Below are 57671 nucleotides of genomic sequence, written 5' to 3'. Positions count from 1 at the left end.
ATGCACTGACAAAATTTCTTACTGCCTTAGTTCTTCCGCCGTTTAACGTTTTACTTTTATGGCTGCTGGCAGTATTGTTCGGTTACCTGGACTATAAAAAATTCAGTTACGCCTGTAGCCTGTTCGGTATCCTGATTTTATATATTTTCAGCATTCCCTACACCGCGCAAAAGCTGCAAAACAGCCTGCTGATTGCAGATAACCTGACGCTTGACGATTACAAATCCGCGCAGGCTATTGTGGTACTGGGCGGCGGGCTGCGCGACAGCAAAGAACTGTTCGGCACTCTTGCGGTTCCGCCGATTCCGTTGGAACGCTTACGCTACGCCGCTTATTTATATCATCAAACCCGGTTACCGATTCTAATCAGCGGCGGCAACCCGAACGGCAATTCAGAAGCCAAAATTATGGCGAACGAACTGCAAACCTTCTTTCAAACACCGACCCAATGGCAGGAAAAGCAATCGCACACCACCGCGGAAAACGCCCGTTTTACCCATGATATACTGGCAAAAGAAAATATTCACCGCATTATTTTGGTGACCAATCAATGGCATATGCAGCGCGCAAAACTGCTGTTTGAAAAACAAGGCTTCGAGGTCTTACCGGCAAGTGTCGGCGAGGGCGTCACGCCGGATTATTACCCGCTCAACCTAATGCACTTTATCCCGCAAGCAAGCGCCATGCCAGCCAATATGCAAGCACTGAAAGAATGGCTAGGCTATTGGAAAGAAAAAATAGTTTAACGCTATCCCGCCATTTCGCTTTTGATTCCCCATAACAATTCCTCCTCTTTCCTAAAGAGGGGGAAGGGGAGATTCCAAAAAAGTTCAGGGAGATTCAAGAAAACCTAACCGATAAAAAAAGTGCGGTTAAAAAACACAGAGAATTTTAACCGCACTTTATCAGACTGAATTAGACATATTTAAACACTGATTGCATCGTTTTAACCGATAACCAAGCATACTGCAATTATTGAAAAAATCGCTAAATCAAACATCCTCATTCCCATCCCTCTCATTTTTCTCATTTCCCCTTCATTCTTATTCCCCCTCTTTCCTAAAGAGGGGCTAGGGGAGATTCAAAAAGTTCAAGGAGATTCAAAAAGCTCAAGGAGATTCAGAAAACCTAACCGATAAAAAAAGTGCGGTTAAAAAACACAGAGAATTTTAACCGCACTTTATCAGGCTAGATTAGGATTACCATTGATAACCCACGCCGACGGAACCGCCCACGTCGCCTTGCGTATTGGCATTACCCTGTAGTTTCAGGATAACTTTGCCGTTATCGCTGGCGCGAGAATAGCCCACCGCTACGGCGCTTTGACCTTTGAAGGTACCTGCCGACGCCGCTACCATGGATTTACCCGGAATATAGACCTGCGGTAAACCTGCTGCGGCGTTGGCACCGGCGATACCTGCGCGCAGATCTTTATTGTTACGGTTGATCCGGTTATACACATCGCCCATGCTTTGTTTCAGCTGGCTGACGTTCACCGCGTCGGTGTCTGCCGTGCCGCCTTTCACGTTATGGATTTGGCGCGCTTCACCGTTATTACCGGCAATACTGATACCGCTCTTGTCAGATGAGATCGTTGTTGCATTATCGCCGCTGCCGATTTTAACCGTATCAAATGTCGGGTTCATGGAGGTAGCAATCGCCACATCCTTGCCTTTGCGAGTGATCTCGATATTGTTACCGGCATTAATATTCACCGTATTACCGGCTTTGACTTTCGATGCCTTAGTATCGCTGCTGTCGGTCACTTTACCGCTGCTGCCTTCAACTTTGGTCGAATGCAGATTCCAGCTGACATTGTTTACCGTATTGGCAACTGTCGTCGCATTCACTACGCTTGAACCGTCGGTCGGTGCCGCCACTGTGCCGTTGTCGTTAACGGTCAGATTGGTCGTTTTAACGTCATAAGAAACCGTTGTTACGCCGTCTTTGGTGGTCACGTTTGCCGCAGTGCCGTTACCGTTCACATAATTCACGCTGTCGCCCGGATTAATCAGCGAAGTGCTACCATCGGTATTGGTTGTTCGCCAGCCGCTGTTGTTAATCGCGTTGATTACATCGCCGGTGGTGGCAATCTTAGTCGGCGTAATATCGCCGGATGCCACGCCGGTGGTGGAATTGGTGGTGATATTGCCGGTATCTACGTTATAAGTTACGTTCGTACCGTTCACTACCGCAACAGTACCTGTGCCGTTATTAAAGCTGACAGTTTGATTGCCGACGGTGGTCGCGTTGGCATCGTCATTATTGCCGGTCAGTTTCCATTTCACCGATTCCGTCGCATTGGCGATATTATTGTTAATATTGGTAATGTTTTCTTTCAGCTGATCCACATTCACCGCATCGGTGCCATTCGTGCCGGCAGATACATTGGTGATTTGGTTGCCGCCCATATCCACAGTCGAGTTAGCCGCGACGCTAAAGTTATTCACTTTGGTATCGCCAGTCACATTTAAATTCTTAAAGGTGACGTTTTCTTTTGTCGCATAGGTATAAGTCACATTGCCGTTGGCATCAACGCTTTGGCTGACTTGCATATTATCACCCGCTTCAAAATTCACCGCTTTACCCGGATTAATCACGGTTTCGTTTGCACCGCCAGTCGCCGTGGTTGAGTTGGTGATCCAACCGGAATTGTTAATCGCATTAACCACATTGGTTGCATTAACAAAGTTGGAGCCGTCAGTGTTGTCCGCTACTTTCACCGTACCGTTCGGATTTGTGGTGACATTACCGGCCAAGGCGTTTTTCACATTGGTGGTATTCACGCTCAAGTTCACAGAACCATCGGTATTATTAGTGATGCTGACAGATTTATCGCCGGAAACTAAATTCACATCAAAGCTCACATTTGCACCGCTGACATTGGATTTCGTACCAACACCGTTGACAAAGTTCACCTGATCGCCGAATTTAATCTGTGCGGTTTCACTGCCGGCGTTATTACCGACTTTCCAATAACCGCCATTTACCGCATTGATAATATCGGTAACCGTCGCGAAACCGTCATTACCCGCCACTAAAGACCCGTTGGTGGTGTTATTAAACGAGCCGGTTTTCACCGATAAATCGTAAATAGTCTGACCGTTGGCACCGGTAGAATTGGTGACGTTTACGGTTTGATCTTTAGAGGTTACTTCGGTCTTCGCCGCCGCAACCGATGAATTCAACTGATCTAAATTCACCGCATCCGTACCGTTGGTGCCGGCTTTTACATTAGTGATTTGCGTATCGCCTGCATCAATGCCGGTAGAATTAATGGTGACATTGCCGACTTTAACGCTGTCAAATGTGGAATTCATATTCGTCGCGATAGAAATCTTATTCGCAGACTGGGTCACATTAATATTTTTACCCGCGTCAATCGTCACCACTTCACCGGCTTTAATCTGTTCTTCCGTTGTACCTGTCACATTACCATCAGATTTTGAGGTCGTCAGATTCCAAGACACATTATTTACCGTATTGACGATATCGCCCACAGTCGCCACTTTATTTTCATCACCGCTTTTCGCCGCTGCCGTACCATTGGCATTGACTTGTGAACCGCCGGTGATTACTTCCAATTTGCCAGTGGTGCTGTTGGTGTTAATGGTTGTACCGTCGGTGTTGACCGCTAAATCATAAATATTCGCACCAGTTGTGGTGTTTTGTGACACATTGACTGTCACGGATTTATCTTTTGAGGTCACTTCTTCTTTCGACGCCGCCACGGATTTATTTAACTGATCCAGATTCACCGCATCTGTGCCATTGGTACCCGCTGTTACGTTGGTAATTTGGGTATTACCTGCATCAATGCCGGTAGAATTAATGGTGACATTACCGACTTTAACGCTGTTAAAGTTTACGTCATCAGTGGTAGAAAGATTAAATGTCGTACCGTTTTGTGCAATCTTGATATTTTTACCTGCGTTGTAAGTCACGGTTTCACCGGCTTTCACTTTGGCAGTGGCATTGCCTTCAACCTCGCCGTTAGTACCATCAACTTTACCCGCAATGGCATTCCAAGACACATTGTTAATGGTGTTAACAATATCGCCGATTGTCGCTACGTCCGTAATATTGCTACCGTCCGTCACTTTCGCTGTGCCGTTACTATTGGTGGTGGTATTACCGCTCACAACTTCCAATGCACCGGTAGAACTATTGGTATTAATTGTTTTACCGTCGGTATTAACCGCTAAATCAAAAACATTTGAACCATTTGCATTTTGGGTAACATTAACTTTAATGGACTTGTTATTTGAAGTCACCTCTTCTTTCGATGCTGCCACCGAAGAATTTAACTGGCTGACATTCACCGCATCTGTTGCATTGGTACCTGCCGTCACGTTAGTAATTGTAGTGTTACCCGCATCAATACCGGTAGTGGAGTTAATTGTTACATTGCCCACTTTCACACTGTTAAAGCTCACATCATCTTTTGTGGCATAAGTAAAGGTACCGTTTTCCTGTTTCACTTTCAGGTTTTTACCTGCTTGGAATTTCAGGGTTTCGCCAGCTTTCACTTTATATTCAGACTTGCCTTTTTGATCTTCAAAATCAGTGCTATCACTGCCAATTGTCGCTACAAAGGAAGCGTTGTTAATCGCATTGGTAACGGTAGTGGCATTCACCAGATTTGAACCGTTTCCGTTAGTATCAACTGCTACAGTGCCGTTATCGTTTACCGTCAAATTCGTGGTATTAGCAACAATTTTATCACCGTCAGTTTTAATGGTGGAATTATCCACATTAACGCTGTAAGACACATTGGAGACTGTGCCGTTTTTGGTAACAGTCACATTCGCCACGGTATTGGTGCCGTTAACAAAATTAATCTGATCACCGGCTTTTACATCATCGACTTTAGTGCCGCTGTTATCGCCCAGCTTCCAAGACACATTGTTAATAGTGTTAACAATATCACCGACTGTTGCCACGCTACTTGAGTTGCTGCCATTCGCTACCGCAGCAGTACCGTTACTATTGGTTGTGGTATTACCGGTGACCACTTCCAGTTTGCCGGTTGTGCTGTTGCTATTAATGGTTGTTCCATCCGTCAGCACTTCAACATTATAAATTGTCTGCCCCTTATCACCGATCGAACTGGTAACATTGACAGTATTATTATTTGAAGTCACTTCGGTTTTGGTTGCATTTAACTGACTCAAATTTACCGCATCCGTTGCATTGGTGCCGTTGGATACATTAGTGATCGTCGTATTGCCCGCATTGATACCAGTTGAGTTAATACTTACCGGTCCAACGGTTAAGGTGTCGTTAACGGTCACGTTGGTAAATGTCGGCGTCGCACTGACAGAGTAAGTGAAATTCTGTCCGTCTTGCTTGATCACCATATTATCTCCGGCTAACAAGGTAACCATTTCACCGGCTTTAACCTGTTCCTCAGATTGAGTACCTGTTTGAGTACCTGTACCGTTAGTACCGGAAGTAATATTCCAAGACACATTGTTAATAGTGTTAACAATATCACCAACTGTTGCCACACTGCTTGAGTTGCTGCCATTCGCTACTGTGGCAGTACCGTTGCTATTGGTTGTAGTATTACCGGTTACCACTTCCAGTTTGCCGGTTGTGCTATTGCTATTAATGGTTGTTCCATCCGTCAGTACTTCAACATTATAAATTGTCTGACCTTTATCACCGGTCGAACTGGTCACATTAACGGTCTTATTATTTGAAGTCACTTCAGTTTTGGTCGCATTTAACTGACTCAGATTTACCGCATCCGTTGCATTGGTGCCGTTGGATACATTGGTAATAGTCATATTACCTGCATTGATACCATTGTCCTTATCAATCGTCACATTGCCGACAGTAACGTTATCAAAACTCACATTATCTTCTGTTGCATAAGTAAACGTACCGTTTTCCTGTTTCACTTTCAGGTTTTTACCTGCTTGGAATATCAGGGTTTCGCCGGCTTTCACGGTATAGTTGGATTTACCATCCTGATTAGCAAAAGTAGTCGTATTGGTGCCGATTGTCGCTACAAATGAAGCATTGTTAATCGCATTGGTAACGGTAGTGGCATTTACCAGATTTGAGCCGTCACCACCAACGTTTACAGTGCCGTTGCCATTCACCGTTAAATTAGTTGTATTTGCAGTAATGTTGCCGTCAGCACCAGTTTTAATGGTAGAATTATCCACCTTCACGCTATAAGACACATTGGATACTGTGCCGTTATTAATCACATTTGATACAGTATTAGTACCGTTAACAAAGTTCACCTGATCCCCAGCTTTTACATCATCAACTTTAGTACCGCTATTATCGCCCAGTTTCCAAGACACATTATTCACATAATCCGTCAAATTATTCGCAACAATATACAGCTGTGAACCGTTAATGGCTTCAGTAGAATCTGCTGTGATATTACCTGCCGCGACATTGATGATTTTACGTTCATCGTCTTTCGCGCCGACACTGACATATTCGCCGGAATCCACGCTGGTGCCGGCAAATCCAGTATAAGTAATATTATTTACTGTTGCGGTAGTACAAGCGACCACGGAAGCATCGCCTTGGGAAGCATTACCTAAAATAACCGAATCGGCAGTCGTTGCATTGACATTGTTACCCAACACGCTAGTATTTTGCGCCGCTGAAGCGATAGTATTGTTGTTACCCATTGCACTGGAATTACTACCAGATACATTATTGCTGCTACCAATAGCAATAGACTGTGTTCCCGAAGCCTTCGTCTCCGTACCAATAGCAATACTACTTTCGCTGCTCGCACTGGCGTTATAACCTTGCGCAATGGCGCTTTCCCCGCTTGCATTTGCCTGATTACCAAGTGCAATTGCACTTTCACTACTCGCATTGGAAGAATAGCCACCGGCAAAAGAATAATCACCACTTGCATTTGAATTACTACCCACAGCTGATGAATAATTTGCAGAGGCATTGGCATTGCCGCCCAATGCAGCGGAATAATTCGCCGAAGCATTGGCATTTGCACCCAGCGCTGCCGATTGAATACCGCCGGCTTTAGCTTGACTACCGACCGCTGTTGAATAATTCGCACTAGCTTTAGCATAATAACCCATGCTTACTGCACTATCTCCGGTCGCTGCGCCTTGATAACCGATATTTACCGCACCGGTACCGGTGCTGTTACCGGCAAGCGCAATGGAAGAATTCCCCGTCGCATTGGCTTGATTACCAATCGCAACTGCATTATCGCCATCGGCATTGGTATGAATACCAAATGCCAATGCGCCGCCTTTACTGCCGGAATTAGCTGAGTTGTTCGCATTAGTTTTTGCATTATAACCAACCGCAATATCATCATTCATTGTGGCATTTGCCAATTCACCAATTGCAACTGTTCTTAGCGCGGTTGCTGTAGACTGATTACCAATGGAAACACTACCTTTACCAGATGCAGTTGAGTTAACCCCAATAGCCGTTGCATTTTCAGCGCTGGCTTTAGCGGCAACACCGGCAAGCTAAGGCATTATTGGCTGTGGCACCATCGTTATTGTAGTTATCTTTATGTGTGCCATCATCCTTCACACTATAATAATGCACGCCGGTGGCATTTCCGCTCGTTGCCGTTGAAGAGATAGTGAAATTGCTGCCACTTTGCGTGATATTAATATTATCTCCGGCAATAAAGGTTACAGTTTCGCCCGGATTAACCAATTCTTTACTTGAACCGGTATTAGTCCCTGTTCCTGTTTTATTCGAAGTCGCATACCAACCCGCATCCTGCACCGCTTTCGCCACATCAGCAACGGTCGCCACACCGGTTTGTGTAGTGTTGGCGGCGACAGTACCATTATTAGTAGTATCAAAACTGCCTTGTTTAACATTGACGGTTACCGTTGCATTAACGCCATCGTTTTTTGCAGCAGCCACCACTTCGGTTAAATTACCGTCTTTAAATTGGATATGGGAATCATTATTAATACGAGCGACAGAACTATCACTTGAGTTATGTACATTAAAGCCCACGTTCTTTAATACATGGTATAGCTGAGAACCGTTGATTGCATCGGTAGAATTTTCAGTAACGCGACCTGCCGCTACATATTGAATCTGGCGTTCAGAACCTTTGGTACCGATAGCCAATACGCTGGTACCATTCGCTTGGCTTGCTGTCATTAATTTATCGGAATCGGTAGTTGGTATGGTTACCGCTTTATAAGTCCCGGCATATTCTTTAGTTTGATTTACCCCGGAAGCATTTAAAAAGGTTACATTGGTGGAAGACTGTTCATTATTAAATGCTCCTGCCACCGATTTAGCTCCTAACGCTACCGATAGTGCAGAAGTATTGCTGACTGAAGCAGACTGACCGATAGCAACACCTAAATCGCCATAAGCATGACTACGGGTCCCCAGAGAAACAGAGCCATGTCCTTCCGATTGATTAACAATAACTGTTGGAATTTGTATGCCGTTACTTAAAGTTCTTGTTCCCTGAGTTGTGCTCGCACCGGACTGACGACCAATAGCTATCGATCCCGCTTTTGAAGTTGCAGCCAGCACCCCCTGTGCAATTGAACTGTTCGCTGCCGCTTTAGAATAAGCACCTACGGCTAATGCATATTCGCCTGCTGAATAAGCACCATTACCAATCGCGGTACTAGGAGCAGTGGTATTATTACCCTTATCATTTGTATTCGCGGTTGCACCTGCACCAAATGCCAATGAGTCAGAACCGGCAAAAGCATCTAAACCGATGGATACTCCTGTTCCCACTGTAGTAGAATTAGAGCCAATTGCCATACCGCCGAGTGTCGTACCGCCTGCACTGGATGATGTAGAAACAGTTGATGTATTAACAACTTTAGAGCCTGCGCCAATTGCAATCTCTTTATCGGTACTTCTCACTTCTCCGGGAGTATTTGTTGCCGTTACCGCCAATGCTGAGCCACCAATTAAACAACTGCCTGCTGCCGCAACGGAAAGCGCCAACACCGCAACACCTTTTTTCTGACCTGAAGATGATTTTGTTTTCCCTTTTGCTTTATCTAATTCTGAAACCGCAACCCAGCTTTGTGTAGCATGATTCCAAATAACTTTAAAAATTTTATTCATAAAATAGATCCTTAGTTAAAATAGAGGCGAAGGTATGTCACACTGACTGGCATGCAAGGTTTCCCTGTTTTACCCTTACAATCTAATACACTGGAAAGACTGATGACTCGATCGGGATAATGGCATTAAAAATAGTGTGGACTTACGCTAAAATCCCCGCCATATTATAGACAATTAGTTTTTATTCAATCTAACTCGTCAATATTTGCACTTCTTTACAAAACCTGAAATAGATTTTAGAAATCATACTTTTCTTATTCATTTCAATGAATTTTTTTTCATTTTAGTGAATTTTTTTTCATTTCAATTGAAATATTGCGGAAAGTCATAAAGTTTGTGCGGGTGTGAAAATGTAGATAACAAAAAACCGATGGTAAATCGGTTTTTGGGTTATTAGAACTGGGGATATTTTCTTCGGCTGTGTATAACCGTGATGATTTCCAGACACTCGCCGGCTTCCTGATAGACGATCCGATAATGCCGGCAGAAAGTAATTCTTGTCTTGTCAGCTTGCAATTTGCCGCTTTTAGGTAACATGCTGATAAGTTCAAAATGTTTGATAAAATCATTTAACAATTTTTGTGAACTGGTCGCGGAGCTGGTGAATTCATAGACGTTTTGTAGAATCTCATCAATATTTCTTTCTGCCAATTTAGAGATAAGCAGTTTTTAGCCATAAATCAGTTCTTTTTCCAGTTCTTCATTCTGTTCGGCAATTTCTAATGCTTTTTGTCCAAGCGTTCTTTGCCAATGTTGCTTTGCATCTTCAAAAGAAATGACGCGTCCGGCTTTAATATCGTCACGTCCTAACTTGATTTGCTGGACCAGATATTCATCATACCCTGTTTCTTTTAGCATATATCCTCCTTTCAGGTTTTAAGGATGATCACAATATAATCGTATTTCAGAATAATATCAACAAAAAGGGCTTGCGCCCTGTTGTTATTCTCTGTCGCGTAAACGGCTGCGCAACCTTGCCTGCTGTTGGTTTTGAATGCGTTGCATTTCTTGAGCAACCATGCGCGCAATGGTGCGTTCATCCTGTCCCGACGCGGCATGGATCGTGATATTTACCGCCAGCGGTTGAGTGGCGACCTGCTGCGCGGTAGGATGGGTAGATAACGGCGGACGGGTATCTATTTGCAACGGTGTTGGCTGCACTATCGCCACATTCATGCCTAACTTTTTCATTTTAGGCTCACTTTTTCTTAACTTTTCAAAAATGGTTGCTAAATAATGAACAAAACTAAGGAGGCACTATGGAACTTATTCTTTTCTTGATTGTTACGCCTATTGCCATTGGAATTGCCCTTGGCGTAGTTGTAATGTTTGGTTTTGTTGCCTTATCTGCTATTGCTGTCTGCTGTATTTATTGGTGCGCTTTTGGTATCTTTCGTTAGGCATCGTGTTAATTATGCTTGTGCCGATTGTTTTATTAGAGAGTTGGTTGCCCACCGTTTTAGCAGCAATAACGGTATTATTTGTATTTGGTTACTTTTCTGCTCAATCAGAGGAAGAAGAAAAAAACAATAATACAAATATTAATACACCACATTCAAAGGCTTAATTGTTCAATCACCAACCAATAATTAAACAACCAAATTTTAGATCCATTCGGTTTAACTCTTAGAATCAGCTCGCCACCATCAGATAAAGGATATTCTTTTTCTTTTAGCTTTGCTTTCCTGATTTCTGTCTCTGTTAAAGGCTTCTTAATGCGTGACACAAGGCCTCTCTCCTATCGTAGTAACACCAGATTGGGCGAATAGTAACTAAAATTTCTCATAGTTACTATGATAGTTACTAAAATTCGTGGTTAGAGACGTTTAGATGCGTTTAGGTGCGAGGGGTTAAAATGCGATAACCTCTTGTAATTAGTGGAAAAAATAAAGCCTTTCGTTGGGTTGCGAAAGGCTTTGTTGAGTGTTGTGGTGCTCTGAGCGAGACTTGAACTCGCACGTCCTACGGACACTACCCCCTCAAGATAGCGTGTCTACCAATTCCACCATCAGAGCGAAATACGATTATTGCGGGATGTCGCTGTTTTGTTGTTCTTTTTCTGCGGCAGGCGCTGCCGGTTGCTGTTGCTGAATTTGTTCCGCCGCTTGCGATAAATCGTCGAACGCGCCCTGCTGTACATTGTTGCGGTGCGAGTTAATATTACCAATGGCAAGGCTGACAATAAAGAAAACCGTCGCTAATACGGCGGTAGTCCGCGACAAGAAATTACCCGCACCGGCAGAACCGAAAACCGTACCGGAAGCACCGCCGCCGAATGATGCGCCGGCATTTGCGCCTTTACCCTGCTGGAGTAAAATAAAGCCGATCAGGGCGATAGATACCAGTAAATAAACGATTAACAGTGCTTGATACATTATCTTGTTCTCTTGTTTACAAATAGCAATTAATTTAACGTGCGGATATTATCGAATATCCGCGGCATAAGCAAGCGGTTTTCATGAAATCGCTGCCGATTGTGTTAATTTCACCCAGCCGAAACAGCATTTTTTTGCACCGCACTTTTGCGCGAGCCGCCTTTCCTTTTCGGTGCTGGCATTTTTGTTGCACTGTTTAGCTGACGTAGGGCGCTCAAATTCACATAGCGCAACAGTTCGGGCAATAGGCGGACCAAGTTATCCATAAACTGAGCGTATGTCGCCTGTTTACGGCTGATGCCGTCCAGCTGCGCTTCCCAATGGGCGGTCATATCCGGTAAGGTGGCGATATCGGGCAATGCCTGAATTAAAATCCGTCCGGCTGCCGAGCTGTGAATATTTTTGCCTTTTTTATATAAAAAACCGCGTTTAAACAGCAGCTCAATAATGCCGGCACGCGTGGCTTCGGTGCCTAAACCGTCGGTTTCGCGCAGGATTTTTTTCAATTCTTTATCCTGCACAAAGCGAGCGATACCGGTCATGGCGGAAAGCAGGGTCGCATCGGTAAAAGGCTTTGGCGGCTGTGTTTTTTTACTGATAATTTCACCCTTTTCACATAACAGAATCTGCCCTTTTTTCACTATCGGCAACGGCGGCTCTTGCTGTTGTTCGTCTTCATCCTCTTTTCCCCACAACTGTTTCCACCCCGCCGTGTGTAAATTACGCGCTTGCGCGATAAAAGTGCCGCCGGCAATATTTAGGGTAATTTTGCTCTTGCGATATTCCGCATCGGGGCAAAATTGCATCAGATACTGGCGCGCAATCAGTTCGTATACATTCTGTTCGGTCTGATTGAGTGCGACGGGTTTATTTTTCGCCGTGGGAATAATTGCATGATGCGCTTCCACCTTTTTATCATTCCAACAGCGGTTTTTCTGTTCCGAATCGACAATATCGGGCAAGGGGCGATAAACGTTCAATTGAGTTGAAATTGCATCCAGCACTTTCTGTCGTTCGGCAAAATGCTCCTGCGGCAGATAACGGCAGTCGGAACGCGGATAGGTGATCAGTTTATGGGTTTCATATAAGCGTTGGCAAGTATCCAGCACCGCCTGTGCCGATAATCCGTAGCGTTTCGCGGCGTCGATTTGCAATGCGGACAGCGAATACGGCAGTGGCGCGGTTTCTTTTTCCCGTTTATCGAGATATTCCGTCACTTCCGCCGGTTGTCCGCTAATGCGTTTTACCACATTTTCCGCCAGCGCGCGGGAAAGCACCCTACCGTCTTCATCCTGATAATCTTCACAGGCTTTGCTCGGTTGCCAAAGTGCGGTGAATTTTTGCGGCGTTTCCTCTTGTGTATCAATCCACGCCTGCACCTCAAAAAAATCCTTCGGCTGGAAATGTTCAATTTCCAGATCGCGACGCACAATCAGCCCCAACACCGGAGTTTGCACGCGCCCGACCGACAATACGCCGTCATATCCCGCCTGTCGCCCGCGAATGGTATAAGCGCGAGTCATATTAATGCCGTACAGCCAATCTGCCCGCGCCCGCGCCAGTGCGGAAGTCGCCAGCGGAATAAAATCACGATTAGGCAGCAGCTTATGTACCGCCTTGTCCACTGCATTGGGGTTTAAATCGCTAATCAGGCAACGCTGAATCCGATTGCGTTTCTCCGCAGGCAAATCGGCATAATTAAACACTTCATCAACCAGCAGTTGCCCTTCTCTGTCCGGGTCGCCGGCATTAATCAGCTCATCTGCCTGACGAATCAATTTAACCACAATATCCAATTGTTTTTTCACTGCGTTACGCGGAATCAGCTGCCATTTTTCCGGCACAATCGGCAAATATTCCAACCGCCATTGTTTAAATCGCGCGTCATAGGCGTCCGGCTCTGCCTGCTCCAACAGATGACCGACACACCAGGTCACATAATCGTTTTCACCGCAGCGAATAAAGCCGTCGCCGCGTTGCTGCGGTTTTGGCAGCACATCGGCAATGGCGCGCGCAAGGCTAGGTTTTTCCGCTATAAATAATCGCATAAAACAGAATAATCACTTGTTTGATTTGAAAGCGCAATTCTAGCATAGATTTATATTGCGCTTGCGCCAATTTTCAGCAACAACGGACGAATCAGCCGACAGGGCGGCGCGCCCTATTCCCAATTTATTCATTTTTCGTTAAAATGCCCGGGTTTTTTAATTCAATTACGCAGGGAAAAATTATGTTTGGAAAAGGCGGCTTAGGCAATTTAATGAAACAAGCTCAACAAATGCAGGATCGCATGCAGAAAATGCAGGAAGAAATCGCACAGTTGGAAGTGACCGGCGAATCCGGTGCGGGGCTGGTAAAAATCACCGTTAACGGCGCGCATAACTGCCGTCGTATCGAGATCGACCCGTCCTTAATGGCGGATGACAAAGAAATGTTGGAAGATTTAATCGCCGCCGCCTTTAATGATGCGGTACGTCGCGCAGAAGAATTGCAGAAAGAAAAAATGGCGTCCGTAACTGCCGGCATGTCATTACCGCCGGGCTTTAAAATGCCATTCTAAAAACACAACAAAATCCGACCGCACTTTTGCTTCTGCACCAAAGTGCGGTATATTTTTTCATCATTTCAACGAAAGTTATGCAAACCAGTCCACTTTTAGAACATCTGATCGAAGCCTTGCGTTGCTTGCCGGGGGTTGGTCCTAAATCGGCACAACGGATGGCTTATCATCTGCTCCAGCGGGATCGCAGCGGCGGCATGGAACTTGCTCGCGCACTTACCGCCGCGATGTCGCAAATCGGTCATTGCGAGCAATGCCGCACCTTTACGGAAGAAGATATCTGCACCATTTGCAACAATCCGCGCCGACAGAACACCGGCTTGCTCTGTGTCGTCGAACAGCCGGCGGATATTCAAGCGATTGAGCAAACCGGACAATTTTCCGGACGCTATTTCGTATTAATGGGACATTTGTCGCCGCTAGACGGCATTGGTCCGCGCGAAATCGGGCTGGATCTATTGCACAAGCGCTTGCAAACAGAAAATTTCAGCGAAGTGATTCTGGCGACCAATCCGACGGTAGAAGGTGATGCCACGGCAAACTATATTGCCGAACTCTGTTTGCAGCAAGGTATTAAAGTCAGCCGCATTGCACACGGCATTCCGGTGGGCGGCGAGCTGGAAACTGTGGACGGCACCACCCTCACGCACTCATTCCTCGGTCGACGGGAGATCAATACTTAATCAAATACAACGGATAAAAAAATGGCTGGTGCAAATTCATCTTGGGGGAAAGATGATGGGAAATGCACCAGCCTTTTCATCTACTACTTACAAAGCAGTTTCATTATATACTTATTTATATAATGATCAATAAAATATTTTCTCTTTAGAATATTTTGTTAGAATAATAGCCTTATTGACCAACACAAAGGAATTATTATGACTATCAGTGCAAGAAATCAGCTTCAGGCAACAGTAAAATCGATTAAAAAAGGCGCAACCAATGACGTGATAGAACTTTCTTTAGCTGCGGGTGAAACCTTGGTGGCAGTAATTACATCGGAAAGTACGGCAAATCTAGGTTTACAAATCGGTTCGCCAGCAATTGCGATTTTCAAAGCGCCGGCGGTTATTTTATCGACGGATAGCGAGCTGATTCTTTCTTCCCGCAATCAACTGAAAGGTACGGTTCAACAAATTATCGACGGCGCCGTCAATGCCGAAGTGATTGTTAAAACCAACGCGGGTACTGAGCTTACCGCGATTATTACGGAAACCAGTTTAAAACGTTTAGGGCTGAAAATCGGTTCAGAAGTAACCGCTCTTATTAAAGCCTCAAATGTGATTTTAGGCGTTAAACGCTAATTATTGCAGAAAACAAAACATCCCGCCGCGACGGGATGTTTTTCTTTGCTTCTTTGCTTCTTTGCTTCTTTGCTTCTTTGCTCAGAAACTGTATTTCAAATTAGTGAAATAGACTCTCCCCTCTTCAGCAAAACCGTCCGCATAATAATAATTTTTATCAAATACGTTGCCGACACCTATATCAAATTTAAGCTGCGCATTCACATCGTAAGTCAGTTTCACATCTGTAATGCCGAATCCCGGCAAACGCCCGTCTCCGCTATAACGTCCAGTTTCCGCACTTTGGCTGATATAAAACGATAATTGCGGTAATAGTTTCCAATCGGCATAAGCGAAAAATTTATGTTTCGGCACATCGGTTGCCATGGTGTCCGAATCATGCAATTTCACTCGAATATAAGTATAATTTGCGCCCAATGTCAGCGTTTCACCGACAAATGCGGTTACCCCCAATTCTGCGCCTTTAAAGGTTTCTTTCGCGAAGTTGGTATTCATCCAGAAACCGTTGTCTAATGCGATTTCATCGATAGCATCTTTAATTTGCGAATAAAATAATGCGCCTTCCACCTTTAGCCAATCGCCGAACGTGCGGAAATAACCGATTTCATAGTGATCCGCCTTTTCCGGTTTTAAAAACGGATTCGGAATTTTATTCTTTCCGATGGAACGGGAATAGCGATCTTTCATGGTCGGAAAACGGGTTTTATGGGCATAGCTCAAACTTAATTCATCATTGCTATCGAAACTGTGATTAAGTTTAAATTGGTAATTAAACGCATTGCGATTATCCACATTAAACTCATAAATTCCTTTTTGTTTACTAGATGATGATAACTGTTGATAATTCTGCGCTTTTACAGCTTCGCGGCGATCAACACTAATTCCGGCAACAAGATTGGTTTGCGGCGTAAAGCGGTAAGTGTCTTCCAGAGCAACGCTGTAATTACGATCCTCGCTACGCGCCACCGGTTCATCGTCATTATGTTCACGGTGAACATCAAATTTATAAAGTGCGGACAGTTTTAACGCATTTTTTTCATTGGTCTGATAACCGAATTCCAATCCCGCGCCATACGAATAATCCCGATAATGGCTGTTAAACGAGCTTCCTTTCTTCTGACTTGAAAAGGTCGCATCGTCATAGGCAGACAGATCATTTTCAAAACGATCATAAAAGGCTTTGGTTTTTATATACATTGCGCCGTTATGCAATGTCGTATGCGATAAGAAATACAGACTTTCTTTATCCCATGCCGGCCAGCGCCAATATTTATAGACGGATTTTGCTTTGCTTTCACCGGTATAAAGAGGTTGTTGCTTATCGCCGCGCTGATTTGAATAGGAAAGCGCATATTCATCCGTACTGTTCGGCGTATAAGCCAGTTTTAGGCTGAGTTTCTGATCGCGAGCCTTGGAATTCTCCGCCCGTCCGCCGTTTTCCTCTTTTGTCGGATTGAATGCGTTTGATAGTTGTAATCCCTGCCGATCAGCTAGGCTTCCGCTCACCTGTGCATAAAAATACTGCTGTTTACTGCCGAGATTAAAATAGCCCTGATTCACCGCGGTATCACTGCTACGTCCGCGCTGAAAGCCGTAGCCGACCGCCCCTTCCAGTGCGCGGGTCGGTTTATAGCTGACCAGATTAACCGCGCCACCCAGCGTATTCGCGCCGTATAATACCGAACTCGCGCCCTTGGAAATATCCACCTGCGCCAGATCGAAGGTCATAAAACGGCCGAGATCCATTGTTCCGTCATAAGGCACGTATACCGGAATACCGTCGATAAACACCGGTACGCGGCGGGAATCAAATCCCCGTACTCGAATATTCTGCTCGCCACGTCCGCCTTTCCGTTCAAAAAAGACTCCTGGGGTAATCTTTGCCACCTGCGCAACATTAGTGAGCTGGTTTTGCTGCATCTGACTTTGCTCAATCACGGCCGTGTCCGCATCGGTGCCAGCATTCGACACAACTTCTATTTGTCCCAATTCAAAAACTTCGCTTGCACTCGTACCGACGCAAACTGCAGATATCGCAACGCATAATAATGTTCTTTTCATTTGACACTCCATTAAATTTGTTCAGGATTAAGTTTTAGTTTTAACAACAGCGTAATAATGGAAAACAGCATTTCATCATTACTTTTTACATTTTCACGCAATGGCTTATCCACATCAGTCAGCACGATTCTTGCCTGTTTCAATGCTTCCTGCACCTGCGGAAAAGGAAGTTGAAACTGTACACACAACGAAGATAGCGAATGAGATTCGAAACTCATCAGCAACCGATCCAGATTACAATAGGAAGGCACTTGATTACGCCAAATCACATCCCGGCATTGAGTGATTAATTTCAGCCATTTACTACGACGGTGAATAACATGAATCGCTGCAAGCAGAATAAACGCGCCACCGAACCCTATATGTATCCGATACAACACCGGCGCAGGGTTGAAGAAATGTATCGCAAACGCCGACAACGCCACCATGGCAAGACACAAGGCAAGCAATCCGACCAATAAAAATCGGACAATAATTTTCAGTTGTAACATAGCACTCCTTTTCATTTATTATATAAATAATTATATAACGAAAAATAAAAAAATTTTGACCGCACTTTTTTCCGCTTTCTATCTGTCAACGGACTGCGACTTATTTTTTCCAGCTTAAAAATGCCCAGCGGCGTTGGGTCGGAGTATGCACCAAACGGGATTGATGCTGAGCATAATACACTTTCAATTTATGGATCTCCGCCCAACTCAGATCACTGCCAATCGACCATTTCACCGAGCGGATAAAATCCGTTTCACTGAAATCTGTTGCCGGTTTCGGCCCCCCGCAGCCGCGCTCGAGAAAATTCACACTGACCGCATAACCTTGCTGATAAAGCAGATTGACAGCATAAATATAATTTGGAAAACCTACCCCATCCCGCCCGATAAAACGCAGCACGTCACGATCGATAAAATCTTTGTCCACCGTCATCGTCATATACACCGCTTTTTTCGCTTTGGCATTCAGCTTATCCAGCGCACCTTGTAAGTCAGCCACCATAGAAGAACGGGAAGAAACGCAAATATCGCATTGCACAATATCATCCCAGTTATCTTCCCAAGCGCGCAGAATCGGGGTGATATTGTTAATTCCAAGCTGCGCCGCACGCTGACGCAACAAATCGAGCATTCCCGGACTATAATCCAATGCATACACCTGCCGAACATAAGGCGCAACGGATAACGCAATCGCGCCGCCTCCGCACCCTACATCCAACACAGTGTCATTTTCGCCGAACTGCATACGGGATAAAAAATCCTGCACATAACCATTTTGCAGATCAAACTGCGTTGCCTGCATTTTTTTCGCTTTCTCATCCCAATCCTGCGCGCGTTTAGGTTCTCGAGTCGCCAGCCGAATGTGATTACGATACAGTTCAGCAAAATCTATTTCATTGATCGTCTTCATTATTTCCCCTCCGTTAAAAACGTTAGATTTTTTCGCAACACGGACGGCGTTAACTGGTAAATGGTTGCCAGATTTTCCAATGTCATGGTCTCTGTCGGTTTGCCCTGTGCAATAATCCGTCCCTGATGAAATAAGAGACTTTGATCGGCAATCTGCCGTGCCTGCTCCGGTTGATGTGTGGTAAACAAAATTGATAAGCCGCTTGCCTTCAACTGTTCAATATATTCCAACACTCTGAGCTGATTACCAAAATCCAGATTTGAGGTCGGTTCATCCATAATCAAACATTGCGGTTGCTGTGCCAGCGCTCTGGCGATCAACACCAGTTGGCGTTCGCCACCGCTTAATTGATTGTAACTGCGGTGGCGCAAACCGTCGATATTAAGGCTTCGTAAACATTGCCGTGCGATATCCCGATCCTGTCGCTGCGGCACCCGATACCAAGGCAAATAAGCCGTCCGTCCGAACAACACCACATCTTCCACCTTAAACGGAAACACAGCCTGATGCGCTTGCGGAACATAACCGATAAACTGCGCCAGTTGGCGGTTTGACCATTGTGCCTGCGGTTTCGCGGCAATGGTAATACTGCCGCTTAAAGTCGGAATAAGACGTAACAAACTTTTCAGCAAAGTAGTTTTACCGCAGCCGTTCGCACCTAACAAAACGATCACCTGTCGCTGTGGCACTTGCAGATTAAGTGCGGTAGAAATCGGCGTATTTTTATAACCGATTACAAGGTTTTTCAGCTCAAACAAGCTCATCCCTTGCCTCCGCGAATCAGCAAACTTAAAAAGAACGGCGCACCGATGCACGCAGTGATAATCCCGAGCGGCACTTCAATCGGAAACAAAGCGCGCGCTACAGTATCGGTGATGACTAAAAATCCCGCGCCGATAAAAAATGCCGCCGGTAATAAACGGCGAAAATCAGGACCGCCCCAAAGTCGTGCGATGTGCGGGATCACCAGCCCAATCCAGCCGATAATACCGGTAATGGACACCGCAACCGAGGTCATCAATGTCGCAGATAAAATAAACGTTAAACGCGTGCGCTTAATATCTATGCCCAGACTGACGGCCTCTTCATCGTCGAGGCTTAACAAATTCATTCGCCAACGCAATAAAATCAGCGGAGTCAATCCCAAAATAATCAGCGGTACCGCGACTTTCAGTTCTGTCAGCGTCGCCATATTTAAGCCGCCTAGCAGCCAGAAAGTCATGCCCGTCAGCTGACTGTAAGGATCAGATAAAATTTTTAGCAACGCAATGCCTGCACCAAACAATGAACCGACGGCAATACCCGACAATACCAAAGCAAGCACGGGATCTTGACGGCGCGCAGTCTGTGAAACTGCGTACACTAAAAAAACCGTAAGCAGCCCCGTAACAAATGCCATAATTTGAATCATCAGCAGCGACAAACCATAATAAATCGCGATGACCGCCCCCAATCCCGCCCCCGCAGTCACGCCCAGAATATCCGGCGAAACCAACGGATTTCTGAACATGCCCTGATAAGTCGCACCGGAAACCGATAACGCCGCGCCGACAAACACGGCGGTTAGAATACGTGGCAAACGAATATTCCATAACACCACCGCCGCCTGATCCTGCGCGATATCACGCCATAAACCGGTAAATGCCTGCCATAGTTGGGCATAAGAAATCGCCGTTTGTCCGACCGTACAAGCCCAAAGCACGACAACTAAGAGAATACAAGGCAGCAATCCTATACGAAAAAACCACTTTTTCATGGATGACCTATAAATTTGCTCAGTTCCTGCGCATTCAAAGAATAGCCGTAGAAAGTTTGAAAATATTCCGTCAACAACGCAATATATTCCTCTTGCGGGAACAATGTCGGTTCCAATTTATGCGCGAGCCACAAGCAGCCCAGCAGCCGATTAATTCCCGGCGGTTGATCCAACCAACCGAAAGGTTCGTTCGGCACAAGATAAAATCGCTGATTTTTCACCGCACTTAAATGTTGCCACAAACTGTCAGTCTGGAGTTTTCGATAAAAATTCGCATCTTGGGTGATAATCACCTCCGGCTGCCATTGCAATAGCTGTTCCATGGAAACGCGACTGATGTTTTTTTGCCCGATACCGTCAGCGACATTTGTAGCGCCGAGCCATTCGCCTACCTCGGCATGAATTGAACCCGCCAGCCCGGTTTCCAATCCGTCGGCACTGCGCCCGAAATAGAGTGTCGTGCGGGAGTGTCGTGCAATATTTTTTGTGCGATCCAAAATACGCTGCGCTAAATCCGCCAGTTTTTCCGACCGCGCTTTTACCCCCAATAATGTCCCAATCTGGCGAATTTGCTGCGCCGAATCGCCCAATCGCCCTTTTACCAAAACATAAGGAATCCCGGTTTGGTCACGTACTCGCTGCGCGCTTGAAATAAAGGTATCGTTCACCTCGCCCAAATCAATGATCACATCAGGCTTAAGCGCCACCACCTTTTCCAGCGGCGCCGTAGATCCCCGTCCGGCAATGCGCCCGATATTTTCCAGCCGCCGCACTTGTTCAGGTAACATATTTTTGTCCGCACCGTTTAATGCCATGGTGACACCTACCAGTTTTTCCGGCGCCAGCGAAACAAGCAGCACATCGGACACGCGTCCGGCACTCAGTACGCGCATAACCGGTTGTTCCGGTAATGTGCCGAGCGGATAAATCAAGCTATCCTGCGCATAAACGTAAGAACAGAGAAAAAAACAGAGACAGCACCCGATTCGGTTTACAGTGTTGATTAAACGGAAAAAGACAGGCATAAAAAATCCTCGTGATAAATAGCTATATAATATAGTTTATAACGAGGATAAGAAAGTGATTTTAAGCAAAAATCAACCGCACTTTAAGCCTGCTGCCGCGCTTGATTAATCAGAAATTGGGTCAGCAGTCCGACCGGGCGTCCGGTGGCACCTTTATCGGCGCCTTGCAACCACGCAGTACCGGCAATATCTAAATGCGCCCAGCGGTATGCTTTGGTGAAATTGGCTAAAAATGCGCCGGCGGTAATCGCACCGCCCCAGCGTCCACCGATATTGGCCAGATCGGCGAAATTGGATTTCAGCTGCTCCTGATATTCTTCGCTCAACGGCAAACGCCAGGCTTTATCCGTGCTTTGCTGCGCCGCCAGCAATAACGCCTGCGCCAGTTCGTCATCTTCCGCCACCAGCCCGCTGTTATGCTGCCCTAACGCCACCACGCAAGCGCCGGTTAAAGTGGCAATATCCACCACCAGCGCCGGTTCAAAACGCGCGACGTAGGTTAAGGCGTCACATAAGACCAAACGCCCTTCCGCATCGGTATTCAGCACTTCCACCGTCAGCCCCGCCATCGTGGTAAGAATATCGCCCGGGCGATAGGCGTTGCCGTCCGGCAGATTTTCACAGCCGGCTAATACGCCGATCACATTGAGCGGCAGTTGTAAGCGGGCGATTGCGTTCATCACACCGAACACGGATGCCGCACCGCACATATCATATTTCATTTCATCCATGCTGTCCGCTGGTTTCAGGGAAATACCGCCAGCATCAAAAGTCAGCCCTTTCCCCACCAACACAATCGGTTTTGTCTGCGGATCAGGATGATTGCGATAGTCGATAATCGCCATCTGCGCCTCGTTTTTACTGCCCTGCGACACCGCTAAATAAGCGTGCATTCCCAATGCCGCCATTTCTTTTTCGCCCACCACAGTGGTTTTGAGCTGCGCCGACTGCTGTGCTAAGGATGTCGCCTGCTGCGCCAGATACGCCGGATTACAAATATTCGGCGGACAATTGGCAAGATCTTTCGCTGCGCGAATACCGAACGCGATTGCTTCTCCCTCGCGCAGCGCACGTTGCGCCTCCGCCATTTGCGTATCTGTTACATGAAAAACAACCTCATTTAAGACCGCACTTGGCTCAGTTTTTTTGCTTTTGAACCGATCAAAAAGATAAAGGCTGTCTTCAATGCTTTCTAATGCAAAACGCACATTCCAATACGGATCACGCCTGTTGATCACGACCTCTTGCAAAAAGCAAACCAGCTGCTGTGCGTTGGTCTCTTTCACCGCCCGAATAACATGCCGGAATAACTGTTTATAGCGACGTTCGCTTAATTCATCCGCTTTGCCGCAACCGATCACAAACACTCGCTCGGCATTCAAATTCGGGACGTTGCGCAATACCGTCACCTGTCCATGCTTACCGCTGAGCTCGCCGGATTGAACCAATCCGTTCAAATAGCCCTGACTTAACCGATCCAGCTGCGTGGCAGTTTCAGATAGACCGTCATCCTCAAAAACGGCCACCAACAGATTCGTTTCAAGCGCGCAAAGTGCGGTGGTTTTTACTGTATATTTCATGTGTTCCTCACTAATTTACTGCGTAAAAGGCAAAAATACGTTATGATACGCCGACTTATTTGAAACAAGTAAACTACTCAGTTTTAGAAAAATTGCAAGAAATAATATAGGCGAAACCGTGATTTTAACCAGATATTTAACCAAAGAAGTTGTAAAAAGTCAGGCTGCAATTCTGTTTATTTTACTGCTTATTTTCTTTTGCCAGCAATTAGTGCGCGTATTGGGATCGGCAGCGAGCGGTAAAGTGCCGGCGGATCTTGTGCTGTCGCTGCTTGGGCTGGGTATGCCCACCATGGCGCAGTTAATGCTGCCGCTATGTTTATTTATCGCGCTGCTGCTGACATTCGGACGACTTTATGCGGAAAGCGAAATCACCGTGATGCGCGCCTGCGGCGTAGGTCAACGTATTCTTGTCAAAGTGGCGCTGCTGCTTTCGTTTTTCACCGCCGCTCTGGCGGCTTATAATGCGCTTGCGTTGTCGCCGTGGGCGATTCAAAAACAGGCGCAAATGTTGGAAGACGCTAAAGCGAACCCGACTATGGGCGCCCTTGCCGCCGGTCAGTTCATGTCCGCTGGCAATAATAATTTCGTATTGTTTATCAATAATATCCGCAGTAATACTATCCATGATGTTTACCTGTTTCAAATGCCCGCCAAGAAAAATGAAAAACCTTCCGTAACAGTAGCGCAAAGCGGTGAGCTGAAAGCCCTACCGAACGGCGATCAAATTCTTAATCTGCACAACAGTCAACGGGTGGAAGGCAGCGCCATGTTGCCGGATTTTCGTATCACTCATTTCGATGAATACCGGGCATATTTGGGTCATCAGGCGGCCGATAATGCCAACAGCGAAGCGGAAACCTTGCCCTTCAGCGCTTTATTAAAAGCCAAAACGCCAGCGACAAAATCGGAATTACACTGGCGCTTAACGCTGATTTTAGCGGTACCGATTATGGCGTTAATCGCCGTGCCGCTCAGCCGCGTGAATCCGCGACAGGGGCGTTTTGCTAAAATTCTACCGGCGCTGATGCTATATCTGATTTATTTTCTGCTGCAAAGCTCTTTTAAATCCGCTGGCGCCTCCGGCAAACTTGATGCCGCGCTGTTCATGCCGCTGGTCAATATCGCTTTTCTGCTGCTGGGAATTATCCTCAACAGCTGGCACAGCGCCTTTATGTATAAAGTCCGTCATTTATTCGGCAAAAAGCATGTTGTATAAGGATAAACACCATGATGAATACATTAGATCGCTATATCGGTAAAAGCATTCTAGGTGCGATTTTTGCAACGTTACTGACGCTGGTCGGCTTGTCGGCAATCATTAAATTCGTCGAGCAATTTCGCAGTGTCGGCAAAGGCACTTACGATGTGCTACAGGCGGTGCTTTATACGGTGTTAACCGTGCCGAAAGATGTAGAAACCTTCTTTCCCATGGCAGCACTGCTCGGCGCGCTCATTGCGCTGGGTAATCTTGCCAGCCGCAGCGAGTTGATTGTCATGCAATCCGCCGGTTTTTCCCGTTTAAATATCGGCGCTGCGGTGATGAAAACCGCCCTGCCACTGGTAGTGATAACCATGGTTATCGGCGAATGGGGCATTCCGCAAACGGAACAATTTGCCCGCGATATGCGTTCAAAAGCCATTTCCGGCGGCTCCATGCTGTCGGTCAAAAATGGCGTCTGGGCAAAAGACGGCAATGATTTTATTTATGTCAGACGGATCACCGATGACGTCAAACTCAAGGACATTTACATTTATCGCTTTAATGACCAGCGCCAGTTGCAAGAAGTCAGTCATGCCAATCAGGCGACCTTTAAAAACGGTAAATGGACATTGAAACAAATCAATACGTCACAGATTCTGCCGGATCGAATCAAAACCACCAACAAACTGAACGGTGTTTGGCAAACCAGCTTAACCCCGGATAAATTAGGCATCGTTTCCCTGCGCGCCACCTCGCTGTCCATTTCTGGGCTGTCCGATTATATCGCCTTTATGAAAGAGACCGGACAGGATTCAAAACGTTTTGAGCTGACCTACTGGCGCAAATTATTCCAGCCGCTGTCAGTTGGTGTCATGATGCTGCTGGCGCTGTCTTTCATCTTCGGTCCGCTACGCAGCGTGACCGCCGGCGCGCGTATCGTTACCGGTATTTGTTTCGGCTTCCTGTTTTATGTGGTGAACGAAATTTTCGGTCCACTCAGTCTGGTGTACAGCATTCCACCACTGGCCGGGGCGTTAATGCCGAGCATGTTGTTTATCCTGATCACCTGGTGGCTATTAAGCCGAAAACGCGACTAAAACTGACCGCACTTTATTCAATTTGAGATAAAGTGCGGTGCAATTTTTATCAGTTTGCTGAAAATTAAAACAAACAGTAAAGAAATCTAAATTTCCGCTTGCAAGCCCAAAGGATAACCGTATAATACAACGCACTGAATATGATGTTTATCAGTGAAGCCTGGGTGGCGAAATTGGTAGACGCAGCGGATTCAAAATCCGCCGCCTTTAAAAGCGTGTCGGTTCGAGTCCGACCCTAGGCACCACCGATAAATATCATAAAAAATAACAGCCACTCTTATGAGTGGCTTTTTTGTTATAGCAGGATATCGTCTAGTTATAAATAACAATCCGCACGTAAAATATGCGGATTGTTATTTTTCTGTTTTATGATTAATCTTAACCTTTGGCTTTAAATGCAAAATGCATCCAAATTAATGCGGTGGAAATGCCGATAAACATTAATACAAACGCCGTCGCCCGAATGCCGGTGACATCAAGCAAAGCGCCGAAAGCAATAGGCAGAATAAAACCAAATAAACCGCCAGCAAGCCCGACGATGCCGGATACCGTGCCAATATCGTTGGGGTAATCGTCGGCAACGGATTTAAAGATAGAACCGCTACCGATACCCATGGCGCACCCGACCAGAAAGGTCAGCGGTGCAAATGCCCAAAGCGGTAGTCCGATAGGTAAGCTGATTTCGCCTTGTGTAGCGGTTAGTAATAAGCTGCCGTGCGGAACGGCAAAAATCAGAAAGCCTATCCACAAAACCCACATCACTATCCAAGAAACCCTGTTGGCACCAAAACGATCCCCCAGATAACCGCCGACGGAACGAAACGTACTGCCCGGAATCAAATAAATCAGCGCCAGCAACGTGGCATCCTGTAAATCCAAATGGTAATTTGCCACATAATAATTATTCAGCCACAACGTTAAACCGACGAAACCGCCGAATACGACGGTGTAATACTGGCTGTAGCGTAATACTCGCCAGTCTTTTAATAGTGACAACTGCCGCATAATTCCTGCCTGTGCCCCTTTGATCAAATGTGCCGGGTTGCTAAATGCGGTGAATAAAAATATAACTAAAGTCGCCGTTAAAATCCCACTATAGACTTCCGGTATGGCGCGCCAATCACCAAAATGTGCCAACAATTCCGGAGCGATAAAATTATTCAGTGCTGTGCCTGCGGTGCCGATTCCGAAGATTCCGGTCGCCAGTCCTTGCTGGGTTTTAGGAAACCAACGGGCAACATACGGCATACCGACAGAAAACGAACCGCCCGCCAGCCCCATCACCAAACCGATAACCAGAAAATGCCAGAATAATGTTGCGTAACTGGTCAGATACACAAAGGGAATACACACCGCCAGTAAGGCCATCATTACATTTCTGCCGCCGAATTTATCCGTCCACATTCCCAGTGGCAGACGAATAATTGAGCCGGACAGCACCGGCGTCGCCGTTAAAATACCGAATTCAACATCAGATAGCCCCAGTTCGTTACGCAACGGAATACCGATAACGCCGAACATCATCCATACCATAAACGTCATCAGAAACGCCAGCGTGCCGGCGAATAAAACTGAATAGCGTTTGAAACGTTCCGATTTCATAGAATTCCTTACTATTGACTATGCACGACGGCGCACCAGCTGCCAAGCGCGTGGGATATAACAGATAAACGCGGCAAAACCGCTCCATACATGCACCATACGGGTAAACGGGAAGATCAAAAACAATGTCATGCCTAAAAATACATGAATTTTGACCGCACTTGACAATGGCGCAATATAAGCGGCAGCATCGCCACGAAAAGTCAGAATGCGTTGTGCATATTGCATCATGCTTTCCAGCTCACCGACCGCATTGCTGCTTGTCAAGCTGAGCGGAATCAGGCTTAAGCCGGCAAGTATAGTTACGAGCAGCCAGAACACAACCAATTTATCCCGCCATGTACTGATGGTTAAAATCCGTTGCATACGCAAGCGCCGGTGTATCAAAATTAATATCCCGGCAAGCGCCATCGTGCCGGACACCGATCCCGCTGCCAGCGCCATAACGTGATGCTGCTCTTGGCTGATGCCGAGCAGCTCAAATGCCCATAGCGGCGTGAGTAGCCCAGCAATATGCCCGCCCAACACGAGCAAAATGCCCACATGAAACAAGACGCTGCCTAAACGCAATTGCCCGCGGTGCAGCAGTTCGCTGGATTCGCTTTTCCAAGAGTATTGCTCACGATCGAAGCGAATCAAGCTGCCGATAAAAAAGACGCTCAGACAGATATAAGGATAAATTCCGAATAAAAATTGTTCGATATAATTCATTACTCTGCTCCTCGATGTTGTTTATGGGCACCTTCAGGATAAAATCTGATTTTAGTGCGCTCACTAAATGATCGATTAACTAAAGGCTCGGCGCCTGTCATATCCACGCCGAAAGTCCGCATCGCATCATCCATAGTGCGAACCGGCGGTTCAATCAGCGGTAACGGTTTAACCGGACTGAGCATCACCACGGTTTGTAACAACACGGCATAAGGCGAACTGTTAGCGGCTAACTTTTGTGCAATATGATTAATCACATGTACCGCATCGCCAAGCAGTTTAAGTGCGGGTTGCCGGTCGATTGCAGCCAAAAACTCCAGCAATGCTGGCAGATAATCCGGCAGCTCGTCGTCGCCCAGCTCAAAACCATACTTGCGGTATTCTTCTAACAGATCCAGCAAGGCGGCACCGCGATCACGATCCTCACCATGAATATGCTCAAAAATATACAGCGCATGGCTGCGGTTTCGATCAAAAGTCTGTACATAATCTTCCTGTAAAGTCAGTAATTTCGTTTCGGCAAGATGATCTAAAAAACCGATAAGTGCGGTGCGTTTCGGCGCAATTTCCGGTATCTGGTTTAGCGCTTCCCGTAATTCGGGCAGCACGTCGATCAATTCCTGCTCCGGATAGCACAGCAGCACCGAAATCCATTTAAACACGGGTTGATTTGCCATTAACGCACTCCTTTTTGGCGGTTCTCTTCAATGTCTTCCTGTCGATCTTTAAAAATAATCGGAATCCGTTTATTTCTGCCAAACAGACTTTCTTTACTGACACCGCCCGAACAGCCGTTGCCAAAACTGAAACCGCAAGAGGCTTTATCATTAAAGCTGTCTTCCACCATTTCTTTGTGACTTGCCGGAATCACAAAACGGTCTTCATAGTTGGCGATGGCTAAAGTGCGGTACATTTCTTCAATCATTTCAGCGGTCAGTCCGCTGCCGGCTAGACTTTGCGTTAACTGCTCGCCCTGTACGGTCTGTCCGCGTTTAAAACGGCGCATCGTAATCATTTTTTGCAATGCCGCACGAATCGGCGCGACATCTCCAGCGGTGAGCAAATTGGCCAAATAACGCAATGGAATGCGCATCTCTTCGACGCTCGGAATAATGCTGCCGTCACCGACAAAGCCGTTTTCAATCGCCGATTGAATCGGCGAAAGTGGCGGAATATACCAGACCATCGGCAAAGTGCGATATTCCGGATGCAGCGGAAAAGCAATTTGCCATTCCATCGCCATTTTGTACACCGGCGATTTTTTTGCCGCATCCAACCAGCTTTGGCTGATCCCCTGTTTTAATGCTTCGCGTTCAATCATCGGATCAGTCGGATCTAAAAATGCGTCAAGCTGCGCCTGATACAAATCCTGCGGGTTTTCTACGCCAGCGGCTTGGGCGATTTTATCTGCATCATAGAGCATCACGCCCAGATAACGAATGCGCCCGACACAGGTTTCCGCACACACCGTCGGCTCACCACTTTCGATGCGCGGATAACAGAAAATACATTTTTCCGCTTTTCCTGTTGACCAGTTATAGTAGATTTTTTTGTATGGACAGCCAGACACACACATGCGCCAGCCGCGGCATTTATCCTGATCGATTAGCACGATACCGTCATCTTCGCGTTTATAAATGCTGCCAGACGGACATGACGCTACACAAGTCGGATTCAGGCAATGCTCGCATAAACGCGGCAAATACATCATAAATGTCTGTTCGAAGGCTGCCAGCATCTCTTTTTGAATACCCTCAAACAGAACGTCTTTTGCCCGCTTTTCAAATTCGCCAGCTAAATCGTCCTCCCAGTTCGGCCCCCATTCGATTTTGTCCATTTTCTTGCCAGTTATTAACGACACCGGACGTGCAGTCGGCGGTGTGGTTAAGTGCGGTGCATTTTGCAAATGTTCGTAATCAAAGGTAAAGGGTTCGTAATAGTCGTCAATTTGCGGCATATTCGGATTGGCAAAAATATTCGACAGAATTTTAATTTTGCCCCCCTGTTTCGGTACCAGTTTGCCGTTCGCTTTGCGCACCCAACCGCCCTGCCATTTTTCCTGATCTTCCCAATTTTTTGGAAATCCGATACCCGGTTTGGTTTCAACATTATTAAACCACGCATATTCCACACCTTCGCGGCTGGTCCAGACATTCTTGCAAGTAACCGAACAGGTATGGCAGCCGATACACTTGTCCAAATTCAGCACCATGCCGATCTGCGCTCTGATTTTCATTTTGTCTTCCTTTTGATTTCAATTCGTTACTCTGTAGTCGTGCAAAAAGTGCGGTCAATTATTGCGCTGTTTCTTCCATCCAATCGACCTGATTCATCTTGCGTACCACGACCCATTCATCTCGGTTCGAGCCGACCGTACCGTAATAATTAAAGCCATAAGCCAAATGTGCATAACCGCCGATCATGTGCGTCGGCTTGAGTACCGCGCGAGTCACCGAGTTATGAATGCCGCCACGTTTTTTCGAAACTTCCGCGCCCGGCGTATTCACGATTTTTTCCTGCGCGTGATACATCACCGCCATGGTTTCGGGAATACGCTGGCTGACCACCACGCGGCAAGTTAACGTGCCGTTTGCATTAAAGACTTCCGCCCAATCGTTATCCTGCAAACCGGCACGTTTCGCATCCGCTTCGTTCAGCCAAATGTGCGGCCCGCCACGCCCTAAGGTCAGCATACGAATATTTTCCGAATAGGTGCTGTGAATGCCCCATTTCTGGTGCGGGGTTAAGAAATTCAGCGTAATTTCCCGGTTGCCGTTCGGGTAACGATGTAATAATTTTTCTGTCGTTTTAAAATTCACCGCCGGTTTATACACCGCAAATCCCTCGCCGAAGGCGCGCATCCACAGGTGATCTTGATAGAATTGCTGACGACCGGTTAACGTGCGCCATGGAATCAGTTCATTTACATTGGTATAGCCGGCGTTATAACACACTTCTTCGCTTTCGATGCCGGACCAAATCGGCGAGGTAACAATTTTACGCGGCTGTTCCACAATATCGCGGAAACGAATTTGCGTATGTTCGCTTGCCGAAACCAAGTGCGTATGCTCCCGCCCGGTGATATCGCTCAATGCCGCCCACGCTTTTTTGGCTACATGCCCGTTAGTTTCAGGCGCTAATGTCAAAATCATTTCAGCCGCGTCAATGGCGCTCTCTAGTTTAGGTTGACCTTTGCCTGCGCCCTGCGCCTGCACACCGTTCAGTTTGCGTAACAAATCCACTTCTTCTTGGGTATTCCACGCCATTCCCTTACCGTTGTTATTGATTTTCTCAAGTAACGGACCGACCGAGGTATATTGTTCATAAATCGCGCCGTAATCCCGTTCCACCACTGTCATCGCCGGCATGGTTTTACCCGGAATCGGTTCGCACTCGCCGAGCTTCCAATCCTTCGGATCAAACGGCTGCCCCATTTCCTGTGGACTGTCGTGCATCAGCGGGGTTAAGACAATGTCTTTGCGCACATCGAGGTAATCTTTTGCCAGTGCACTGAATGTTTTTGCCAGACCTTTATAAATATCCCAGTCGCTGCGACTTTGCCATAAGGGCTGTACCGCTTCGGTCAGCGGATGAATAAACGGGTGCATATCCGAAGTATTCAAATCATCTTTTTCATACCAAGTGGCGGTCGGGAAAATAACATCCGCATACAGACAAGTGGTGTTCATGCGAAAATCCAGACAAGTCAGCAGATCCAATTTTCCTTCCGCCGCCGGGCGTACTGTAATTTCGCTCGGCGTGATGCAGTCTTTTTCGTCGCTTAGCACGGCATTTTGCGTCCCCAGCAAATATTTTAAGAAATACTCATGCCCTTTCCCCGCCGAGCCCAGCAAATTGGAACGCCAGACAAACAGATTGCGCGGAAAGTTTTGCGGGTTATCAGGATCATTACAGGCAAGGTCAAGAGAACCGTTTTTCAAGCCGTTAACAATAAAATCTTGCGGATTTTCACCCGCACTTTCCGCCTGCTCAACCACATCCAACGGATTGGCGCCTAGCTGCGGTGCGCTCGGCAACCAGCCCATGCGCTCAGCTTTGGCGTTGTAATCAATCATTGATAAGGTTTTCATACGCTCATCCGCCGTCGGAGCTAAAATCTCGTCCGCGCCGAGCTTTTCATGCCGCCATTGGCTAGTATGGGCGTAAAAAAATGACGTACCGGTCATCTGGCGCGCCGGACGATGCCAGTCCAAACCGAATGCCAACGGCGACCAGCCGCTTTGCGGGCGCAATTTTTCCTGCCCCACATAATGACACCAGCCACCGCCGGAACGCCCTATGGTTCCGCACAGCATCAGCATATTTATTACGCCGCGATATGCCATATCCATGTGATACCAGTGATTTAAACCGGCGCCGATAATCACCATGGAACGCCCTTTCGTCACATCAGCGTTTTGCGCAAATTCGCGGGCAACCTGAATAACCAAGTCGGGATCGACGCCGGTATGTTTCTGCTGCCATGCCGGGGTATAAGGCTTGTCTTCATCGTAGCTGTTCGCCGCATTGTCATCCTGCAAACCGTTATCGACTCCGTAATTGGCGACCATTAAATCGAATACAGTCGCCACAAGTGCAGTTTCCCCATTCGCTAATTGAATCCGTTTCACCGGAACTTTATGTGCAATCAGCGCATCATTATCGGCACCGAAATAGCTGAACTGCACCTCAACGATGTCATCGGCGCAGGCTTTTAACGACAATGCTAATTGCACCGGTTTATCTTGTGCGGTCTGTTCCAGATTCCATTTTCGACTGCTGTCCCAACGAAACCCAATCGTTCCATTCGGTGCGACCAGACCGTCTGATTGCGTATCCCACGCCAAAACTTTCCATTCAGAATTTTTTTCTTCACTGAATTGAGCGGACAAATCGGAGGCGCGTAAAAAATATTTCGGCATCAGACCTTTTTCGGAGTGTTCAAGACGAACCAACATCGGCATATCCGTATAACGGCGAATATAAGACGTAAAATACTCGGAAGGATTATTGAGATGAAACTCTTTTAAAATAACATGTCCCATTGCCATCGCAAGCGCGGCGTCAGTGCCCTGCTTCGGCGCAAGCCAAATATCGCCGAATTTCGCCATTTCACCGTAATCGGAGGAAATCGCTACGGTTTTCGTGCCTTTGTAGCGTACTTCGGTATAAAAATGGGCATCCGGAGTGCGTGTCAACGGTACGTTAGAACCCCACACCAGCAGATAATCCGCATTATACCAATCGGCAGATTCGGAAACGTCCGTCTGCTCGCCCCACACCTGCGGGCTTGCTGGCGGTAAGTCGCAGTACCAGTCATAAAACGAGAGTGGCACCCCACCTAATAAGCCTAAATAACGCGTTCCGGCGGCATAGCTGATCATTGACATCGCCGGAATAGGCGAAAAACCGATAATACGATCCGGGCCATATTTCTTGATCGTATAAGCGTTGGCGGCAGCAACCATTTCATACGCTTCATCCCAAGTGGAACGAACAAAACCACCCAATCCCCGCTGTGATTTGTATGATTTGGCTTGTTGTTCATTTTCCACAATAGACGCCCAAGCCTCTATTGGTGATTGAGTGCTGCGCGCTGTACGCCATAATTCAGCCAATGCACCGCGTATCATGGGGTATTTGATGCGCTGTGCCGAATAAACATACCAGCTGAATGACGCACCACGCGGGCAGCCGCGCGGTTCATGATTCGGCAGATCAGGGCGGGTACGGGGATAATCGGTTTGCTGAGTTTCCCACGTAATCAAGCCGTTTTTCACATAAATTTTCCAACTGCACGAGCCAGTACAATTCACGCCGTGAGTGGAGCGGGCAATGCGATCATGCTGCCAGCGGCTGCGATAGCCGTCTTCCCAGCGACGATCATCGTTGATTAACGTGCCGTGTCCGTCGGCGAAGGATTCGCTCTTACGGCGTCTGAAAAAGGTTAAACGATCCAAGAAATGACTCATTATGTTTTCCTTCTTTTTGTATAGAATATAATCACTATACGCTCAAAACCATACAAAAAATACGCCTAATAAGTGTTACTGTTTATTAGGTATATTCAGTAAAATCAGCGTGTTAGGTTACGATTCAGGTAGTTATAAATGAGTAGTCGGCTAGGTAGAAATGGGTATGTTATCTGACAAAGATCAAAAAATATGCGAAATGCAAACCGGCACCTCCGCACTTTTCAGCCTGCTTTTTCGATGAAAACAACGTTGCATTTATCAACATGCACTGCGCATCAGTGGCATTGACACCGACACATGAGGGAGGAAGTGTTATTGAAGAGGAGATAAAGAGGTAAAAAAATCCGCGTGAATCCTAGCTGCGGGATATCACGCGGATGAGTGATTACAACGCTTCTATTGCCTGATATTGCTGTTTCAGCTTATCCAGACCGTCGCAGTAGCCCTGCATTTTTTCGCGTTCTTTGGCAATCACCGCTTGCGGCGCTTTTGCCACAAAGGCGTCGTTCGCGAGTTTATTTTCGATGCGTTTGACTTCATTTTGAAGTTTTTCGATCTCTTTATTCAAACGGCTCAGTTCCGCCTCTTTGTTAATAAAGCCCGCCATCGGCACAAACAGCTCCGCATTGCCCACCAGCTTGGTAACAGATAAAGGCACCTCAACACCTTGCGCCAATACGCTGATATTGTCCAGTTTTGCCATAGCCTGCAATAAAGTGCGGTTATTTTCGAGACAGTTTTGCTCGTTTGCAGTCACATTGCGCAATAACAGTTCCAGCCCTTTGCTCGGCGCGATATTGCTTTCGGCACGAATATTGCGCACCGCCACAATAATGTCTTTAAGCCAGTTGACTTGCGCGACCGCTTCGGCATCTTCAAGCGCACTGTCGTAACGCGGGAACGGCTGCAACATAATGGTATCGCCGTCCACTCCGGCAAAGCCTTTTACCTGCTGCCAAATTTCTTCGGTAATAAACGGCATGATTGGGTGTGCCAAGCGGAGTAATTTTTCCAACACTTTCACAAGGGTTTTACTCGCCCCACGTTTTTGTGCGTCTGTGCCGCTGGCGAAAATTGGCTTGGTTAATTCCAAATACCAGTCGCAGAACTCGTTCCACGTGAAATTGTAGATCGCATTTGCCGCCAAGTCGAAACGGTATTGGCTGAGTGCCGATCTAAATTCGCCCACCGCACGGTTAAAGGTGGATTCGATCCAGCGATCTGCAAGGCTGTATTCAGTGGTTGCCTCTGTCAGATCCAATTTGTCGTTGGTGAGTACAAAACGGCTGGCGTTCCACAATTTGTTGCAGAAGTTGCGGTAGCCTTCCAGTCGTTTCATATCCCAGTTAATGTCGCGCCCGTTGCTTGCCAGCGCCGCCAAGGTGAAACGCAGCGCATCAGTACCGTGTGCAGCAATGCCGTCGGCAAATTCTTTGCGGGTCGCTTTGGCGATTTTTTCCGCCAACTGCGGCTGCATCATATTGCCGGTACGTTTTGCTAACAAATCTTCAAGGCTGATGCCGTCAATCATATCGATCGGATCTAATACGTTTCCTTTCGATTTCGACATTTTCTGCCCCTGTTCATCACGGATAAGCCCAGTGACATACACGGTTTTAAACGGCACCTGCGGTTTACCGTTTTCGTCTTTGATGAAGTGCATGGTAAACATAATCATGCGCGCCACCCAGAAGAAAATAATATCAAAGCCGGTGATAAGTACATCAGTCGGATGGAAAATTTTCAATTCTGGGGTTTGTTCAGGCCAGCCGAGGGTTGAGAACGTCCATAAACCCGAGGAAAACCAGGTATCCAGCACATCTTCATCTTGTTTTAATTCCACTTCGGCATTTAACTGATATTTTGACCGCACTTCCGCTTCATCACGGGCGACATACACATTGCCTGATTCGTCATACCACGCCGGGATGCGATGTCCCCACCAAAGTTGGCGAGAAATACACCAGTCTTGAATATCACGCATCCAAGAGAAGTAGAGGTTTTCGTACTGTTTCGGCACGAACTGAATTTCGCCGTCTTCCACCGCTTTGGTTGCCACTTCTGCTAGCGGTTTGACGCTTACATACCATTGATCGGTCAGCATCGGTTCAATCGGCACGCCACCGCGATCGCCGTAAGGCACTTTCAAATCGTGCGGTTTTATTTCCTCCAATAAGCCCATGGCATCAAAATCCGCCACGATTTTCTTACGCGCCGCAAAGCGCTCCAATCCTTGATAGTCCGCCGGAATAAGTGCGGTGTAATTTTCGCAAATTTTGCCGTCTGCACCGATAATTTCCGCCTTATCGCGAATATCCGCATTTAAGGTCAGCACATTAACCATAGGCAAACCGTGTCGTTTGCCGACTTCGTAGTCATTAAAATCATGCGCAGGGGTGATTTTCACCACACCGGTACCGAACTCGCGATCCACATATTCATCCGCAATAATCGGAATTTCACGCTCTGCCAATGGCAGAATCACGGTTTTGCCAATCAGCGATTGATAGCGTTCATCTTCTGGATGCACCGCCACCGCCGTATCACCCAACATCGTTTCCGGACGCGTAGTCGCCACCACTAAATAATCTTTACCGTCGGCGGTTTTCGCGCCGTTTGCCAACGGATAACGGAAATGCCACAGCGAACCTTTACTTTCTTTATTTTCCACTTCCAAATCGGAAATTGCGGTGTGCAGCTTCGGATCCCAGTTTACCAACCGTTTGCCGCGATAAATCAGCCCTTCTTCATGCAACCGCACGAACACTTCTTTCACCGCATTGGATAAGCCTTCATCCATGGTAAAGCGTTCGCGCTCCCAATCCACCGAATCGCCCAATCGACGCATTTGTTGGCTGATAGTACCGCCCGAATGGGCTTTCCACTGCCAAATTTTATCAATAAAAGCCTCACGCCCGTAATCATGACGGGTTTTGCCCTCCTCGGCGGCGATTTTACGTTCCACCACCATTTGCGTGGCAATACCTGCGTGGTCGGTACCCGCCTGCCACAGAGTATTGTTGCCTTCCATGCGGTTAAAGCGAATCAACGTATCCATTAAAGTTTGCTGAAACGCGTGCCCCATATGCAAACTCCCCGTCACATTCGGCGGCGGAATCGCGATACAATAACTCGGCACGTCCGGATTACCGTTCGGTTTAAAATAACCTTGTGCTTCCCAATGGGTATAAAGTGCTTTTTCGACGGCGGACGCATTAAAGCGATCCGCCATTTGGAATGGTTTTGTCATGTTGTTTCTCTATTGTGTATAAATTCTTGTTAATCCGTGTTCAGCCACCAACGAACTTGAGTAATTTTCAGCTTTTAAACCCCAGTATCACTAAATCTTCAAAATGATCCTGCATATCAGCAACCTGCGGTAATCGGCCCCAGATTTCAAATCCCATCCGGTGTAGCAATCCCAGACTCTGAGCATTGCCGCCGAAGACAAACGCCAATAAGGTGTGCAAGCGGTAAGCCGGCATTTGCTCAATCAGAAAACTGACGCATTGCTTACCGATGCCTTTGCCTTGCACCGCCTTGTCCAGATAAAAACTCACCTCCACCGCGCCATCATAGGCGGCACGTTGATAAAACGGCGAATAGCTGCACCAGCCGAGCACATGATTATCCGCCTCATAAACCCATAAAGGATACTCGTTGCTGTTGCGATGAAAATCAAACCAATCTTGCCGGTCTGCCAGCGTTACCGGTTGCAAATCGGCGCTGACAGTGCGCCGCGCAATAACCTGATTGTAAATATCTAAAATACGGGGCAAATCATCGGCTGCGCTCAAACGAAACATCATCTCTCCTTATGTCTGCTCGGTACTCAGCTGCCAACCAAGCTGGCGATATTGTTTATAACGTTCGCGCGCCTGCGCTTTCAGTGCTTCTTCTGCCGGCACAAAATCAATCGCCTGATTGAACGCGGCGGCAAAATCCGGTACCTGCATTTGTAAGTTAATCAATAAATCCCGCCGCTGCGCATTGCGTTTATCACCCCAAGAAATCTCAATCGGCGTGGCGTATTGGGTGATTTCGCCGGATAAATTATGCGGAACAAACTGTTCCGGATCCCGCTGCCACAGCGCTTCATCAATATCCAGCGCCTGTGCCTCGGTAGCACAGGCAATCAGCACCCGTTTGCCCAAACGCCAAGCGGAAGCCGCCAAATCACAGGCGAGTGCCTGCGCGCTCTGCGCGTTATGCAGAATGTAAAACTGAGCGTGTTTTGACATACAATCATTACTCCAGCTTAGGCTGTTGTCCGTGGCGGACAACGAAGAAAAACGGGTTGTTAAACTGCAAGATTTTAGCGAAAAATCCGGTGAAGATAAAATATTAATTTTTTAAACGGGCAAAAAACCGACAGCTTTTACTAAGGTTCGGAAAATATTAAAAAATCCACCGCACTTTATGATCTAAATCACAAAACCGAAGTTTACAATTCCTCCTACATTCCATTCACCTCGCTGAAATGTTAGACTTGCCCTGTTTTCTTATATTTAACAAGAGGTAATTATAATGGAATTTCGTATCGAAAAAGACACCATGGGCGAAGTGAAAGTGCCTGCCGATAAATACTGGGCGGCACAAACCGAACGTTCACGCAATAACTTCAAAATCGGTCCCGCCGCCTCAATGCCGAAAGAAATTATTGAAGCGTTCGGCTATCTGAAAAAAGCCGCCGCCTATGCCAACTATGATTTAGGAGTTTTGGCGCTGGAAAAACGCGATCTGATTGCGCAAGCCTGCGATGAAATTTTGGCGGGCAAATTAGATGAGCAGTTCCCGCTGGTGATCTGGCAAACCGGTTCGGGTACCCAATCAAATATGAACCTCAACGAAGTCATCGCCAACCGCGCACATGTGCTGAACGGCGGTAAACTGGGTGAAAAATCGGTCATTCATCCGAATGACGATGTCAATAAATCCCAGTCATCCAACGATACTTATCCGACAGCAATGCATATCGCCGCCTATAAAAAAGTGGTGGAAGTTACTATTCCTTGCGTTGAACGATTACAAAAAACCTTTGCGGCAAAAGCCGAAGCATTCAAAGATGTGGTTAAAATCGGACGTACTCATTTAATGGACGCCACACCACTCACCTTAGGACAAGAATTTTCCGCCTATGCCGCACAGCTGCATTTCGGTTTATTGGCACTGAAAAACACCCTACCGCACTTAAGCCAACTGGCATTAGGCGGTACGGCGGTCGGCACCGGGTTAAACACCCCGAAAGGCTACGATGTGAAAGTCGCCGATTATATTGCGAAATTCACCGGTTTGCCGTTCATTACTGCGGAAAACAAATTTGAAGCACTAGCCACACATGATGCAGTGGTGGAAACGCACGGCGCATTAAAACAGCTGGCGATGTCATTATTTAAAATCGCCAATGATATTCGCCTGCTTGCCTCCGGTCCGCGTTCCGGGATCGGCGAAATTCTGATTCCGGAAAACGAACCGGGTTCATCAATTATGCCGGGCAAAGTGAATCCAACTCAATGTGAAGCGATGACCATGGTCTGCGCACAAGTGTTGGGCAACGATACCACCATTTCATTTGCCGGTTCACAAGGACATTTCCAGCTAAATGTATTTAAACCGGTTATGGCGGCGAACTTCCTGCAATCTGCACAATTGCTGGCGGATGCCTGTGTCTCCTTTGACGAACACTGCGCCGCCGGTATCGAACCGAACTATCCGCGCATTAAAATGCAGCTGGACAATTCATTAATGCTGGTTACCGCGTTAAATACCCATATCGGTTATGAAAATGCGGCAAAAATTGCGAAAACCGCACACAAAAACGGTACCACGCTAAAAGAAGAAGCGATTAATTTAGGCTTGTTAAGCGCAGAACAATTTGATCAGTGGGTGCGCCCAGAAGATATGGTCGGCAGTTTAAAATAAACCGTTCAGACAAAAATTAAGCGAAAGGCGGGAGCAATTCTCGCCTTTTTCGTATTTGTTGATATAATCAGCCCAGCGTTGATAAACCCTATATATTATTCCGGCAGCCCTATAACAATCCAGTCTGCCGCCAATTTGAAAAGAATAACATTCCGTTCCGAAACGCCTGACGCGCTGCCGGAGAAGGGATTGACCCAACAAGGAAATTCTGATGAAACTTAAGGTTTTTTTGTTACTGCTTGCTTGGTTGTTTTCCACCGCACTTTCCGCTCATTGGATAAGTGTCGGTAATGTCGATTATAACTGGGGGCCTTTTCATGTTTATACCGTCAGTCTTTATAGCGAGACCGGCGCTTATCAGGAAAATCAGCGACCGTTAATGATTTCGTTTAAATACGCCAAGCCGGTGGAAGGAAAAAGTTTCGCCATCGGTCTGGTTAAGGAAATGAACGCGCAGCGTTTTAACAAAGACAGTTCGGCGGCTTGGCTGAAAAAAATGCAGGAAATCTTTCCCGATTTTTCGCCCAATGACGTACTAAGCTATATCGCACTGACGGATCGCGGCTATTTTATTTTAAACGATACGGTGTTAGCCCACGAATTCGATATGCAGTTCAATCAGGCACTGCTTGCCGTTTGGCTGTCACCGCAAAGCAGTTACGCACAACTGCAAAACCAATTACTCGGCAAAGACAAACCTGCGCACGACGATAAAACGGAACAACTCATGGCGACCCCGGAAGTCAAGCAACTTAATGAAGAAGATGCCGATCCGCAATTGCCGCCAGATTTTGAAATGCAAGACCGCAGCAAAGATGCCACATAAGCGCCGGGCATTTCGGCTGCGGATAAAAAAACGCTAGGCCTTAAAACGTTTCAAACGCTGCAAATGCTGAGAGATTTTGCTGAATTTATGGGTTTCCACCGCATCCCAAATCACCTCATAAAAGGGCGATAAAGTCTCTGCACTGCGAGAAGAATCTAAATATTCATCCTGCCGGGATAAAAACACCAGACAATGCCCTTTATTCTTCTGGCGAAAATTTTCTACGCATTTGGTGGCAATATCTTCATATTCTTCCGGGCGGTCAATTTTCCCTGCCATATTTTCATAAGGAAACAGATTCGGATTAAAAATCGCCTGCTTAATGCCACATAAAAAACCGATACGCTCCGCCCAGTAACCGCCTAACCCAACGCCGCAGATCAACGGCGTCGGATCACGGCTTTCCGAAACCAATTTATGCACCTCATTGAGCAGAAACTGCATATCATGACGCGGATGCAGCGTGCTGTAATTCACAAAGCGCACATCATCATCAATAAACTTCAACTGTATAATTTTTTCGTAGTTACCCGGACTACTGGAATCAAACCCGTGTAAATAGATAATCATGATAACTCCTTCATTATTTCGATGGACTGCCGCAGTACAGAAAACCGTACGGCTGCCGCTACAGGCATTGTAATGCCGAAGCGATAAGATGAAAAGCAAAACGCGCCGATTTTTCACCGCACTTTGCGGCGTAACCGACGGTTTTCCATTCAAGCTAGGACGCCGATTTTAATTTTTTCTCAACATGGGCAATCATTTGAAGCGCAATATCGATCCCGCTGGTTTTTTCGATCATCTCCAGCCCCGGACTGGCGTTCACTTCCAACACCAGCAAGCCCTGTGCGGAACAAATCAAACCCCCGCCCGCCACATCCAAGCCCAACGTGGTTGCCGCTTTTACCGCAATGGCTTTTTCCGCCTCACTCAGGCGGACTTTTTCCGCCGTGCCGCCGCGGTGGAAATTAGCTCTGAATTCGCCATTTTGTCCGATACGCCGCATGCTGGCAACCACCTGCCCGCCCACGACGAAACAACGAAAATCCATGCCTTGCGCCTCTGCAATAAAATCCTGCAATAACACCGGCACGTCCGTATGCGTTAATGTTTCCAAAATACTGACCGCACTTTGCGCTTTGTCCGCCAGAATCACCCCGATGCCCTGCGCGCCATTTAAGGTTTTCAAAATTGTCGGCGAACCGATCCGACTAACCGCCTGCGTTGCCTGAAATTCACTGCCGGAAAGCACCGACGGCGGCAATGCAATACCGGCACTCGCCAATAATTGCAGGCTGCGCCATTTATCACGCGCATTTAAAAAAGCGCTCTCGCCGTTTAAACAAGGCACATTTTTTGCCGCGAAATGGCGCAAAACCGCACAGCCCATTTGCGTGCTGGCAGTTCCGAAACGCGGAATAACCGCGTCATAATCGGGCAACAAATAAGGCTCGCTGTCCGTATTAGACTGATAATATAACTGAAAGTGCGGTGGATTTCCCGCCAGTTTCAGCAAACAGCGGTTCGGATCCAAAATATCCATTTGATGTCCGCTCTCTTCCGCCGCCTCTTTCAGCCGCCGACAGCTATATAAGCGCGGTTCGCGGCATAGCATTAGCAATTTCATAGTCACCTACTTTTTAACAAATCCCTGTTTGTGCAGATAAGCCAACACATCTGGACGCACCGGTTTGGACAAAGTTTTAATCACATTTCTCGACCAGTCCATATCGATTGCGCTGCGTTTTTGATAATAATCAGCCACCTGCACATTATAATCCTCCAACAGCGAGACATCCATGGGGTGATAGGCATTCTCAAAAAACATCGCCGCCTGTGGCAAACGCGGTTTCAACGGCGGATCCTGCTGCGGATACCCCAAACACAACCCGAGCATCGGCAAAGTATGCGGCGGCAGTTGCAGCAATTCACCGACTTTTTCCATTTGATTGCGCAAAGAACCGATAAACACGCCGCCCAGCCCCAGGCTTTCCGCCGCAATCATCACGTTCTGCGCCATAATGCCGGTATCCACCGCACCGATTTGCAGCACCTCCGCATAATCTAACTGCGCCTGCGGACAAATCTGTTTGTGTTTATAAAAATCGACGCAAAACACCCAAAACTCCGGCGCGCTTTGCACATATTCCTGATTAGCACAACAGACCATCATCGCCTCACGTAGCGTGGCATCCGTCACCCGAATAATAGAAACACATTGCAGATGATTGGACGTCGAAGCAAAACGGGCAGCATCCACCAAATTGCTGATAATCTGCTCGTCAATAGGCTGCGCGCTGAATTTACGAATAGAACGATGAGATAAAATACATGCCAAAGTTTGTGAAGTAGATTGCTGCACCGTCATAATTAATTTCCATCAGTGATTTTCCGTTCTCATATATTACACCAATCGCAACAATGCAGAAAAACGCTTTATTCTTTTTCCGTTGATCGGGTAGAATTATTGAGATTTTTTTATCACTAAAAATAAATTAGACCATTATAAAAAAACACTAAGCTCTGCATAATACAGAGCTTAGTGTTTCAATATTACCCAATTTTTTAAAAGCAAAGCACAGAGTATTTATTTCTTATGTTTTTAGAATGACAGTTTATTAAATGCTCCGTTCCAATCTGTATCAAATTTATCAAGCGCAGCGAAAACCGCAGGATCTGCAAGAAGTAATTCTGCTACATCAGTACCAATAGTGATAGAACGGCTGCCTGTAAGCATACAATCTAACACTTGGCGTGGAGTACGGAAACTTGCCGCTAACACCATAGAATCCGGTTTATGTAAATCTAACAAGCGTTGTAATTCATGCACGGTCTCTACGCCATTACCACCCTGAGCATCAATGCGATTAACATAAGGTGCTACATATTTCGCACCTGCTAGCGCTGCCAAAAAACCTTGGACTGCACCATAAACTGCCGTACCGAGGGTCGGTATATTTTGAGCGGTTAATATTTTAATGGCTACAATGCCTTCTGGTGTTGCCGGCACTTTTACTACGATCGACGGAAATTTTTCACGTAATTGCAGAGCTTCTATAACCATGTTGTCAGCATCTCGACTGAGTGTTTGTGCAAATAATCGCCCATTTTCACCAATAATATCCTGTAGTTCAGCCAATATATCAAAAGCATGACGTTTTTCTTTCGCAATAATGCTTGGATTAGTAGTGACACCTGCAATTGGCAATACGCGACTGAGCTTGCGGACAGCTTGAACATTTGCAGTATCGAGATAGAATTCCATAATGTACTCCTTGTGATTTTCTGATAATGGGTTACACTGCGTTATCATTTCATTGGTTTGATTAGCTTATGACAACCCTTTCAATAAAAAAAATTTTGATCGATTTTGTGCAAAATAATCGAAATTTGCACCGCTCTTTTTTCGCCAATAGTAGTAACGGTATGTCTTCATTAGCTTATCAAGTAGATTTTCCTCGCCTTGAAATAGTGCTTGATGGAGAACAGTTTATGGAATGGAACCATAACGATTTATACCTTCAACACTGTTTACAATCTGGCGATTTTTTGTTTATTTCCCCTAACGCATGGAATAAAGCAACTTATTCAACACCGACAACCACTCTCAGTATTTTATTTGGGAAACAGCAACTTGGCTTAAGCTTATCGCAATGGGACGGTTCACGACTGGTGCAAATAGAACAGCTTAACTCGCCTCGCCGAGGAGCGCGTGTTGGCGCATTTATTCTGCAAGCACTGAGTGAATTATCAATTCATTACCAAGAACAATATCAGCAGACAGCCTCATTTTTACTTAGCAGTTTATTGAGTAACTGCCTTGATTTACTTTCATCACGCATCAAAACCACACCGAAAACACGTGATCTGTTTGAAGGTATTCGCCAATATATCGAACTGCATTTTACCGAAGATCTGACGCGAGAAAGTATCGCGAAAACCTTTCATATTTCGCCCAATTATCTCTCTTTTCTATTTCAACAAAAAAGCCGAATGGGACTAAATCAATATATCAACCAACTTCGTTTAGAACACGCAAAAAGCTTACTTAAACGTTACGATCTTAATGTGCAAGAAATTGCTCTTGCCGCCGGATTCAAAGACAGTAACTATTTTTGTCGAATTTTTAAAAAGAAAACAGCTCGCTCCCCCTCTGAATACCGCAGCCAATATCATAGCCAGTTACTCAACGAAAGTTAGTCCAACTGTATTTTCGTACCTTTAGGTCGCAACATTATTTTCTGGACCGCTTGAAATAACTTGTCGTTATTCAATAAAAATTGGCTAATATCCATTTCAATGCAACGACATTTTTCAAAACGTTCGGACATTTTGATAGCCGTATTGCAGATCAGTAATACTATGTCCGATTTAACAATATCATCAGGTTGAAGTTCATTTTCAATTCCTAATGCACCTTGCGTTTCTACTTTGATATGCCAATTCTTTAATGGTGCAATTTTCTCTAATTGTGTTGCTGCCATATAAGTATGAGCAACACCACTGATACAAGCCGTTACTGCACAAATATTTAATTTAATCATTGTTCTATTCAATTGTTTGTCATTGGTGGTAAGCATAAATCTAACTCGCTCAAGAGACTACATGATAAAACATCTAATTATTGGAAAATTGTACATATTCAAGAGAATAGTACTATTTTCGGCTTAAAATATACTCTACACTTTGCTTTTAACTATTCGCATGGTTTTATAAGTCAATTTCGACTAAACTCGCTGAATTGCGATAATACTCATCCTAAATTTCTAATTCATTTTTCAAAATTTGCTCAATTTCAACCGCACTTTGGGCATTCATAATTTGATTTCTGAAAGCTTCATGCATAATTCTGCGGGCAAGTTTAGAAAAAATTCGCATATGCTGATCACCGGCAGAATGTTTGTTAAGTGTAAGCATAATAACAAAATTGACTTGTTCTTCCCCCCATAATACCGGTGTGGCAAGTTTTGCTACGCTAATAGTGGATTGCTCAATATGTTCTGATTTAGTATGTGGAATAGCAAAGCCATAACCAAGCGCAGTAGAAAATACATCTTCTCTTAGCCAAATATCTTCAGCAAGTTTGCGCGGGTAGCGGCAGCGTTCGGCAATAAGCAATCTATCGGTCATGCCTTTAATAATTTCTTCTTTGCTTTGCCAATCTGGGTTTACCGTAATGCTATCAATACTAATCATGGGTAAATCACCTTGACTCATGGTAAATTGAGCCAACAAATGTTCTACCTCTAATGCGGTGCGGCAATTCATCGCTTCATTTAGCAAAATACGACATTCAGCTTTATGCAATTTTGCAAGGCGTGCTTTCGTCGCTAAAATATTGGGCGAACTCATACTCAGTTCATCTAAACCTAAGCCAACTAATAGCGGAAGAACGGATCCTTTTGCGCCTAATTCACCACAGATCCCCACCCATTTGCCATAATGATGCACTCTTTCCACGATATAATCTAAACCACGCAAAAAAGCGGGATTTAAACTGTTGTAATGTTTGGTAACTTTTGAATTATCTCGATCTACCGCCAATAAATATTGAGTTAAGTCGTTGCTACCTATACTGAAGAAGTCCACTTCTTCACAACACTGATCGATAATAAACATCACAGATGGCACTTCTAACATTATGCCGAACTGGATCTTTTCGTCGAATGGAATTTTTTCGGTTCGTAGCTGTTGTTTGATCGTCATCAATTCTTCTTTTACCCATAGAATTTCCTCCATAGAAGAAATCATTGGAATCATAATTTTTAAATTACCATGGGCTGATGCTCGTAAAATTGCTTTAAGTTGAGTACGGAACAGTGCTAAAAACTCTTGGTAAATTCGCACCGCTCGATAACCTAAAAACGGATTGTTCTCCGCCGGAATGCGGAGATAATCTACGGGTTTATCACCGCCGATGTCAAAAGTGCGGATAATAATAGAACGGTTTTCAGCATTTGCTATAACCTGACAAAAGGTGTTGTAGAGTTCATCTTCGCTTGGTTCATTATGACGATCCATATAAAGCATTTCAGTACGAAATAAACCGATGCTTTCCGCACCATTGTCAAAGGCGGTTTGCGCTTCTATTGAGTGGGCAATGTTAGCGGCGATCTCTACTTTTATATCATCAGCCGTACGCCCTTCACACTCTAAAAAGGCTTTTTGTTTCGCACATAAATTAGCTTGTAATGCACGTTCTAATTGATAATAACGGCTCACTGCTGGTGAAAGGTCGTAGCAAATCACGCCAAGATCACCATCAATTTCTACATCTTGCCCCAAATAATACATAAGGCTTTGGGTATCTACATCAACTAATGTCGGAATATTAAATGAACGCGCTAAAATCACAGTGTGTGACGTTGTGCCACCTGATTTAAGTAACAAGCCTCTAAGATATTTCTTATCAAGTTCTAAAAATTGGCTCGGCGTTAATTCCTCGGCGATGCAAATTGCGTCTTCTTGCAATACCTGCTTAGTCGGGAAATATTCCTTTCCATAGATTTTCTGTAATAATTGTAAGCAAATATCACGGATATCTAATTCGCGCTCTCGCAAATATTCACTATCGGAGGATTTAAATTGTGCACTAAAGTACTCAGCGGTCGCCACAATAGCACTGCCCGCACAGCCTGTTTCTGCTACACTCTCTATTAATTTTTGATTAAACTGACTATCTGTCAAAATAGCCAAATGGGCTGCCAAAATATCCTTTGATGAGTCAGTGGCAAGACTAATTTGCATATTAATGAATTTTTGCAAATTTTTAACCGCACTTTTTAGTTGCCCAGCTTCTTCATCCAGAGAACAAACAATCGGGAAATCAGAGTATTTTGTAAAATCAATTCCCCCCACTATATGCAGCTTACCTTTGGCTGAACCATTACAAACTGTTTTTGCCCGAATAATTTTCGGCTTGAGATTAGCAAGTGAGCGCGGTAACGGTTCAACATTACCATTCATTTGAGTAAGTATCTCATCACAGAACGGAAATTCATTTTCGAGATAAGTTTTTAAGCGTTCAAAGGCAGCTTGCTCATCTTCACCGTCAATCGTTAAGCGGCAAGCATCATTTTTCATAGTATTAGTACCAATTAGGGAAAGTACGCTTTTAGCATCACCGATTATTTGAGTGCGTTCATTCATCCATTGAATATCGGCTTTAAAATGTTTACACACGGCTTCTATATGGCTTGCCGGACGTGCATGAATACCATTAGGCAATTCGCAGATAAATTGAATTTGTAAAGACATCGCCAAGCTCCTATATGTATGTTTGTGTTTTATAGAATACGAAATGGACGAATATCAAGCTATATGAAAAAAAATCTAAAAACTGGATAAATGTAAGATACTTATTATTTTACAATCACACCTAAAAATCATTAAGTTATAATATATTAAAAAAATTTGAAGTACTTCACACTTTGAATAAAAGAATACAAAAATCCAGAAAATAATAAAAAAATCCACTATTCCACTTTTTTGCTTTTTCCTAATATATTTGCCAATAACGTTCTGATGTTATTTTAATTCCAATAATAATTTTCAGGAGATGACCATGAATGACTTAACTCAGATTTTAAAACACACTCGTCAACATTTAATGACAGGGGTGTCACATATGATTCCATTTGTGGTATCAGGTGGGATCTTGTTAGCCGTAGCTGTAATGTTATTTGGACAAGGTGGCGTGCCGGATGTGACAAATGATCCATTTTTACATAAATTATTTAACATTGGCGTAGCGGGTTTAACACTAATGACCCCATTCCTAGCGGCTTACATCGGCTATTCCATTGCAGAACGCGCGGCACTTGCACCTTGTGCAATTGCGGCTTGGGTGGGCAATTCATTTGGAGCCGGATTTTTTGGCGCATTATTTGCGGGTTTAATCGGTGGTATTGTGGTGTTTTATTTAAAAAAGATCAAAGTACCGCAAGTGTTACGCTCGGTTATGCCTATTTTCATCATCCCGATTATCGGCACATTTATTACCGCAGGTATTATGATGTGGGGTCTAGGTGAGCCTATTGGATATTTGACTACGAGCTTAACCACTTGGTTAAAAGGAATGCAAGCAAGTGGCGCGGTAATACTCGCAATTATTACCTGTGCCATGATCGGTTTTGATTTAGGCGGTCCTGTAAATAAAGTTGCCTACGCATTTATGCTGATTTGTGTTGGTGAAGGCATTTACAATATTGTTGCAGCCATAGCCATTGCAATCGCAGTACCGGCCATTGGAGCTGGTTTAGCCACATTTTTAGCCAAAAATTTATTCACTGCTGATGAACGTGAAGCTGGTAAAGCAGCTATTATTATGGGCTGTGTTGGTATAAGTGAAGGCGCGATTCCATTTGCAGCTTCGGATCCATTGCGAATAATTCCATCAACTATGCTAGGTGCGGTTGCTGGCGGTGTTGTTTCTGTCTTACTCGGTGCAGAATGTTATGCCGGTTGGGGAGGAATTATCGTACTACCGGTCGTCACAGGCAAACTAGGTTATCTCGTAGGCATGATTGTAGGTTCATTAGTGTGTGCGCTGTCTATCGTTATTTTGAAAAAATTAACTAAAAATACGCCATTGAGAACTGATGAATCTAATGATGATTTGAATATTGAATTTATTTAATTTATACAAAACCTCCAAGGAGTTAATTATGACATACATTATTGCTGTAACCGCTTGTCCATCCGGCGTCGCTCATACTTATATGGCAGCAGAAGCCCTTGAAAGTGCTGCAAAAGCTCGTGGCTGGGAATGTAAAGTAGAAACTCAAGGTTCTATTGGTATTGAAAATGAATTAACCACTGATGATATAGCAAAAGCAGATTTCATCATCTTAACAAAAGATATTGGTATCAAAAATGAAGAACGCTTTGCAGGTAAACCTATGGCAAAAATCGGAATTAGCGATGCTGTGAAAAAAGCGCCACAAATCCTGGACAAAATCGCAACACATTTGGCATAACGTATCAAGGAATCAAAAATGACTAGTTCTCGCATTAATTTACTCAAAACGGGTTTATTTACTGGCGGCCGTGAAATTTCTTTAGAACGATCTATACTTTATACGGAAAGTCATCAACAAACGGAAGGCGAACCAACTATTATTCGCCGAGCAAAAGCAACTGCGAATATATTAGATAAAGTGCAGATTTCTATTCGTGAAAATGAATTGATAGCAGGAAATCGTACAGTAAAACCTCGTGCTGGAATAATTTCACCAGAGATGGATCCATACTGGATTTTACAAGAACTGGATATATTTTCGACACGACCACAGGATAAATTCTTCATTTCGGAGGAAGATAAACAATACTATCGTGAAACACTGTTTCCCTATTGGGAAAAACGTTCCATGAAAGATTTTATCAATGCCCAAATTCCACCAATTGTACGTGATGCTGAAACAAAACGGATTTTCAGCATCAATCAAACAGATAAAGGGCAAGGACATATTATCATTGATTACCCACGTTTGCTTGAAAACGGTCTGGGCAAATTGGTGGCAGAATTGACCGCACTTTGTGATAAAAAACCTAACAATGATTTTTATCAAGCGGTGCTAATCTTGCTAAAAGCATCACAACGTCATATTTTGCGTTATGTGACACTAGCTCGTGAAATGGCGATAAATTGTGCGGATACTGTGCGTAAAACAGAATTGCTTCGTATTGCAGACATTTCTGAATTTGTGGTGGAAAATAAACCGACTGATTTCTATCAGGCTTGCCAATTATTCTGGTATATAAACATCATTTTGCAATATGAATCTAATGCTAGCTCTATTTCTCTTGGGCGGTTCGACCAATATATGTTGCCGTTTTATCGTGCATCTGTGGCAAATGGTGAAAATATTGCCGATTTAAAAGAATATTTAACCAGCCTTTGGGTAAAATGTAATGATATCGTATTATTGCGCTCAACTGGTAGCGCAAGATACTTTGCCGGCTTTCCATCCGGCTACACTGCATTATTAGGCGGTTTGGATAAAATTGGGCATAGTGCGGTAAACGAATTATCATTCTTATGTTTAGAGGCTTACCAAGATGTATGCTTGCCACAACCAAATTTAGGCGTGCGAATTAATGAACTGATCGATCGTAAATTCTTGCTCAAAACAGCCGAGACTATTCGCTTAGGCACAGGAATTCCGCAAATTTTCAATGATGAAGTTATTGTACCGGCGTTCCTAAATCGAGGTGTTAAATTAGAAGATGCCCGTGATTATTCTGTAGTGGGCTGCGTAGAATTGTCAATTCCAGGTCGCACTTACGGTTTACACGACATCGCGATGTTTAACCTATTGAAAGTCATGGAAATCACGCTCTACGAAAATGAAAATACTGCAAATCTCACTTACGAAAGCCTATTCGAACAAATCAAGGCAAATATTCGCTATTATGTAAAATTGATGGCAGAAGGCAGCAACATTTGTGATATCGGGCACCGCGACTGGGCGCCAGTACCGTTACTCTCATCATTCGTATTAGACTGCATTCAAAATGGTAAAGATATCACAGAAGGGGGAGCAAGATATAATTTTTCAGGCGTACAAGGCATCGGTATTGCCAATCTGAGCGATTCATTACACGCCTTAAGAGGTATCGTGTTTAATGAAAAACGATTGAGTTTTAATCAATTACTTGACGTGCTACGTTCTAACTTTGCAACCGAAGAAGGACAAAAAATCCGTACCCGCTTAATCAACCGCTTTGAAAAATACGGCAATGATATTGACGAAGTGGATAACATCAGCGCCGAATTACTTCGTTTATACTGCAAGGAAGTGGAAAAATACACAAATCCTCGTGGCGGACATTTCTCACCTGGCTCCTACACTGTATCGGCTCACGTGCCATTAGGCGCTGTAGTTGGGGCGACGCCAGATGGTAGATATGCCAAAGAACAACTTGCCGATGGCGGTTTATCACCAATGCTTGGACAAGATCAACACGGACCAACCGCAGTGCTAAAATCTGTGAGTAAATTGGATAATTATTTACTCTCGAATGGCACACTATTAAATGTAAAATTTACTCCTGCTACCTTAGATGGCGACAACGGCTTGAATAAGCTTGCTGATTTCTTACAAGCTTTTAGTAAACTCAAATTACAACATATACAATTTAACGTATTGAACGCAGAGACCTTACGTGAAGCGCAAAAACGTCCTCAAGATTTTGCAGGTTTAGTGGTGAGAGTGGCCGGCTATAGCGCTTTTTTTGTTGAGTTGTCGAAGGAAATTCAAGATGACATCATTCGTAGAACATCGCATCAACTGTAAAACAGACTCAACCCATTCAGCTTATTTTACTAAGCCAAAAGGTCATCTGGGGCGAATATTCAATATTCAACGTTATTCACTCAATGATGGCAAGGGTATTCGTACAGTAATATTCTTTAAAGGTTGTGCACACCGCTGTCCTTGGTGTGCAAACCCTGAATCAATATCTTACCAACCACAGCTAGTTCGTCGTTTATCAAAATGTATTCATAACGACCTGTGCAGCAACGATCCCAAGGAATGTCCAAGCGGTGCATTGGAATGGATTGGCTATGATATCAGCCTTCATGTACTTATTGATAAAATTCTAAAAGACGAAATTTTTTACCGCACTTCTGGTGGCGGCGTTACTCTTTCAGGTGGAGAAGTATTACTACAAGCGGAATTCGCCAGCCAATTACTTAAAGAACTCAAACGTCTCGGCATTTCGACTGCCATTGAAACTGCCGGTGATTGTAATTTTGACGACTTTTATTCCGTCGCTCAATACTGCGACGAAGTCCTTTTCGACTTCAAAATTATGGATGAAACTAAAGCTAAAAGAAAATTGCATATCCACTTAGACCGCGTGCTTTCTAATTTCCAAAGACTCTATGAAAAAGGTATTAATCTAATCCCTCGTCTGCCGTTAATCCCAACTTATACGCTTTCAATGGAAAACGTAGAAAAAGTATTGCGTTTTCTCCATGCCTTTGCCGCCATCGAAGAAGTTCACATTCTACCATTTCATCAATTTGGTACGCCAAAATATGAATTAATCAATAAACCCTATGCTTTAAAAAACCTTCCTACCCCCGAAGAAAGCGACATTGAACCGATTAAACATTTGATTGAAGAACGTGGATATCGGGTAGTTCAAGGAGGATGACGATATAATAGACTAAGCCAATATAGCGCTATCATAGCTTGATTGATTTAAAATTTCCGACGAATGACATTAATATCGTTTGAGATAATTCTAAGTTAAGTTCATTTGCACCGTCATAATTAATTTCCATCAGTGATTTTCCGTTCTCATATATTACACCAATCGCAACAATGCAGAAAAACGCTTTATTCTTTTTCCGTTAATCGGGTAGAATTGTTGGGATTTTTTTATCACTAAAAGGAAATGAATTATGTTCGTGGTTATTTTCGGGCGTCCGGGCTGCCCTTATTGTGTTCGAGCCAAAAATTTGGCGGAAAAATTAAAAAATACGCTGGAAGATTTCGATTACCGTTACGTGGATATTATCGCAGAAGGTATCAGTAAAGCGGATTTATCCGCGTCCGTGGGTAAACCGGTGGAAACGGTGCCGCAGATTTTTATTGATGAAAAACCAATCGGCGGTTGTACGGATTTTGAAGCCTTAATGAAAGCGCAGTTTAACGTTGTGGCATAAACAATGCGCTGAAGCCTAATAAAGTGCGGTGAAAATTCACCGCACTTTCATATGGAAGAAAATTTTGCTTGCATATTTACCTGAACGAATATAAATTCAATAAAAATGAATAATTATATATAGGAAGGGTTATGCGCAGCACAGAATTAGTTCAATGGTTCAGACAATCCACGCCTTATGTCAATATGCATCGGGGCAAAACCTTTGTTATTATGCTGGACGGGGACACCGTCGCCAGTCCTAATTTTGTCAATATTATCAGCGATATCAGTCTATTGCACAGCCTCGGCATTAAGCTGGTGATTGTGTTTGGCGCGCGTTGTCAGATCAATCAACTGCTTGAGCAGCATCATATCCAATCCGTTTATCACAAAAATATCCGCATCACCGACCCGCGCACCCTTGAGCTGGTTAAACAAGCGGTTGGCAAACTGCATTATGATATTTCCGCTCGTTTGTCACTGCGGCTACCTCATTCGCCGGTGATCAATGTGGTCAGCAGCAACTTTATTCTGGCGCAACCTATCGGCGTGGACGACGGTGTCGATTATATGCTGAGCGGCAAGATCCGCCGTATTGATACGGAAAACATCAAACAACAGCTGGAACGGGAGGCGATTGTGCTATTAGGTCCGATTGCGCCCTCAGTTACCGGTGAAACCTTCAATCTGCCGTTTGAGGAAATCGCGACGCAAGTGGCGATTAAACTGAAGGCGGAGAAACTGATCGGCTTTTCTTCCACTCAAGGGATTTTGGATGATAAACAAATGCCGATTTCAGATCTGCTGCCGCAAGATGCCGCCGCGCATTTGCAAGCGCTGATTGAAGCAAATCGCTATCACAGTTCGCAAGCGCGTTTCCTACAGGCTGCAATTGATGTCTGCCGCGCCGGAGTAAAACGTTCGCACCTGCTCAGCTATGAAGAAGACGGTTCCTTACTACAGGAATTATTCACCCGCGATGGGGTGGGAACGCAGCTTTCCATGGAAAGCTCCGAACAGATTCGCATTGCCACCGTGGCAGATATTCCGGGGCTGCTGGAGCTGATTCATCCGCTTGAACAACTGGGTATTTTGGTGAAACGCTCGCGCGAACAATTGGAAATGGATATTGCCAATTACACCATTATTGATCGTGACGGCGTGATTATCGCCTGCGCGGCACTCAATCTCTATGCGCAAGAAAACATGGCGGAAATGGCCTGCGTTGCGGTGCATCCCGATTACCGTAATTCCTCACGCGGCGATACGTTATTGGAAGCTATTCAAAAACGCGCGCGGGAAGCCGGGATCGACAAGTTATTTGTGCTGACGACCCGCACGGTACACTGGTTTCAGGAACGCGGATTCCGACTCGCCGGCGTGGAAGATTTACCTAAATACAAACGGGAAAATTATAATTATCAGCGCCGTTCCAAGATCTTAATTCAGAATCTCGCCGAAAAATAACCGCACTTTTAACGGGCACTGAACAACATGTCGGTGCCGCCCGTCTGATCGCACATGAGCGCCCAAACCACCCGCCGCACATTGATTGTGCACAGCGGGCGACGGGCTGATGCACGCTTTTTTGTTAGGTGCAAGCCATGCGTTTTTTTGTTAGAATCCCCTGCAAATTTGATGTTAAAGCACAGAAAACAACATGACAAACAATTACTCCGCAAATGAAATCACGGTGTTAAAAGATCTGGAACCAGTCCAACTGCGCCCCGGTATGTACACCGACACCAGCCGCCCCAATCACCTTGCCCAAGAAGTCATAGATAACAGCGTGGATGAAGCGCTGGCGGGCTACGCCAACAAAATTGAGGTGATTTTACACAAAGATCAGTCGCTGGAAGTGATTGATAACGGGCGTGGCATGCCGGTAGATATTCACCCGACAGAAAATGTGTCCGGCGTGGAAGTGATTATGACCAAATTGCACGCCGGCGGGAAATTTTCCAATAAAAATTATGAATTTTCCGGCGGCTTGCACGGGGTCGGGATTTCCGTTGTCAACGCCCTGTCCGATCGGGTAGCCGTCACTATTAAACGTAACGGACAGATTTATAAAATCGCCTTTGAAAATGGCATGAAAACTGAAGAGCTGGAAGTGATCGGCACCTGCGGTCGGCGCAATACGGGCACTGCGGTGCATTTCAAACCGAATCCGAAATATTTCGACAGCAGCAATTTTTCCGTCACGCGTTTACGCCATTTACTGCGCGCCAAAGCAGTGCTGTGTTCGGGGCTGGAAATCAAATTTATCGACAAAATCAATAACACCGAAGAGAGCTGGCTGTATCAAGACGGCTTATCGGATTATCTGCAAGAAGCAGTACAAGGCAGCGTAACACTCCCCGCCACGCCTTTCGTCGGCGATTTCAAAACTGACAAAGAAACCGCCAGCTGGGCATTACTCTGGCTGCCGGAGGGCGGAGAATTACTCGGCGAAAGCTATGTCAACCTAATTCCAACCATTCAGGGCGGCACTCATGTCAACGGTCTGCGCCAAGGATTGCTGGACGCTATGCGCGAGTTTTGCGAATTCCGTAACCTGTTGCCGCGCGGCGTAAAACTGACTGCCGACGATATTTGGGAACGCTGCGCTTATGTGCTGTCAATCAAAATGCAAGACCCGCAATTTGCCGGTCAAACCAAAGAACGCCTGTCATCGCGCCAAAGTGCGGTCTTTGTCGGCGGCGTAGTAAAAGATGCGTTCAGCTTATGGCTGAATCAGAATGTGCAGGAGGCGGAAGAACTGGCGAAACTGGCGATAAGCTCCGCCGAACGGCGTTTGCGCGCGGCCAAAAAAGTGGTGCGCAAAAAGCTGGTCAGCGGTCCAGCATTACCGGGTAAACTGGCGGATTGCAGCCAACAGGATTCCGCTCGCACGGAACTGTTTCTGGTGGAAGGTGATTCCGCTGGCGGTTCAGCAAAACAGGCGCGCGATCGCGAATATCAGGCGATTTTGCCGTTACGCGGTAAAATCCTGAATACTTGGGAAGTCTCAGCGGATCAAGTGTTGGGATCGCAGGAAGTGCATGATATTGCCGTCGCCCTCGGCATTGATCCCGACAGCGACGATCTGTCTCAGTTGCGCTACGGTAAGGTCTGTATCCTTGCCGATGCGGACTCCGACGGGCTGCATATCGCCACCTTGTTGTGTGCGCTGTTTTTACGCCATTTCCCAAAACTGGTGCGCGAAGGGCATGTGCATGTGGCAATGCCGCCGCTGTACCGCATTGATTTAGGCAACGACGTGTTTTATGCGCTGGACGAGGGGGAAAAAGAAGGCATTTTGGATCGCCTGAAAAATAAAAAAGGCAAGCTCAATGTGCAACGCTTCAAAGGGCTAGGAGAAATGAATCCCAACCAGCTGCGCGAAACTACGATGGATCCGAATACCCGCCGTCTGGTGCAACTGACCTTTGAGCAGGACACTCAAACCGCCACGGAAACCTTAGAGTTAATGGATATGCTGCTGGCGAAAAAACGCGCGGAAGATCGCAAAAATTGGCTGCAAAGCAAAGGCGATCAGGTGGACTTAACCGTTTAAACGGAGAAAACGAAACATGCGAAAAACCTTGTTATCCTTCATTATCGGCAGCGTTTTAGCCATTACCGCACCTGCTCAAGCAGTTGTACCTGAAACCCCGGCAAAAAGTGCGGTGGAAAATTCGGCAGTTTCCGAGCTGCCCGTTATCGAAGCGGAGCTGACTGCGGCACCGAATGTGCCTAAACCGCTCAATCGCACCACGCCAGCAAGAGTGGTGGTCAGGCTGGAAGCGTTAGAAAAAATCATGGAAATCATGCCGGCGGTGCAGTTCAAATACTGGACCTTTAACGGCACTACCCCGGCCCCCTTTATTCGAGTGCGTGAAGGCGATACGGTCGAAGTTCACTTATCCAACCCGGTCAACTCCAAACTGTCGCACAGCCTTGACTTCCATTCCGCCGCCGCGCCGGAAGGAACGGCGCTGGTCAGTGATACCGCACCGGGGCATAGCAGCATTTACCGTTTTCAGGTACTCTCGCCCGGTCTGTATCTGTACCACTGCGCCGCCATGCCCGGCGCCGGTATTCATATCGGCAAAGGCATGTTTGGCTTAATGTTGGTGGAACCGAAACAAGGACTGGCGCCGGCAGACAAAGAATTTTATATTGTGCAAAACGAATTTTATACCCGCGGCAGTTTCGGTGAAAAAGGTTTACAAGTATTCAGCCCAGAAAAAGCCGGCTATGAATTGCCTGATTACGTGGTGTTCAACGGGCATTACGGCGCCATGACGGAAGAGCAGGCGCTGAAAGCCAAAACCGGCGAAAAAATCCGCTTTTATGTGGGTAATGCCGGACCGAACAAGGCTTCCGCGTTCCATTTAGTCGGCAAAGCTTTCGACAACGTTTATGTGGAAGGTGGTTCTCTGCGCAATCAGCATGTGCAAACCACGCTGATACCGCCGGGCGGCGCGACCATCGCGGAAGTCAGTATTCCGGTGCCCGGTCGCTACACCTTTATTGATCATTC

Annotated in this window: 48 protein-coding genes, 2 tRNA genes and 1 pseudogene (2 of these 51 running past the window's edge); 20 read left to right on the top strand and 31 right to left on the bottom strand. The window is 45.7% G+C overall.

Annotated features, from left to right (window positions below):
- Positions 1 to 746: the 3' portion of a YdcF family protein gene (locus BN3349_RS04685; RefSeq protein WP_040976210.1), read on the top strand. 4 nt of this gene lie to the left of the window's left edge; only the last 746 of its 750 coding nucleotides appear in the window; its start codon lies off the left edge, out of view; the stop codon is at positions 744 to 746.
- 453 nt (positions 747 to 1199) lie between these two features.
- On the opposite strand, the gene BN3349_RS04680 is transcribed toward BN3349_RS04685, so the two are convergent.
- The 6 genes and pseudogenes from BN3349_RS04680 to BN3349_RS04655 form a co-directional block, all read right to left on the bottom strand.
- Positions 1200 to 7328: a YadA-like family protein gene (locus tag BN3349_RS04680; RefSeq protein WP_040976209.1), complete on the bottom strand. Its 6129-nt coding sequence runs from the start codon at positions 7326 to 7328 to the stop codon at positions 1200 to 1202.
- 27 nt (positions 7329 to 7355) lie between these two features.
- A pseudogene (locus BN3349_RS12330) lies at positions 7356 to 7436 on the bottom strand (hypothetical protein); the annotation flags it as partial.
- Between the two features lie 25 nt (positions 7437 to 7461).
- On the bottom strand, positions 7462 to 9078 hold the full coding sequence (locus tag BN3349_RS04670; RefSeq protein ID WP_040976208.1) for an ESPR domain-containing protein: 1617 nt from the start codon (positions 9076 to 9078) through the stop codon (positions 7462 to 7464).
- A gap of 393 nt (positions 9079 to 9471) precedes the next feature.
- Positions 9472 to 9729, bottom strand: a complete 258-nt coding sequence (locus tag BN3349_RS04665) for a type II toxin-antitoxin system RelE/ParE family toxin (RefSeq protein ID WP_245853744.1) — start codon at positions 9727 to 9729, stop codon at positions 9472 to 9474.
- Positions 9730 to 9747: 18 nt separating this feature from the next.
- Positions 9748 to 9936, bottom strand: a complete 189-nt coding sequence (locus BN3349_RS04660) for a hypothetical protein (protein WP_040976206.1) — start codon at positions 9934 to 9936, stop codon at positions 9748 to 9750.
- A gap of 84 nt (positions 9937 to 10020) precedes the next feature.
- On the bottom strand, positions 10021 to 10269 hold the full coding sequence (locus BN3349_RS04655) for a hypothetical protein (RefSeq protein ID WP_040976205.1): 249 nt from the start codon (positions 10267 to 10269) through the stop codon (positions 10021 to 10023).
- A gap of 68 nt (positions 10270 to 10337) precedes the next feature.
- Between BN3349_RS04655 and BN3349_RS12040 the strand changes: the two genes are divergently transcribed.
- Positions 10338 to 10478, top strand: a complete 141-nt coding sequence (locus BN3349_RS12040; protein ID WP_180334835.1) for a hypothetical protein — start codon at positions 10338 to 10340, stop codon at positions 10476 to 10478.
- A gap of 14 nt (positions 10479 to 10492) precedes the next feature.
- Complete coding sequence (locus BN3349_RS12035) at positions 10493 to 10645, top strand: hypothetical protein (protein ID WP_180334834.1); 153 nt, start codon at positions 10493 to 10495, stop codon at positions 10643 to 10645.
- Here BN3349_RS12035 and BN3349_RS04650 read toward each other — a convergent pair.
- From BN3349_RS04650 to BN3349_RS04635, 4 genes are all read right to left on the bottom strand, one after another.
- On the bottom strand, positions 10634 to 10804 hold the full coding sequence (locus BN3349_RS04650; protein WP_245853741.1) for an integrase arm-type DNA-binding domain-containing protein: 171 nt from the start codon (positions 10802 to 10804) through the stop codon (positions 10634 to 10636). The genes BN3349_RS12035 and BN3349_RS04650 overlap by 12 nt on opposite strands.
- A gap of 203 nt (positions 10805 to 11007) precedes the next feature.
- Positions 11008 to 11093 (bottom strand) — tRNA-Leu (locus BN3349_RS04645).
- Positions 11094 to 11102: 9 nt separating this feature from the next.
- Positions 11103 to 11453: a preprotein translocase subunit SecG gene (secG, locus tag BN3349_RS04640; RefSeq protein WP_040976204.1), complete on the bottom strand. Its 351-nt coding sequence runs from the start codon at positions 11451 to 11453 to the stop codon at positions 11103 to 11105.
- Positions 11454 to 11563: 110 nt separating this feature from the next.
- Complete coding sequence (locus tag BN3349_RS04635; protein WP_040976203.1) at positions 11564 to 13501, bottom strand: DNA topoisomerase III; 1938 nt, start codon at positions 13499 to 13501, stop codon at positions 11564 to 11566.
- 182 nt (positions 13502 to 13683) lie between these two features.
- On the opposite strand from BN3349_RS04635, the gene BN3349_RS04630 reads away from it, so the two are divergent.
- The 3 genes from BN3349_RS04630 (at position 13684) to BN3349_RS04620 (ending at position 15320) form a co-directional block, all read left to right on the top strand.
- Entirely contained in the window at positions 13684 to 14013 is a 330-nt protein-coding gene (locus BN3349_RS04630; RefSeq protein WP_040976202.1) for a YbaB/EbfC family nucleoid-associated protein, read from the top strand.
- Positions 14014 to 14090: 77 nt separating this feature from the next.
- Positions 14091 to 14696, top strand: coding sequence for a recombination mediator RecR (gene recR / locus BN3349_RS04625; protein ID WP_040976201.1), 606 nt, complete (start codon positions 14091 to 14093; stop codon positions 14694 to 14696).
- Positions 14697 to 14894: 198 nt separating this feature from the next.
- Positions 14895 to 15320: a TOBE domain-containing protein gene (locus BN3349_RS04620; protein ID WP_040976200.1), complete on the top strand. Its 426-nt coding sequence runs from the start codon at positions 14895 to 14897 to the stop codon at positions 15318 to 15320.
- Positions 15321 to 15401: 81 nt separating this feature from the next.
- Here the strand turns inward: BN3349_RS04620 and BN3349_RS04615 are convergent, their stop codons facing one another.
- The 7 genes from BN3349_RS04615 to BN3349_RS04585 all read right to left on the bottom strand — a co-directional run bounded on the left by BN3349_RS04615 (position 15402) and on the right by BN3349_RS04585 (position 23143).
- Entirely contained in the window at positions 15402 to 17381 is a 1980-nt protein-coding gene (locus BN3349_RS04615; protein ID WP_040976199.1) for a TonB-dependent receptor plug domain-containing protein, read from the bottom strand.
- A gap of 11 nt (positions 17382 to 17392) precedes the next feature.
- On the bottom strand, positions 17393 to 17872 hold the full coding sequence (locus BN3349_RS04610) for a hypothetical protein (RefSeq protein ID WP_048736305.1): 480 nt from the start codon (positions 17870 to 17872) through the stop codon (positions 17393 to 17395).
- Between the two features lie 100 nt (positions 17873 to 17972).
- Positions 17973 to 18782: a class I SAM-dependent methyltransferase gene (locus BN3349_RS04605; RefSeq protein ID WP_040976198.1), complete on the bottom strand. Its 810-nt coding sequence runs from the start codon at positions 18780 to 18782 to the stop codon at positions 17973 to 17975.
- Entirely contained in the window at positions 18782 to 19546 is a 765-nt protein-coding gene (locus BN3349_RS04600) for an ABC transporter ATP-binding protein (RefSeq protein ID WP_040976197.1), read from the bottom strand. The genes BN3349_RS04605 and BN3349_RS04600 overlap by 1 nt, the downstream gene beginning before the upstream one ends.
- Entirely contained in the window at positions 19543 to 20538 is a 996-nt protein-coding gene (locus BN3349_RS04595) for a FecCD family ABC transporter permease (protein WP_040976196.1), read from the bottom strand. The genes BN3349_RS04600 and BN3349_RS04595 overlap by 4 nt, the downstream gene beginning before the upstream one ends.
- Entirely contained in the window at positions 20535 to 21563 is a 1029-nt protein-coding gene (locus BN3349_RS04590; RefSeq protein WP_052461929.1) for an iron ABC transporter substrate-binding protein, read from the bottom strand. Before BN3349_RS04590 ends, BN3349_RS04595 begins: the two co-directional genes overlap by 4 nt.
- 83 nt (positions 21564 to 21646) lie before the next feature.
- Positions 21647 to 23143: a leucyl aminopeptidase gene (locus BN3349_RS04585; RefSeq protein ID WP_040976195.1), complete on the bottom strand. Its 1497-nt coding sequence runs from the start codon at positions 23141 to 23143 to the stop codon at positions 21647 to 21649.
- A gap of 118 nt (positions 23144 to 23261) precedes the next feature.
- Between BN3349_RS04585 and lptF the strand changes: the two genes are divergently transcribed.
- The 3 genes from lptF (at position 23262) to BN3349_RS04570 (ending at position 25689) form a co-directional block, all read left to right on the top strand.
- Positions 23262 to 24362: an LPS export ABC transporter permease LptF gene (lptF, locus tag BN3349_RS04580; RefSeq protein WP_040976194.1), complete on the top strand. Its 1101-nt coding sequence runs from the start codon at positions 23262 to 23264 to the stop codon at positions 24360 to 24362.
- An 11-nt stretch (positions 24363 to 24373) separates the two neighbouring features.
- The gene (gene lptG / locus BN3349_RS04575) at positions 24374 to 25444 is read left to right on the top strand and encodes an LPS export ABC transporter permease LptG (protein WP_040976193.1); all 1071 of its coding nucleotides are present in this window, start codon (positions 24374 to 24376) and stop codon (positions 25442 to 25444) included.
- Positions 25445 to 25602: 158 nt separating this feature from the next.
- Positions 25603 to 25689, top strand: a tRNA-Leu gene (locus BN3349_RS04570).
- A 133-nt stretch (positions 25690 to 25822) separates the two neighbouring features.
- Here the strand turns inward: BN3349_RS04570 and BN3349_RS04565 are convergent.
- From BN3349_RS04565 to BN3349_RS04530, 8 genes are all read right to left on the bottom strand, one after another.
- Complete coding sequence (locus BN3349_RS04565; protein WP_040976192.1) at positions 25823 to 27046, bottom strand: MFS transporter; 1224 nt, start codon at positions 27044 to 27046, stop codon at positions 25823 to 25825.
- An 18-nt stretch (positions 27047 to 27064) separates the two neighbouring features.
- Entirely contained in the window at positions 27065 to 27757 is a 693-nt protein-coding gene (gene narI / locus BN3349_RS04560) for a respiratory nitrate reductase subunit gamma (RefSeq protein ID WP_040976191.1), read from the bottom strand.
- Positions 27757 to 28434, bottom strand: a complete 678-nt coding sequence (narJ, locus tag BN3349_RS04555; protein WP_040976190.1) for a nitrate reductase molybdenum cofactor assembly chaperone — start codon at positions 28432 to 28434, stop codon at positions 27757 to 27759. Before narJ ends, narI begins: the two co-directional genes overlap by 1 nt.
- Positions 28434 to 29993, bottom strand: coding sequence for a nitrate reductase subunit beta (gene narH, locus BN3349_RS04550; protein WP_040976189.1), 1560 nt, complete (start codon positions 29991 to 29993; stop codon positions 28434 to 28436). Before narH ends, narJ begins: the two co-directional genes overlap by 1 nt.
- Positions 29994 to 30051: 58 nt before the next feature.
- Positions 30052 to 33729: a nitrate reductase subunit alpha gene (locus BN3349_RS04545; protein ID WP_040976188.1), complete on the bottom strand. Its 3678-nt coding sequence runs from the start codon at positions 33727 to 33729 to the stop codon at positions 30052 to 30054.
- A gap of 388 nt (positions 33730 to 34117) precedes the next feature.
- Entirely contained in the window at positions 34118 to 36982 is a 2865-nt protein-coding gene (locus BN3349_RS04540) for a valine--tRNA ligase (RefSeq protein ID WP_040976187.1), read from the bottom strand.
- Positions 36983 to 37049: 67 nt separating this feature from the next.
- Positions 37050 to 37541, bottom strand: a complete 492-nt coding sequence (locus tag BN3349_RS04535; RefSeq protein ID WP_040976186.1) for a GNAT family N-acetyltransferase — start codon at positions 37539 to 37541, stop codon at positions 37050 to 37052.
- A gap of 6 nt (positions 37542 to 37547) precedes the next feature.
- The gene (locus BN3349_RS04530) at positions 37548 to 37973 is read right to left on the bottom strand and encodes a DNA polymerase III subunit chi (RefSeq protein WP_040976185.1); all 426 of its coding nucleotides are present in this window, start codon (positions 37971 to 37973) and stop codon (positions 37548 to 37550) included.
- A gap of 286 nt (positions 37974 to 38259) precedes the next feature.
- Between BN3349_RS04530 and fumC the strand changes: the two genes are divergently transcribed.
- Positions 38260 to 39654, top strand: coding sequence for a class II fumarate hydratase (gene fumC / locus BN3349_RS04525; protein ID WP_032108785.1), 1395 nt, complete (start codon positions 38260 to 38262; stop codon positions 39652 to 39654).
- 211 nt (positions 39655 to 39865) lie between these two features.
- Positions 39866 to 40480, top strand: coding sequence for a chalcone isomerase family protein (locus tag BN3349_RS04520; RefSeq protein WP_040976184.1), 615 nt, complete (start codon positions 39866 to 39868; stop codon positions 40478 to 40480).
- A 33-nt stretch (positions 40481 to 40513) separates the two neighbouring features.
- Here BN3349_RS04520 and ycfP read toward each other — a convergent pair whose 3' ends face one another.
- The 4 genes from ycfP to fsa all read right to left on the bottom strand — a co-directional run bounded on the left by ycfP (position 40514) and on the right by fsa (position 43748).
- Positions 40514 to 41050, bottom strand: coding sequence for an alpha/beta hydrolase YcfP (ycfP, locus tag BN3349_RS04515; protein WP_040976183.1), 537 nt, complete (start codon positions 41048 to 41050; stop codon positions 40514 to 40516).
- A 154-nt stretch (positions 41051 to 41204) separates the two neighbouring features.
- A complete protein-coding gene (locus BN3349_RS04510; RefSeq protein WP_040976182.1) occupies positions 41205 to 42110 on the bottom strand; it encodes an ATP-grasp domain-containing protein in 906 nt (301 codons plus the stop codon).
- A gap of 6 nt (positions 42111 to 42116) precedes the next feature.
- The gene (gene nfsA / locus BN3349_RS04505; protein ID WP_048736298.1) at positions 42117 to 42851 is read right to left on the bottom strand and encodes an oxygen-insensitive NADPH nitroreductase; all 735 of its coding nucleotides are present in this window, start codon (positions 42849 to 42851) and stop codon (positions 42117 to 42119) included.
- A 234-nt stretch (positions 42852 to 43085) separates the two neighbouring features.
- A complete protein-coding gene (fsa, locus tag BN3349_RS04500; protein WP_040976181.1) occupies positions 43086 to 43748 on the bottom strand; it encodes a fructose-6-phosphate aldolase in 663 nt (220 codons plus the stop codon).
- 161 nt (positions 43749 to 43909) lie between these two features.
- Between fsa and BN3349_RS04495 the strand changes: the two genes are divergently transcribed.
- A complete protein-coding gene (locus BN3349_RS04495; protein WP_218971802.1) occupies positions 43910 to 44683 on the top strand; it encodes a helix-turn-helix transcriptional regulator in 774 nt (257 codons plus the stop codon).
- On the opposite strand, the gene BN3349_RS04490 is transcribed toward BN3349_RS04495, so the two are convergent.
- Both BN3349_RS04490 and ptsP read right to left on the bottom strand, forming a co-directional pair.
- Positions 44680 to 45063 carry a fructose PTS transporter subunit IIB gene (locus BN3349_RS04490; protein ID WP_218971801.1) on the bottom strand — a complete coding sequence of 128 codons (384 nt, stop codon included), beginning with the start codon at positions 45061 to 45063 and terminating at the stop codon, positions 44680 to 44682. The genes BN3349_RS04495 and BN3349_RS04490 overlap by 4 nt on opposite strands.
- 178 nt (positions 45064 to 45241) lie before the next feature.
- On the bottom strand, positions 45242 to 47740 hold the full coding sequence (ptsP, locus tag BN3349_RS04485) for a phosphoenolpyruvate--protein phosphotransferase (RefSeq protein WP_040976180.1): 2499 nt from the start codon (positions 47738 to 47740) through the stop codon (positions 45242 to 45244).
- Positions 47741 to 48047: 307 nt separating this feature from the next.
- Between ptsP and BN3349_RS04480 the strand changes: the two genes are divergently transcribed.
- The 8 genes from BN3349_RS04480 to BN3349_RS04445 form a co-directional block, all read left to right on the top strand.
- Positions 48048 to 49121, top strand: coding sequence for a PTS fructose transporter subunit EIIC (locus BN3349_RS04480; protein WP_040976179.1), 1074 nt, complete (start codon positions 48048 to 48050; stop codon positions 49119 to 49121).
- Between the two features lie 28 nt (positions 49122 to 49149).
- A complete protein-coding gene (locus BN3349_RS04475) occupies positions 49150 to 49461 on the top strand; it encodes a PTS fructose-like transporter subunit IIB (protein ID WP_040976178.1) in 312 nt (103 codons plus the stop codon).
- A gap of 18 nt (positions 49462 to 49479) precedes the next feature.
- Positions 49480 to 51780: a formate C-acetyltransferase gene (locus BN3349_RS04470; protein ID WP_040976177.1), complete on the top strand. Its 2301-nt coding sequence runs from the start codon at positions 49480 to 49482 to the stop codon at positions 51778 to 51780.
- Positions 51746 to 52648 carry a [formate-C-acetyltransferase]-activating enzyme gene (locus tag BN3349_RS04465; RefSeq protein ID WP_040976176.1) on the top strand — a complete coding sequence of 301 codons (903 nt, stop codon included), beginning with the start codon at positions 51746 to 51748 and terminating at the stop codon, positions 52646 to 52648. Before BN3349_RS04470 ends, BN3349_RS04465 begins: the two co-directional genes overlap by 35 nt.
- A 250-nt stretch (positions 52649 to 52898) precedes the next feature.
- A complete protein-coding gene (locus BN3349_RS04460; protein WP_032108781.1) occupies positions 52899 to 53162 on the top strand; it encodes a GrxA family glutaredoxin in 264 nt (87 codons plus the stop codon).
- A 131-nt stretch (positions 53163 to 53293) separates the two neighbouring features.
- Positions 53294 to 54610 carry an amino-acid N-acetyltransferase gene (gene argA / locus BN3349_RS04455; protein ID WP_040976175.1) on the top strand — a complete coding sequence of 439 codons (1317 nt, stop codon included), beginning with the start codon at positions 53294 to 53296 and terminating at the stop codon, positions 54608 to 54610.
- Positions 54611 to 54803: 193 nt separating this feature from the next.
- On the top strand, positions 54804 to 56702 hold the full coding sequence (parE, locus tag BN3349_RS04450) for a DNA topoisomerase IV subunit B (protein WP_040976174.1): 1899 nt from the start codon (positions 54804 to 54806) through the stop codon (positions 56700 to 56702).
- Between the two features lie 16 nt (positions 56703 to 56718).
- Positions 56719 to 57671 carry the 5' portion of a multicopper oxidase domain-containing protein gene (locus BN3349_RS04445; RefSeq protein ID WP_040976173.1) on the top strand. Its footprint extends 145 nt past the window's final position, so the window shows 953 of its 1098 coding nt (coding positions 1-953); the start codon lies at positions 56719 to 56721; its stop codon lies beyond the right edge, outside the window.

Source organism: Necropsobacter massiliensis (assembly GCF_000827595.2).
Classification (GTDB): domain Bacteria; phylum Pseudomonadota; class Gammaproteobacteria; order Enterobacterales; family Pasteurellaceae; genus Necropsobacter; species Necropsobacter massiliensis.
Note: the sequence above shows the minus strand (reverse complement) of the source record. Positions and strands in the feature narration are given on the sequence as shown.

What these genes read in the sequence shown, in the direction of transcription:
- BN3349_RS04680 (WP_040976209.1), bottom strand. Translation starts at nt 7,328, where the DNA reads ATGAATGATGATATTGCGGTTGGTTATAATGCAAAAACTAATGCGAAC.
- BN3349_RS04670 (WP_040976208.1), bottom strand. Translation starts at nt 9,078, where the DNA reads ATGAATAAAATTTTTAAAGTTATTTGGAATCATGCTACACAAAGCTGG.
- BN3349_RS04660 (WP_040976206.1), bottom strand. Translation starts at nt 9,936, where the DNA reads ATGCTAAAAGAAACAGGGTATGATGAATATCTGGTCCAGCAAATCAAG.
- BN3349_RS04655 (WP_040976205.1), bottom strand. Translation starts at nt 10,269, where the DNA reads ATGAAAAAGTTAGGCATGAATGTGGCGATAGTGCAGCCAACACCGTTG.
- BN3349_RS12040 (WP_180334835.1), top strand. Translation starts at nt 10,338, where the DNA reads ATGGAACTTATTCTTTTCTTGATTGTTACGCCTATTGCCATTGGAATT.
- BN3349_RS12035 (WP_180334834.1), top strand. Translation starts at nt 10,493, where the DNA reads ATGCTTGTGCCGATTGTTTTATTAGAGAGTTGGTTGCCCACCGTTTTA.
- secG (WP_040976204.1), bottom strand. Translation starts at nt 11,453, where the DNA reads ATGTATCAAGCACTGTTAATCGTTTATTTACTGGTATCTATCGCCCTG.
- BN3349_RS04635 (WP_040976203.1), bottom strand. Translation starts at nt 13,501, where the DNA reads ATGCGATTATTTATAGCGGAAAAACCTAGCCTTGCGCGCGCCATTGCC.
- BN3349_RS04630 (WP_040976202.1), top strand. Translation starts at nt 13,684, where the DNA reads ATGTTTGGAAAAGGCGGCTTAGGCAATTTAATGAAACAAGCTCAACAA.
- recR (WP_040976201.1), top strand. Translation starts at nt 14,091, where the DNA reads ATGCAAACCAGTCCACTTTTAGAACATCTGATCGAAGCCTTGCGTTGC.
- BN3349_RS04620 (WP_040976200.1), top strand. Translation starts at nt 14,895, where the DNA reads ATGACTATCAGTGCAAGAAATCAGCTTCAGGCAACAGTAAAATCGATT.
- BN3349_RS04615 (WP_040976199.1), bottom strand. Translation starts at nt 17,381, where the DNA reads ATGAAAAGAACATTATTATGCGTTGCGATATCTGCAGTTTGCGTCGGT.
- BN3349_RS04610 (WP_048736305.1), bottom strand. Translation starts at nt 17,872, where the DNA reads ATGTTACAACTGAAAATTATTGTCCGATTTTTATTGGTCGGATTGCTT.
- BN3349_RS04605 (WP_040976198.1), bottom strand. Translation starts at nt 18,782, where the DNA reads ATGAAGACGATCAATGAAATAGATTTTGCTGAACTGTATCGTAATCAC.
- BN3349_RS04600 (WP_040976197.1), bottom strand. Translation starts at nt 19,546, where the DNA reads ATGAGCTTGTTTGAGCTGAAAAACCTTGTAATCGGTTATAAAAATACG.
- BN3349_RS04595 (WP_040976196.1), bottom strand. Translation starts at nt 20,538, where the DNA reads ATGAAAAAGTGGTTTTTTCGTATAGGATTGCTGCCTTGTATTCTCTTA.
- BN3349_RS04590 (WP_052461929.1), bottom strand. Translation starts at nt 21,563, where the DNA reads ATGCCTGTCTTTTTCCGTTTAATCAACACTGTAAACCGAATCGGGTGC.
- BN3349_RS04585 (WP_040976195.1), bottom strand. Translation starts at nt 23,143, where the DNA reads ATGAAATATACAGTAAAAACCACCGCACTTTGCGCGCTTGAAACGAAT.
- lptG (WP_040976193.1), top strand. Translation starts at nt 24,374, where the DNA reads ATGATGAATACATTAGATCGCTATATCGGTAAAAGCATTCTAGGTGCG.
- BN3349_RS04565 (WP_040976192.1), bottom strand. Translation starts at nt 27,046, where the DNA reads ATGAAATCGGAACGTTTCAAACGCTATTCAGTTTTATTCGCCGGCACG.
- narI (WP_040976191.1), bottom strand. Translation starts at nt 27,757, where the DNA reads ATGAATTATATCGAACAATTTTTATTCGGAATTTATCCTTATATCTGT.
- narJ (WP_040976190.1), bottom strand. Translation starts at nt 28,434, where the DNA reads ATGGCAAATCAACCCGTGTTTAAATGGATTTCGGTGCTGCTGTGCTAT.
- narH (WP_040976189.1), bottom strand. Translation starts at nt 29,993, where the DNA reads ATGAAAATCAGAGCGCAGATCGGCATGGTGCTGAATTTGGACAAGTGT.
- BN3349_RS04545 (WP_040976188.1), bottom strand. Translation starts at nt 33,729, where the DNA reads ATGAGTCATTTCTTGGATCGTTTAACCTTTTTCAGACGCCGTAAGAGC.
- BN3349_RS04540 (WP_040976187.1), bottom strand. Translation starts at nt 36,982, where the DNA reads ATGACAAAACCATTCCAAATGGCGGATCGCTTTAATGCGTCCGCCGTC.
- BN3349_RS04535 (WP_040976186.1), bottom strand. Translation starts at nt 37,541, where the DNA reads ATGATGTTTCGTTTGAGCGCAGCCGATGATTTGCCCCGTATTTTAGAT.
- BN3349_RS04530 (WP_040976185.1), bottom strand. Translation starts at nt 37,973, where the DNA reads ATGTCAAAACACGCTCAGTTTTACATTCTGCATAACGCGCAGAGCGCG.
- fumC (WP_032108785.1), top strand. Translation starts at nt 38,260, where the DNA reads ATGGAATTTCGTATCGAAAAAGACACCATGGGCGAAGTGAAAGTGCCT.
- BN3349_RS04520 (WP_040976184.1), top strand. Translation starts at nt 39,866, where the DNA reads ATGAAACTTAAGGTTTTTTTGTTACTGCTTGCTTGGTTGTTTTCCACC.
- ycfP (WP_040976183.1), bottom strand. Translation starts at nt 41,050, where the DNA reads ATGATTATCTATTTACACGGGTTTGATTCCAGTAGTCCGGGTAACTAC.
- BN3349_RS04510 (WP_040976182.1), bottom strand. Translation starts at nt 42,110, where the DNA reads ATGAAATTGCTAATGCTATGCCGCGAACCGCGCTTATATAGCTGTCGG.
- nfsA (WP_048736298.1), bottom strand. Translation starts at nt 42,851, where the DNA reads ATGACGGTGCAGCAATCTACTTCACAAACTTTGGCATGTATTTTATCT.
- fsa (WP_040976181.1), bottom strand. Translation starts at nt 43,748, where the DNA reads ATGGAATTCTATCTCGATACTGCAAATGTTCAAGCTGTCCGCAAGCTC.
- BN3349_RS04495 (WP_218971802.1), top strand. Translation starts at nt 43,910, where the DNA reads ATGTCTTCATTAGCTTATCAAGTAGATTTTCCTCGCCTTGAAATAGTG.
- BN3349_RS04490 (WP_218971801.1), bottom strand. Translation starts at nt 45,063, where the DNA reads ATGCTTACCACCAATGACAAACAATTGAATAGAACAATGATTAAATTA.
- ptsP (WP_040976180.1), bottom strand. Translation starts at nt 47,740, where the DNA reads ATGTCTTTACAAATTCAATTTATCTGCGAATTGCCTAATGGTATTCAT.
- BN3349_RS04480 (WP_040976179.1), top strand. Translation starts at nt 48,048, where the DNA reads ATGAATGACTTAACTCAGATTTTAAAACACACTCGTCAACATTTAATG.
- BN3349_RS04475 (WP_040976178.1), top strand. Translation starts at nt 49,150, where the DNA reads ATGACATACATTATTGCTGTAACCGCTTGTCCATCCGGCGTCGCTCAT.
- BN3349_RS04470 (WP_040976177.1), top strand. Translation starts at nt 49,480, where the DNA reads ATGACTAGTTCTCGCATTAATTTACTCAAAACGGGTTTATTTACTGGC.
- BN3349_RS04465 (WP_040976176.1), top strand. Translation starts at nt 51,746, where the DNA reads ATGACATCATTCGTAGAACATCGCATCAACTGTAAAACAGACTCAACC.
- BN3349_RS04460 (WP_032108781.1), top strand. Translation starts at nt 52,899, where the DNA reads ATGTTCGTGGTTATTTTCGGGCGTCCGGGCTGCCCTTATTGTGTTCGA.
- argA (WP_040976175.1), top strand. Translation starts at nt 53,294, where the DNA reads ATGCGCAGCACAGAATTAGTTCAATGGTTCAGACAATCCACGCCTTAT.
- parE (WP_040976174.1), top strand. Translation starts at nt 54,804, where the DNA reads ATGACAAACAATTACTCCGCAAATGAAATCACGGTGTTAAAAGATCTG.